Here is a 57,671-nt window from a genome sequence, read left to right as displayed (position 1 = left end):
GCAGCAACCAGAACGCCGATACGGGAACCGTGCAGGTAAGAACCAACCGCTTCACCTTCCAGAATAGCAACGCGACGGATATTGATGTTCTCACCAATTTTCGCTACCAGGCCAGTACGCTGTTCTTCGAACTTCGCTTTCAGTGCATCGATGTCAGCGTTTTTGTCTGCCATAACAGAAGTGATAACTTCTTTACCGAACGCCAGGAAGCCAGAATCTTTAGCAACGAAGTCAGTTTCACAGTTCAGTTCAACGATAGCTGCGAATTTAGCATCAGCCGCAACTTCAACCAGAATAACACCTTCAGCAGCAACACGGCCTGCTTTCTTAGCCGCTTTTGCCTGACCTGATTTACGCATGTTATCGATAGCCAGTTCGATATCACCATTTGCTTCAACCAGTGCTTTTTTACATTCCATCATGCCTGCGCCAGTACGCTCACGCAGTTCTTTTACCAGAGCAGCGGTAATGTCAGCCATTTGTTTTATTCCTCGATGTGTCTCGCGGGAAGATAATATTCCGCGTGGAAAGTTCTATATCAGATAATAGTTCTATACCAGATAGGTAAAGGGGGCCATAACAGGCCCCCTAACCAATATATTTCAATACCTGGTTAATAAGGGCTCAAACAAAATGAGCAGGCCTTATTATTCAGCGTCTACAAGACCTTCTTCAGCCTGAACAGCCAGATCTTGAGAACGACCTTCACGAACAGCGGTAGCTGCCGCAGTCAGGTACAGTTTAACTGCACGGATTGCGTCGTCGTTACCAGGGATGATGAAGTCAACGCCATCTGGATCAGAGTTGGTATCAACGATAGCAAATACAGGGATACCCAGGTTGTTTGCTTCTTTGATAGCAATGTGTTCGTGTTCAGCGTCGATAACAAACAGAGCATCAGGCAGGCCGCCCATGTCTTTGATACCGCCCAGGCTGTTTTCCAGTTTGCCAAGCTCACGAGAACGCATCAGCGCTTCTTTTTTAGTCAGCTTGTCAAAAGTACCGTCCTGAGACTGAATTTCCAGATCTTTCAAACGTTTGATTGACTGACGAACAGTTTTCCAGTTAGTCAGCATACCACCCAACCAACGGTGGTTAACGAAGTATTGGTCACAGCTCAATGCTGATTCTTTTACTGCTTCGCTAGCAGCACGCTTGGTGCCAACAAACAGAATTTTACCTTTACGGGAAGCGATTTTGTTCAGCTCTGCCAAAGCACCGTTGAACATTGGAACAGTTTTTTCCAGGTTGATGATATGAACTTTGTTACGAGCACCAAAGATGAAAGGTTTCATTTTTGGGTTCCAGTAACGAGTCTGGTGACCGAAGTGAACGCCCGCTTGCAGCATATCGCGCATGGAAACAGTTGCCATTTTAGACCTCTATAAAGTTAATTGGGGTTATGCCTCCACAGATCCCATGACACCGACTCCTTGGCTGCGGGCAAGTCATATCAATGAGTTAACCGCATAAGAGCACCCCGGTGTATGTGCCGATCCGTGTGTGTTATTTACACATAATGAGTTTATTTAGTATCCCTGACGAATTGCCTCACATCAGAAACAATTACGCAGAATACCGGCGCGCTTTATACCATAAACCACCACCAGACTCCAATATTTGTTACAGCTATGTTTGTTACAACTACGTTTATTACAGCTACTAATGTGGGTTATATTGGCATCCATTCAGTGGGCTGATACCATTACCGACAACACTTTCCTTAATTAATATCAAGTAGTCGGTGATTTTCCGACTTAAATGGATCCATTTCATGGCTATCTCTATCAAAACAGAAGAAGACATTCAGAAAATGCGGGTTGCCGGACGTCTGGCCGCCGAAGTTCTGGAAATGATTGCGCCTTATGTTAAGGCTGGTGTCACTACAGGTGAACTTGATCGTATCTGCCACAAGCATATTACCGAACAACAACAGGCCATCTCGGCGTGTCTGGGCTACCACGGATTTCCTAAATCCGTATGTATCTCCGTCAATGATGTGGTTTGCCACGGTATTCCAAGCGATGATAAGGTTCTGAAAGAAGGTGATATCGTCAATATTGACGTGACAGTCATCAAAGATGAGTTTCACGGTGATACTTCTAAAATGTTTATTGTCGGCAAGCCAACCATTCAAGGTGAGCGCCTGTGCCGCGTCACTCAAGAAAGCTTGTACCTTGCCCTGAAAATGGTGAAGCCTGGCATCCGTCTGCGTACCATTGGCAAGGCAATTCAGCAGTTTGTCGAAAGTCACGATTACTCTGTTGTCCGCGAATACTGCGGCCACGGTATCGGCAGAGGCTTCCACGAAGAACCTCATGTTCTGCATTATGATGCTGATGATGGCGGTGTGGTATTGCAAAAAGGCATGGCATTCACCATTGAGCCGATGGTCAACGCCGGTGATTTTCGTATCCGCTCCATGAAAGATGGCTGGACAGTGAAAACCAAAGATCGCGGGTGGTCTGCACAGTACGAGCACACGATTGTCGTTACCGATAATGGTTGCGAAATCATGACATTGCGCCAAGAAGAAGAAGCACATATCTCAGCGGTATTAGTGAACGCATAATTACCAGCTAACGCAATTTATTAAATTTAATCAATAAGCTCCCTACTATCTTCAACTCACGGGGAGCTTTTATCTCTGTCAATAATACCCTGTTCATCCTATAGTTTTCTCAGTAATCTGGTCACCATAGTCTGCTTCCTCGCGGGCTTTCTCAAAATAGGTTTCTGCATATGCCGGTTGATATCTCCTTAGCGCAAGCACCCGTTCCGCCCCTTTCTCCTGTGGAATTTTCCCACGATGATCTGCAATTTCCTGCCCTAAAACAGCATATTGATGAATTCCAGCTATGGCTTGAGCACGCATTCAAGGCAGGGATCTCACCGGATGCACTGATTCACACCCGCAGTGACTATATTGATCAACTTCTTAAGCGATTATGGCAGGAACAGGGATTTGATCAGATCGCTTCCTTTTCCCTGATTGCGGTGGGTGGCTATGGTCGCCGCGAATTACATCCTCTCTCTGACATTGACCTATTGATTCTGAGCGAATCGCCATTGACTGAAGCGCAATCAACTCGTCTTGGGCAGTTTATTGCCCTACTTTGGGATATTCACCTTGAAGTCGGCCACAGTGTCAGGACATTCAAAGAATGCCAGCAAAAAGGGCTTTCCGACCCGACTATCGCAACTAACCTCATTGAATCTCGCTTAATTTGTGGGGACTTACCGCTATTTCTACGCTTGCAGAAATATATTTTCAGTGATGATTTCTGGCCATCTGCCCAATTTTTCGCAGCCAAAATTACTGAACAACAAGAACGCCATCAACGCTATCACAGCACCAGTTACAATCTGGAACCCGATATCAAAAGCAGCCCAGGGGGGCTACGCGATATCCACACGTTACTTTGGGTTGCTCATCGCCATTTTGGTGCCACTTCCTTAGATGAAATGGTTAATTTTGGTTTCCTGACTCAGGAAGAACGCAATGAATTGAACGAATGTCAGAATTTTCTCTGGCGTATCCGTTTTGCGCTTCATTTGGTTGTTACCCGTTACGATAACCGATTGCTATTCGAACGTCAGTTTAGTGTTGCCCAACTACTCGGCTACGAAGGAGAAAGAAATCAGCCTGTCGAGCGAATGATGAAAGATTTCTATCGTATGACCCGCCGCGTCAGTGAACTAAATAACATGCTGCTGCAACTGTTTAATGAGGCCATCTTGGCGCTGCAACCCAATGAGAAACCACGAACCCTTAACGCTGAGTTTCAATTGCGGGGAAACCGTATCGATCTCATTGATGAAACGCTGTTTAGCCATGATCCCACTTCAATATTGAGAATGTTTTATCACATGGCTGAACATCGGGAAATTGAAGGGATCTATTCCACGACATTGCGCCAGCTTCGCTATGCGCGGAGAAATCTGACGATTCCGCTGTGTGAACTCCCCGAAGCACGAAAAATTTTCATGGATATTCTGCGCCATCCCCATGCTGTTACTGGGGCGCTACTCCCAATGCACCTGCATAGTGTCTTAGGGGCTTATATGCCATTTTGGAGTCATATTGTTGGTCAGATGCAATTTGACCTTTTTCATGCTTATACCGTTGATGAACACACCATCCGCGTACTGCAAAAACTGGAAAGTTTTGCCGATGAAAACAACCGTGTGATCCATCCCCTGTGTGTTGAAATTTATCCACGTCTGCCGCAACCAGAGTTATTGCGGCTGGCGGCTTTTTTCCATGATATTGCCAAAGGTCGCAATGGCGATCATTCTGAGCTGGGTGCTAAAGATGCCTTCGTTTTCGCACAACAGCATGGCCTGACAAACCACGAAGCTGAATTGGTGGAATGGCTGGTTCGCGACCATCTGCTGATGTCAGTGACTGCACAGCGGCGGGATATTCAAGATCCAGAAATTATCCAACAATTTGCCAGCCAGGTTAAAAATCAAAACCGCCTTAATTACTTAGTCTGCCTGACCGTCGCAGATATTTGTGCTACTAACGCTAAACTGTGGAATAGCTGGAAACAGAGCCTGATACGTGAACTCTATTTCGCTACTGAAACCCAATTGCGCCAAGGTATTCAAAATACCCCTGATTTACGGGAACGTATCCGTAACAATCGCTTGCAAGCATTAGCTCTTCTGCGCCAAGAAAATATCGACGAGCAGCGTTTACACAATATCTGGAGCCGTTGTCATGCCGATTATTTTCTGCGCCATACCCCTGATCAATTAGCGTGGCACGCCAGCCACTTAATCCATCACCCCGCCCAGGAACCCATGGTTTTGATCAGTACCGCATTCTCTCACGGTGGCACAGAAATTTTTATTTGGTGCCAAGATCGCCCTTCGCTTTTTGCCGCCGTTGTGGGGGAATTGGACAAACGTAATTTAAGTGTCCATGATGCCCAAATCTTCACCAATCGCGATGAAATGGCGATGGATACCTTTGTTATTTTAGATCCTAACGGCCATCCGTTGGCATTTGATCGTCACGAACCTACCCGCCGTGCCTTATTGAAAGTCGTGAACGATCCACATCCTAAAGTACTCAAGGCACGCAACCTTCCCGCCAAGCTGCGCCATTTTAATGTCCCAACCAAAGTTAACTTTTTACCGACAAAAAATGCTCGCCGTACTTATATGGAGTTGGTTGCATTGGATCAGCCAGGATTATTGGCACGGGTAGGTAATATTTTTGCCGAATTGGGTGTTTTCTTACATGGAGCCCGTATTACGACCATTGGTGAACGTGTGGAAGACTTTTTTGTATTAGCGGATAAAGATCAAAACGCATTACATAAAAAAATAAAGGATGAATTATCAGAAAGGTTGACAGAAGCCCTCGATACACAGGATAAACTACAACAAGATTCTCTTAACAGAAATTAGGAACCGCATACTTATGCAGCAATTACAAACGACTATCGAAAATGCATTTGAAAACCGCGTTAACATCACCCCAACAACCGTTGATAGTGCAACCCGCGATGCCATTAATCAGGTTATTCAAATGCTGGACAGCGGCAAATTGCGTGTTGCTGAAAAAATCGACGGAGAGTGGGTAACTCATCAATGGCTGAAAAAAGCGGTATTGCTCTCCTTCCGCATTAATGACAACCAAGTGATGGAAGGTGCTGAAAGCCGCTATTTCGACAAAGTTCCGATGAAATTTGCTGACTACGATCAGGTACGTTTTGAAGAAGAAGGATTCCGTGTCGTGCCTCCTGCGGCTGTCCGTCAGGGCGCTTATATCGCCCGTAATACCGTATTGATGCCCTCTTACGTCAACCTTGGTGCTTACGTGGATGAAGGCACAATGGTAGACACTTGGGCAACAGTCGGCTCCTGTGCTCAGATCGGTAAAAATGTTCACTTATCCGGTGGGGTTGGTATTGGCGGTGTCCTGGAACCCTTGCAAGCCAACCCAACCATCATTGAAGACAATTGCTTTATCGGCGCCCGCTCTGAGATTGTAGAAGGCGTTATCGTAGAAGAAGGCTCTGTGATCTCAATGGGTGTTTACATCGGCCAAAGTACCAAGATTTATGATCGCGAAACCGGCGAAATCCATTATGGTCGCGTACCCGCGGGTTCCGTCGTCGTATCCGGTAATCTTCCGTCGCAAGATGGCCGCTATAGCCTGTATTGCGCGGTTATCGTGAAAAAGGTTGATGCTAAGACCCGTGGTAAAGTCGGTCTTAATGAACTGCTAAGAAATATTGATTAAATTTAGAAAATTGGGATAGGGGCTAATCTCACGATTAGCCTCCTCCCACACCACCGTACATACGGGTCCGTATGCGGCGGTTCAGTTATGTTTATTGTCGCCTGCCTTAGATATCCGGTAGGCTCATTTCTCTGAACAACTTATTTGGCAATGCTATACACAGCGCTGGCGATTGACTGACGTGCCATTGCTTGTGACAACTTCCGGCTGTCTGAGCTGCAAGGTCATGACTCACGCCTCTTTCCCTGAGTTAACACGGTAGAAAAGTGATTACTGCTGTAGGATTAGGGGAATGAGTCAAGTACAGGATGAGCATAAATCACTCATCCTGTCTAAAAACGGTTAAGCGTGTTTCACTTCACCAATCGGCAGAACAGTACGGCCATATTGTTCATTCAGAACTTCAGCCATTGCCAGATAGAAAGCACTCACACCACAGATAACGCCTTCAAAACCTGCGAAGGTTAAGATGCTGGCATTACCGGTGATATTGCCAATTGCCAGCAATGCAAACAGCAGCGTCAGGCTGCCAAAGACAAATTGCAGGACACGGTTAGCTTTCAACGTACCAAAGAACATAAACAGCGTGAAAATCCCCCACAAAGCGAGATAAACGCCAAGGAATTCATGACTTGTTGCTTCAGCCAGCCCCATCTTTGGCAGGAACAGCAAAGCGATCAGGCTCAACCAGAACAGGCCATAAGAAGTAAATGCGGTTGCAGCAAATGTATTTCCTTTCTTGTACTCAAAGATGCCAGCCAGTACCTGAGCCAAACCACCGTAAAAAATTCCCATGCTCAAAATTGCTGAAGCTAATGGGAAAAAACCTGCATTATGCAGATTTAACAAAATGGTTGTCATACCAAAACCCATTAAACCCAGTGGGCCTGGATTTGCTAATTGATTAGAATGCATATTTTCCCTAAAAAATATAAGTAAAACAAAATATTAAAAAAGTTATCGTGGCGCTTTCCTGCACAAAGAAATCAGAAAAGGCGGCGGATCATAATGTGATGACATCAGCTACACAATGGCCTGCGAAAAATTTTTTTATTAAATCTCAATTTTTTTTCAACTCTCCCCTTGATGATGAGATGAATGACCCCATCTAAGTCTCAACTACAGTTACTACTGAATATTTCGGCATTAGCTGGAAAACAAAATGAGGAATGTCTGGCAAATTGCGCCATTGAAAAGCAAACATTCGCCCTCATATAGCTAGTAACTTGACCGAATATATGAATTTTTTGTGGAGGCGTTTAGATGGGTAAAATTATTGGTATCGACTTGGGAACTACCAACTCTTGTGTAGCAATTATGGACGGCACAACGACTCGTGTGCTTGAAAACAGCGAAGGTGACCGTACCACACCTTCTATCATCGCATATACTCAGGATGGTGAAACTCTGGTTGGTCAACCAGCTAAACGTCAGGCTGTTACTAACCCGCAAAACACCCTGTTCGCCATTAAGCGCTTGATTGGCCGTCGTTTCCAGGACGAAGAAGTACAGCGTGACGTATCTATCATGCCATACAAAATCATGGGTGCGGATAACGGCGATGCATGGCTGGAAGTGAAAGGCCAAAAAATCGCACCACCTCAGGTTTCTGCTGAAGTTCTGAAAAAAATGAAGAAAACAGCGGAAGACTATCTGGGTGAACCCGTAACCGAAGCGGTGATCACCGTTCCTGCATACTTCAATGATGCACAGCGTCAGGCAACTAAAGATGCTGGTCGTATCGCAGGTCTGGAAGTTAAGCGTATCATCAACGAACCTACTGCGGCTGCACTGGCTTACGGCCTGGACAGAGAAGTAGGCAACCGCACTATCGCGGTTTATGACTTGGGTGGCGGTACTTTCGATATCTCTATCATCGAAATCGATGAAGTTGATGGCGAAAAAACGTATGAAGTTCTGGCAACCAATGGTGATACCCACTTAGGTGGTGAAGACTTCGACAGCCGCATGATCAACTATCTGGTTGACGAGTTTAAGAAAGAACAAGGCATCGATCTGCGTAATGACCCACTGGCAATGCAGCGTCTGAAAGAAGCAGCAGAAAAAGCGAAAATCGAACTTTCTTCTGCACAGCAGACTGATGTCAACCTGCCATACATCACAGCAGATGCAACCGGTCCTAAGCACATGAACGTTAAAGTGACTCGTGCAAAACTGGAATCACTGGTTGAAGACTTGGTTAAACGTTCTATCGAGCCTCTGAAAGTTGCATTGAATGATGCTGGCCTGTCTGTCTCTGACGTTAACGACGTTATTCTGGTTGGTGGTCAGACTCGTATGCCAATGGTGCAGAAAGCCGTTGCAGATTTCTTCGGCAAAGAGCCACGTAAAGACGTGAACCCAGACGAAGCCGTAGCAATGGGTGCAGCGGTTCAGGGCGGTGTACTGGCAGGTGACGTGAAAGACGTTCTGCTGCTGGACGTAACTCCACTGTCTCTGGGTATTGAAACCATGGGCGGCGTGATGACTTCCCTGATTTCTAAGAACACCACTATCCCAACTAAACATAGTCAAGTGTTCTCTACAGCGGAAGACAACCAATCTGCGGTAACAATCCATGTACTACAGGGTGAGCGTAAGCGTGCCAGCGATAACAAATCTCTGGGTCAGTTCAACCTGGATGGTATTCAGCCAGCAATGCGCGGTACTCCGCAGATCGAAGTGACTTTCGATATCGATGCTGACGGTATCCTGCACGTTTCTGCAAAAGACAAAAATTCTGGTCGTGAGCAAAACATCACCATCAAGGCATCTTCTGGTTTGAACGAAGAAGAAATCCAACAGATGGTACGTGACGCAGAAGCAAACGCAGAAGCTGACCGTAAGTTTGAAGAGTTGGTTCAGATCCGTAACCAAGCTGACCAATTGATCCACGGCACGCGTAAGCAAGTTGAAGAAGCGGGTGACAAACTCACTGCGGATGATAAAGCGGCAATCGAGAAAGCAACTTCTGAACTGGAAACTGCGGCGAAAGGCGAAGATAAAGCTGAAATTGAAGCGAAGATCCAAGCTCTGGTTGAAGCATCCAAGAAACTGCTGGAAATTGCACAACAACAAGCCCAGGCGGGTGCTGCCGATGCTGGCGCAAGCAACGCGAAGAAAGACGACGACGTTGTAGACGCTGAATTCGAAGAAGTTAAAGACAAAAAATAATAGCCCTTAGCGGGCAAAGTAACAGGGCGCCTGTTACTTGTTAACTGGCACGGGCGTTGAGGTAACTCCACGCCCGTGCGTGCGTGTTAAGGGTAAACAATACGATGGCAAAAAAAGATTATTACGAAGTTTTGGGAGTTTCCAAAACCGCAGACGAAAAAGAGATCAAAAAAGCCTATAAACGGTTGGCAATGAAATATCATCCAGACCGTAATCAGGGTGATAAAGAATCAGAAAGTAAATTCAAAGAAATTAAAGAAGCGTATGAGATCCTGACAGATTCTCAGAAACGTGCTGCTTATGACCAATATGGTCACGCGGCCTTTGAACAGGGTGGCATGGGCGGTGGTGCAGGTGGTTTCGGTAGCGGAGCTGACTTTAGCGATATCTTTGGTGACGTTTTCGGAGATATTTTCGGTGGTGGCCGTCGTCAGCAGCGTCCTAGCCGTGGCTCAGACCTGCGTTACAGCATGGAATTAACCCTGGAAGAAGCTGTCCGTGGTGTGACCAAAGAGATCCGCATTCCTACACTAGAATCTTGTGATACCTGCCACGGTAGCGGAGCCAAAGCGGGCACCAGCCCAGAAACTTGTCCAACCTGTCATGGGGCAGGTCAGGTACAAATGCGCCAAGGATTCTTCGCCGTTCAACAGGCTTGCCCGCAGTGTCATGGACGCGGAAAAATCATTAAAGAGCCTTGCGGTAAATGTCATGGACATGGTCGGGTTGAAAAATACAAAACGCTGTCCGTTAAAATTCCAGCAGGCGTTGACACCGGCGATCGCATTCGCTTGAGTGGTGAAGGTGAAGCAGGTGAACTGGGTGCACCATCCGGCGATTTATACGTTCAGGTGCAAGTCAAACCTCACCATATCTTCGAGCGTGATGGCAGCAACCTCTATTGTGAAGTTCCGATCAACTTTGCAATTGCGGCATTGGGTGGCGACATTGAAGTCCCAACTCTGGATGGCCGTGTCAGCCTGAAAATCCCAGCGGAAACCCAGACTGGCAAGTTGTTCCGTATGAAAGGTAAAGGTGTGAAATCCGTCCGTGGCGGTGTTCAGGGCGACTTGCTGTGTCGTGTCGTAGTGGAAACACCGGTTAAGCTGAATGAAGAGCAAAAAGAGCTGATGCGCAAATTGGGCGAATCTTTTGGCGGAAAAAGCGGTGAAACCAACAGCCCTCGCTCTAAAAGTTTCCTCGATGGCGTGAAGAAATTTTTTGATGATCTGACTAAGTAATTTAGTAATTTAATGCTTTTGTGAGATCTCGCATAAATCCCGCCTGATTATCTTTCTAATATTGATAATCAGACGGGATTTCTAATCTATTAAATTACCTTCAATTTTAAAGAGAAGTTATCCTAGCTTTGTAGCAATAACCCCAGCCACAATCACAATACAAGCTAATAATCGCATTTTGCTAAACGGTTCCCGCAAGATAACAACTGACAACAACATGGCAAATAACACGCTAGTTTCGCGCAATGCTGCAACCAGTACGATGGAAGCATGACCCATCGCCCAAATTACGATGCCATAACTTAATAACTGCATCAGCCCGCCCAGTATTCCCTGTTTCCAGTGTTGGTGAAGCATCTTTCCGGCAATATTCCAATATCGGAAATACATAATCGCGCCCATTACCCAACCATTAATAGCAAACAGCCATAAGATATAGGTCAAAGCATTACCGCTGGCTCTGGAGCCCGCTCCATCGGATAAAGTATAACCAGCGGTAAATACCGATGTTGTAATTGCTGCAATTAACGTTTTACGATCCAGTTGAAGAGAATTTTTCCCGTGTGGAAAAGCAATTAACATAATCCCCACGATAATAAGCCCCACTCCCAGCATGGCTAAGGGCGGTAACATTTCTTGTAAAATGCCCCAACTCAATAAAGCAGTAATGAGTGGTGCACAACCTCTGGCAATGGGATATACCTGCCCCAAATCTCCCGTAGCATAAGAGCGGCTTAAAAACAGGCAATAAGCCGTATGTAAAATAGCAGAGAAGATTAACCACGGCAGAGAGGATAATGATGGCAATCCAACCCAAAACAGTCCCAATGTGGCGATAATTCCGGCAAAGAAGACAATGATTGAAATGCCCAAGAACCGATCTGTGCTAATTTTAACTAAAGCATTCCAACTGGCATGTAGCAACGCTGCGCCAAGGACAAACAGGAAAAGTAACGTTGTCATGGAGTCTTTTACTCATATCGTTAGTACAAATAATGATTAAAATTTCTTCTGTTATGCAGTGTAATTTATCAAAATGTCGAAAAACATTATTTCATAATGTTACAATTCGAATATGTCGATTGATATCGCATAAATAATCTACTTTTTCCGATATCATGACTGCCATAACATGCATGACCTTGATCAATTTCATAAGTTAATTTATCCATGACTGCAATCATTCGCCAATTCTTGAAATTAGAGGCTGCTGGAGGGATCTTTCTCATTATAGCGGCCATTATTGCGCTGGTTATGGCGAATACGCCATTGCAGGGTATTTATCATCAATTTCTCAACCTTCCTGTTGCAGTGCAATTCGCAGCGCTGGAAATCAACAAGCCATTATTACTCTGGATCAATGATGGATTAATGGCCGTGTTTTTTCTCATTGTCGGGCTGGAAGTGAAACGGGAACTCATGGAAGGCTCACTTGCTGGTCGCGACAAAGCCATTTTCCCAGCCATTGCTGCACTTGGGGGGATGTTGGCTCCGGCATTGATCTATCTGCTGTTTAATGGCAGTGATGAGATCACCCAACAAGGTTGGGCAATTCCCTGCGCAACAGATATCGCTTTTGCACTAGGGATTATGGCGTTGTTGGGGAAACGCGTTCCCACCGCATTAAAAGTATTTTTGCTTGCGCTGGCGATTATTGATGATTTAGGTGTCATCATCATTATCGCTTTGTTCTATACCAAAACAGTATCTTTGGCAGCATTAGGTTTGGCTATAGCCATGATTGGGCTATTGGTCTGGATGAATTGGAAAGGAATAGCTAAAACATCCGCTTATCTGATTGTAGGGACTGTTTTATGGGTGTGTATCTTGAAATCAGGGGTTCATGCCACACTGGCTGGCGTGATTGTTGGATTCTTAATCCCCCTTCGAGATAAAAAAGGTAGCTCACCCTCAGAAGCCCTGGAGCATGAACTGCATTCATGGGTTGCGTATTTCATTCTGCCACTGTTTGCTTTTGCCAATGCAGGTGTTTCACTACAGGGTGTCACATTAGATGGTTTAACCAGTATATTGCCGATAGGCATTGCACTTGGCCTGTTTATTGGTAAGCCATTGGGTATTTTCCTGTTTAGTTGGATTTCGATAAAACTGGGCATCGCCAAATTGCCGGAAAACATTGGCATGAGACAAATCTTCGCTGTTGCCGTACTGTGTGGAATCGGTTTTACCATGTCTATCTTTATCTCAGGTCTGGCCTTTGAAGGTCTCAATGATACCTTCAGTACTTATTCACGCTTGGGTATATTGGTGGGTTCTACCACCGCAGCAGTTGTCGGTTATGGACTGCTAACCATATTGTTACCGAAGAAAAAACGTAGTCAAAAACAGATGAATAGATTAATTTAAGCACAGATATAGAAAGAATTTCCGAGGTAATTCATTCTCTTAATATTCGCGGCAAAACTGTTATAACTGCGATGCTATAACTGAGATACCGCGAATATTTTCATAGTCATAAAAAATAGTGATAGAACAATAGGAAAACGCCATAATCTGGCGACCTGAAATGTATGGTCACGGCTGTTATACAGATACGAGGCAATACACAAGGATAAATATATGCGGGTTTCACATTTAAATTTTAACCACCTCTATTATTTTTGGCACGTTTGCAAGGAAGGCTCTGTTGTAGGAGCGGCAGAAGCGCTATATCTGACACCACAAACCATTACAGGACAGATAAAAGCGTTAGAAGAGCGTCTGGATGGGAAGTTATTCAAACGCCAGGGAAGAGGATTAGTGCCCTCAGAATTAGGGCAATTAATTTTCCGTTATGCGGATAAGATGTTTACACTCAGTCAGGAAATGATGGACATCGTGACTTACAGCCGAGAATCAAATCTGCTGTTTGATGTGGGTGTCGCTGATGCGCTGTCCAAACGTTTAGTGAGTAAGGTGCTGGAAACGACCGTTGTAGAGCACGAAAAGATCCACTTGCGTTGTTTTGAATCGACACATGAAATGCTGCTTGAACAACTTAGCCAGCATAAGCTGGATATGATCCTATCCGATTGCCCAGTAGATTCTTCTCAACAGGAAGGATTGTTTTCAGTGAAATTGGGGGAATGTAATATCAGTTTTTACTGCCGCCAACCGATCCCAGAAAAACCCTTTCCAGCATGTTTGGAAGAGCGCCGTTTATTAATTCCGGGGCGCCGCTCTATGTTAGGCAGAAAGCTCCTGACCTGGATACGCAATAAAAATCTTGAAGTTGAAGTGCTGGGCGAATTTGATGATGCCGCTTTGATGAAAGCATTTGGTTTGTATCACAACGCCATTTTCATTGCGCCTTCTTTCTACGCCAATGATATTTTCGCTGATAGTGATATTGTTGAGATAGGTCGATTGGATACGGTACAGGAAGAATATTACGTCATCTTTGCCGAGCGTATGATTCAGCATCCGGCAGTTCAGCGCGTATGTAACAAAGATTTTTCTGCTTTATTCAGCTCACCACCCAAAAGTCGTCCTGAAAAATTATATTAAAGTTATTGTTTAAAATCAGCATATTAAAACTAGTGAGTTTAAAACAACAGAAACAAAAAACCGGCTTTGAGCCGGTTTTTTTAGCATCATCAAAACGAATGATTACATTGCTTTGATTTGTGCTGCCAGAGCAGATTTATGACGTGCTGCTTTGTTTTTGTGGATCAGACCTTTACAGGCGTGACGATCAACAATTGGTTGCATGTCATTGAATGCTTTCTGTGCAGCTTCTTTATCGCCAGCAGCGATTGCCGCGTATACTTTCTTGATAAAAGTGCGCACCATAGAACGACGGCTCGCATTGTGCTGACGGCGTTTCTCAGACTGTACGGCGCGTTTCTTAGCTGATTTGATATTAGCCAAGGTCCAACTCCCAAATATATTCTATCGAGGACAATTCAAAGGCCGAGGAATATGCCTGTTCAGCCTTCTTTTGTCAATGGATTTGTGCAAATAAGCGTCGTTGTACAGCGACGCTGGTTACGTTGTGATGGGGCGGGATTTTATCAGCTTACTCAGAGGGAATACAGTCTTTCGCAATAAAAAACTGAATGAATCACAGAGAAATGCGATAAATTAAATATTTTTCGGGCATCTAGCCTATTTTTATTGTATGAATCAGGTTATTAATTAAAACCCTTTGTGATCGTGGGTTAACCTTGAGCTTTGTACAAGGTATAATCCGACAATTTCCACGGTATTGAGCCAGCTATGGAGCTAATTCGCGGTATACACAATATCCGGGCACGTCACCATGGTTGCGTGCTGACGATTGGTAATTTTGATGGTGTCCATCGCGGGCATCAAGCTTTATTAAAACACTTGAAGCAAGAAGGGCAGCGTCTCGGATTACCGACGATGGTTATGATTTTCGAACCGCAGCCTCTGGAAGTCTTTGTGGCAGATAAAGCGCCAGCTCGCCTGACCAGGCTGAGAGATAAAATAAAGTATCTAGCTCAAAATGGCGTTGATTATCTGTTATGTGTGAAATTTGACAAACATTTTGCAGCCAACTCACCTGAAGCCTTTGTTTCACAGTTGCTGGTTGAAAAACTGGGTGTTAAGTTTCTGGCAATAGGAGATGATTTCCGTTTTGGCAAAAATCGCCGCGGAGATTTCCACTATTTGCAGCAAGCAGGTAAACAATACCGTTTTGATGTCGCCAGCACAGACAGTTTTTGTGACAGCGGTCTTAGGATCAGCAGCACGGCCATTCGTCAGGCACTGCAAAGTGATGACCTGGCCTTGGCTGAAATATTACTGGGGCATCCTTACAGCATCAGTGGCAGAGTTGTTCACGGTAAGCAATTGGGACGCACCATCGGTTTTCCTACTGCTAACTTACCGTTGAAACGTCTCGTTGCGCCTGTTAAGGGCGTTTATGCCGTTGAAGTCCACGGACTGGGCGATAATCCCCTACCGGGTGTTGCAAACATAGGCAATCGCCCCACGGTTGCAGGCCTTGGCTTACAACTTGAAGTGCATTTGATTGATACCCAAATGGATCTGTATGGGCATCATATTGATGTGGTATTACGTAAAAAATTGCGTAATGAGCAGCGATTTGCTTCGCTTGATGCGCTTAAACAGCAAATCGCAAATGATGTGGTTGCTGCGAGGGACTATCTCTTGCAGCGATCCAAGTCATGTATCTAGCGGAAAATTGGAACTGAGAATCTATAATGAGTGACTATAAAGACACCCTGAACTTACCGGAAACAGGGTTCCCTATGCGCGGGGATTTAGCTAAGCGCGAACCAGATATGTTGAAACGTTGGTACAAAGAGGGTTTGTATCAGGCAATTAGAAAAGCAAAATCTGGCAAGAAAACGTTTATTTTGCATGATGGCCCTCCCTATGCAAACGGCGATATTCATATTGGTCACTCAGTTAATAAAATTCTCAAAGATATTGTCGTTAAGTCCAAGGGGTTATCAGGCTTCGATTCGCCTTATATTCCGGGTTGGGACTGCCACGGCTTGCCTATTGAGCTCAAGGTTGAGCAGATTATCGGCAAGCCAGGGGAAAAATTTTCCGCCGCTGAATTCCGTGCTGAGTGCCGTAAATACGCCATGACTCAGGTTGAAGCACAGAAAGCGGGCTTCAAACGTCTGGGTGTACTGGGCGATTGGGATAAACCTTACCTGACCATGGATTTCAAAACCGAAGCTGACATCATTCGTGCACTAGGCCGTATTATCAAAAATGGGCACTTGCTGAAAGGCGTCAAACCCGTTCACTGGTGTACTGACTGTGGTTCCTCCCTCGCCGAAGCGGAAGTGGAATACTACGATAAAACCTCCCCTTCCATTGATGTGCGCTTCGCGGCCGTTGATGCCGATGCCGTGTATGCCAAATTTGCCGTACAACCGCAAGGGCTACCAGTTTCTTTAATCATCTGGACAACCACCCCGTGGACACTGCCAGCAAACCGTGCAATTGCCTTAGGTGCGGAAATTAGCTACCAGTTAGTTAAAGTCAATGATGAATGCATCATTCTGGCGGCTGATCTTGTCGAAAGCGTTATGCAACGCGCGGGTATCACTGCATGGGAAGTTTTAGGCGATTGCACTGGCACCTCTCTGGAACTGTTGCGCTTCAACCATCCATTCATGGGCTACGATGTTCCTGCCATCCTCGGTGATCACGTAACGCTTGAAGCTGGTACAGGGGCAGTACATACCGCGGGTGGTCACGGCCCAGACGATTACTCTATCAGCTTAAAATATGGCCTTGAAATCGCCAATCCGGTTGGCCCGAATGGCTGCTATCTCTCTGGCACTTATCCATCTCTGGATGGACAATTTGTTTTTAAAGCCAACGACATCATTGTTGAATTACTGAAAGAGAAAAGCACACTACTGAGTCTGGCAAAAATCCAACACAGTTACCCGTGCTGCTGGCGCCACAAGAAACCCATTATCTTCCGTGCAACACCACAATGGTTCATCAGCATGGATAAAAATGGTTTACGTGCACAATCTCTAAAAGAGATCAAAGATGTTCAGTGGATCCCTGGTTGGGGACAAGCACGTATCGAATCAATGGTAGAAAACCGTCCAGACTGGTGTATCTCTCGCCAGCGTACCTGGGGTGTGCCAATGTCACTGTTCATTCATAAAGAGACACAAGAGCCACATCCTCGTACCGTTGAATTGATCGAAGAAGTCGCCAAGCGCGTCGAAGTCGATGGCATTCAGGCATGGTGGGATTTGAACGCAGCAGACCTGTTGGGTGATGAAGCCGCAGATTACACCAAGGCACCAGATACACTGGACGTTTGGTTTGATTCAGGCAGTACCCATTCTTCGGTTGTGGATGCCCGTCCAGAATTCAACGGCAATTCAGCCGATCTGTATCTGGAAGGTTCTGACCAGCACCGTGGCTGGTTCATGTCTTCACTGATGCTGTCTACTGCGATCAAAGGCAAAGCTCCTTACCGCCAGGTTCTGACTCATGGTTTCACCGTTGATGAACAAGGGCGTAAAATGTCCAAATCCATCGGCAATACTGTCAGTCCACAAGATGTGATGAACAAACTGGGCGCAGACATCCTGCGTTTATGGGTGGCAGCCACTGACTATACTGGCGAAATTGCTGTTTCTGACGAGATCTTGAAACGTTCTGCTGATGCTTACCGCCGTATCCGCAACACTGCGCGCTTCCTGCTGGCAAACCTGAATGGTTTCAACCCAGAAGAGCATATGGTAAACGCAGAAGATATGGTTGTTCTGGATCGCTGGGCTGTCGGCCGTGCTCAGGCAGCACAAGCAGATATCCTTAAATACTATGAAGAGTATGACTTCCATTCTGTGGTTCAACGCCTGATGCAATTCTGTTCCGTAGAAATGGGTTCTTTCTATCTGGATATCATCAAAGATCGCCAGTATACCGCGAAAAGTGATGGCCTTGCTCGTCGTAGCTGCCAGACTGCATTGTTCCATATCGCAGAAGCACTGGTTCGCTGGATGATGCCGATTCTGTCGTTTACTGCTGATGAAATTTGGAATGAATTGCCAGGTAAACGTGCTCAATACGTCTTTACCGAAGAGTGGTATGACGGACTGTTTGGTCTGGCAGATGGCGAAGATATGAACGATACTTTCTGGGCTGATCTGCTGGTAGTACGTAGCGAAGTGAACAAAGTGCTGGAACAGGCTCGTAATGATAAACATATCCGCAGTTCACTGGAAGCGGCTGTTACACTCTATGCAGATGAAGCTCTGGCGGAAAAACTCAACAAACTGTCTGACGAACTGCGCTTTGTCCTGCTGACCTCTCAGGTTGACGTTGCTGCTTATGCCGCCGCGGATGAGAATGCGCAACAAAGCGAAATTGCCGGCCTGAAAGTCGCTTTGCGTAAAGCAGACGGAGAAAAATGTCCACGTTGCTGGCACTATGCTAAAAATGTGGGACTGGTGGCGGAACATGCAGAACTTTGCGGCCGCTGTGTGACTAACGTTGCCGGTAACGGTGAAGAGCGTAAATTTGCCTGATGAGTAAACCCATTTGTTCCACCGGACTTCGCTGGCTTTGGCTGGTTGTTGTGGTATTAATCCTGGATTTGGGAAGCAAGCACTTAGTGTTGCAGCATTTCACGCTGTACGAATCCATTCCATTGATACCTTATTTCAATCTGACTTACGCCCAGAATTTAGGGGCAGCCTTTAGTTTTCTGGCCGATAAGGGTGGCTGGCAGCGTTGGTTCTTTGCATTGGTGGCAGTTGCCATCACGGTTATCCTGCTGGTAATGATGTATCGTTCCAATGCCAAGCAAAAACTGAGCAATATTGCCTACGCCTTAGTGATTGGTGGGGCTTTGGGAAATTTGTTCGATAGGCTGGTGCATGGCTTTGTTGTCGATTTCATCGACTTTTATGTCGGGGAATGGCACTGGCCTACCTTTAATATTGCAGATTCTGCAATTTGCATCGGGGCTGCTCTCATTATCATTGAGAGCTTTATCAGCTCTGATGACAAGGACAAGCAAGCAGTTTCGAAAACTTAGTCATTGAAAAAATGATAATAAACCAGCCCCGACTTAGTTAACTGGGGCTGGTAACTTCGTCTATACCCAATAGCGGTATACTTGCAATCATTTTTAAGTAAAAGGCTTGAGCAACATGTCAATGCAGGTGCAAACGCACAGTGCAGTTTTATTACATTTCACATTAAAGCTGGATGATGGCTCTACGGCAGACTCGACTTATAGTCAAGGTAAACCTGCATTATTCTGCCTCGGTGATGGTAGCCTCTCTGCCCCACTGGAAGAGCAGCTTCTTGGGTTGAAAATTGGTGATAAGCATCAATTTACGCTAGCTGGAGAGACTATTTTTGGCAAACACAACCCCGATTTAGTTCAATACTTCACGCCTCGCGATTTTTCCGATGCCGGTGTCCCAGAAGTAGGAACCATCATGTTATTTACAGCCATAAACGGCAGTGAAATGCCGGGGTTTGTCAAAGAAGTAGCTGAAGGTTCCATCACTGTTGATTTTAACCATCCACTGGCTGAACAAAACATCACTTTTGAGATTGAAGTGCTGGAAATTGACCCTCAGTTGGAGGAAACCCATGCAAATATTGCTGGCTAACCCTCGTGGCTTCTGTGCTGGTGTTGATCGTGCCATCAGTATCGTGGAACGCGCACTGGAATTGTACGGTGCCCCCATCTATGTTCGCCATGAAGTGGTACACAACCGTTATGTGGTTGACAACCTTAGGAAGCGTGGTGCCATTTTCATTGAAGACATTTCAGAAGTGCCTGATGGCGCCATTTTAATCTTCTCTGCTCATGGTGTTTCCCAGGCCATTCGGGCAGAAGCCCGCTCCCGTCATTTAACTATGCTGTTTGATGCTACCTGCCCGCTGGTCACCAAAGTTCATATGGAAGTGGCAAGAGCAAGTCGCAAAGGCAAAGAGGCGATTTTAATCGGACATGCCGGTCATCCCGAAGTAGAAGGCACCATGGGGCAATACAATAACCCTAATGGGGGTATGTATCTGGTGGAATCACCGGAAGATGTGTGGAAACTGCAAGTTAAGGATGAAAATAACCTCTGCTTTATGACCCAAACAACACTTTCTGTCGATGACACCTCAGAAGTGATTGATGCGCTTAATGCAAGGTTCCCCAATATTGTCGGTCCACGCAAAGATGATATCTGCTATGCCACCACTAACCGCCAAGAAGCGGTGCGCGATTTGGCATTAGGGGCTGATGTAGTGTTGGTTGTTGGTTCTAAAAACTCATCAAACTCAAATCGTCTGGCGGAACTTGCTCAGCGCGTAGGCAAGCCTGCCTATTTGATTGATTCTGCCGAAGATATCCAGCCAGCGTGGATCACCGGTGTCAACGCAGTGGGGGTGACGGCGGGTGCATCGGCGCCTGATATTTTGGTACAACAGGTGATTGAACGCTTGAAAACTTTCGGTGCAGACACAGTTAACGAACTGCACGGCCGAGAAGAAAATATTGTTTTTGAAGTACCAAAAGAGTTACGGGTTGAAGTGAAAGAGATTAATTGAACCTGAATTCTGGATAAGGAATTGACGAAGTGCCTGTTCCAAGAGCAAAGTTTTGGTGCACACCAGAAACTGCTCTGGGGAGGCACAGGCAATGAACAAATTAGTGGCCCATGTTTTTGGCGATCGCAGCAGAAAAACGTGAGACAAGCTGCTTGCCCTTTTATCCCCCTTTAATATTCGATTTTATTGTACAGATGATTATGGGGTTTATGACCTTCTTCCCGAAGAGGGGCACCTGACGGGAAAGACGTTCACCCAACGCATAGAGAGAACGAATTTAACTCATTAATTAATTTATGGGTTATCTTTTAAAATCATATTATTGAAGAGATTTTTATTCAAATAACCCAAGGGGGATTTTGAGTTTATATATCACTGGATAGCAAAAACTTTACCCTTAACACATGATGCATTTATAATGACCGTTTATCATATGCCATTTATCACTCATGGCGGGTTCTAATATCATTATATCACCTGTTGTTTTTAAGAATCCCATATCAAAATAAGCTTTTTCAGCCCTGGGTAATGCATCAAGTTGTAATTTCCCCTCTTTTCCTAAATCTACCGATTCATTCACAGCATATTCCATTAGTAAGTACCCACAATTTCTAATCAAGTAATCTGTTGCAAAACTAACAACAGTAGGAATGTTATCTTTCGTAGAGAGTTGTAACATCCCTATAGGATTAGAAAAATAGTAAGCAACAAAAAAACTATCCTCGTCACAACGACAATTAATTGCCATCCTTATTAAGGAGAATCTCATTTTTGCATTTTTATATCTATGGAAATTTCTGGTTATTTCTTCTTTTCTTTCTATTTCTTCTTCTGTTAATACTTCTTTATATTGCCCCACAACCCCATGACTTTTTAATATGTTACTTAAGCTAGGAGGCTGAAAATGAAGAGCCTTCCCTACCTCCTTTTTTCTTTTTTCATTTTCCCAATTATCCTTAAAAAAATCATTAGATAACTGTTCTTTATCCATTTTACATAATATTGTATTCACAGCACTGGATGCTTCTTGATAATCTTCCTTCTTGACACGTATAAATCGCCTGAGATCCCTCAGTTCTCTGAGTTCAGCATCAACGGGTCTCATATCCAAAGTGGACTTAGTCCGCCGTAACGGCTCTGGTGAAAAACCATTCTGATTATTAATACTAAAAGATCTTGTTCTATATATCATGGTAACCCCCTATAAATCATAGGATAAATAATGTCTTATAATATCGGATAGTTATCCTCTCTAAATAAATTTTCAACGATAATCAAGATCCTTGTTCATCCAACTCGTAAATGAGCGAGACATCATTGTTAGCCTCCTGTTTTGATGCCGCCGGATCATTGATAACAATTAAATACCTTATAGGCTGAATTGAACAAGGTCAAATTTTCGTTCGATGAGAAAATGAAAAAGAACGTACCTTTATTTTCTTAATGAAAAACATTTTATTCATCCAAAATAAAGATAATCATAATAATCTCAAAATCAAACTATTGTGATAGTTATATTGATTTCTTTAAATTATTAATGGATTGTCTTTATGGGCATAACCTCATATACACTGAAATAAAATACAGCGTACCAGACAATAAAATACGACAATCCACCATCATAAAAAGATAGATAAAAAATAATTATAAGTAATAACCTTTAATCATGAATAAAAATTCAGAAAGAAGATTTTAGAATTACATTGTTTAATGGTCTAATAACAATCTTTATTGTGGCGTAATTTAATAAAGTTATGTGAAATTATACATCACCTTTCAAATCGATATTTAGAGAGAAAATGGATTTGCAATCATCAATAAAATAGATCTATTAATATATTTAAGTGTATATTATTAAACCATCTTGATGTGTTTAAAGTTAATTTTTGCATTGATAACATAATCGATTTTATTACCTGAAAATCAGAGTGAAATTAATTCTATCTGATTTTAGGCAATCCGCTAATTATATGAGGAGACTATATGCGAGCAGCAGGAATTCAGGCTATTGCCGTACATTTGCCTGATGAGGTGCGTACAAATGATTGGTGGTGTGAAGATATACCTCAAGAACAATCAATAACAGCATCAGGGTCGCGTGATGTATCTAAGCGTCGGAAAACTAATCCATATGATGCGGCCATGGAACGTTATCTGGAAGATCCTTTTTTCGGTAGTGTCGAACGCCGAATCGCAGGCACTAACGAAGGAAGTGTGGAACTCGGCGTTAAAGCCGCACATCGTGTACTGGATGCGGCTGGTATTTCTCCGGCAGAGATAGATTGCCTGATTTCCGTGTCAATGTTCCCTGATCGGGTCGGCTCAGGTGATGCAGGGTATCTTGCTCAGTCACTTGGAACTGGCGGTGGCGCTTTCAACGTAGAAGCTACCTGTGGTGGTTCCATGACAGCGTTGTTGACAGCATGTGCCTGGGTGCAGGCTGGGCTAAAAGAACGAATTTTGGTCGTAACAACATCCAGGCTATCGCGGGCGATCGAATCTGACGATGTCACTCTGCGTTTATGTGGAGATGCTTCGGCAGCATTTTTGGTCGGGCCGGTCGAAAACGGTTTTGGCTTACTGGGAGCTGAATCTTTGCACACAGGCAAAACCTGTGGCACCTGGCTGCTTGATGCAGTCGAAGACACATCAGGGATAACATCCGCCAGGCAAAAAATCCGCTTACGCGTAGATCCTTCTATCTCCCACGTATTACGCGCCACGGCTGAAGAGTATCTCGTACAAACAACAGAGGGTGCTCTGGCAAAAGCTGGCCTTGAATTGAAAGATATTGACTTTGTTGTAGTGAACACGCCGACAGCCTGGCACGCAGAGTTTTCCGCCAATGCATTAGGAGTGGAACTTAATCGTGTTGCAGATACTTTCCCACAGGTTGCTAATATCGGGCCGGTGCTGATGCCATTCAATGCTTACACTGCCGCCGTCGCGGGTGACATTAAACCCGGTGATACTGTACTTCTGTACGGGTTTGGTGGTCAGGCGGAAGCGTCAGCAGCCATATTCCGCTGGCCTGACGTTATTCTGGCACCCTAGCCCAAAGATGAACCCGTTATTAACCCACAGTGAACATTCATCATTCATTAACATTACTGACTGACTATTAGAGGAAGTTCTTATGACTAATACCTTGGCTAAAATCCGGAATTTTATTATCGACGATATCCTAAAAGGAAATGACCTTGATATTACTGATGACCTGAATTTAGGGGAATCAGGAATTCTTTCATCCTTGGCAACGATGCGTCTGGTTTCATTTGTTGAAGATGAATTCGATATCGTCGTCGGTGTCAGTGATCCGAGAACACGTTTTACGACTATTCGTGAAATCGCACATTATGTGATTGAAAAAACTGTGGTTGAAAAAAATGTGATTGAGAAATCATCAGAAGCGGGAAAGCAATGATAGCGACAGTATTAAAGGAACAAACTGAATCTTCAATAGATCTGGCAAAATACTTAGATGATTCCGTATTACGATATCCTGAGGCTTGTGCGGTCATTGGCTCTGACGATTCGACGATGAGTTACAAAGAGCTTTCTGATGCTGCGGATAATATTGCGGCTTTTCTTTACCAAAAAGGCGTTGTGATGGGTGATCGTGTGGGCATTTTTATGCGCAAGAAACCACAAACCCTCGCGGCCATTTTTGGTGTACTCCGTTTAGGTGCTGTATACGTACCTACCGATGTAGATAGTTCCGCTTTGCGGGCATTAACTGTATTTGATAATTGTAATGTGCGTTGCATTTTGACTGATCCCGAATCAGCTTCATATCTGATACAAGTTGCCCCTCATTTTAAATCTCACATCATTGTGATACAGGCTCCTGAAGAAGAGATAAGCGAAGCATTACAGGCACTGGATGTTTTATCTACAGAAAACAATGAAGAAGAGCCTAATTATCCACGCGGTAGACCTGATGCAGATCAGCCTGCCTATATACTATACACATCCGGTTCTTCTGGTATCCCGAAAGGCGTAGTAATAAGCCATCGTAACTCGGTTAGCTTCGTTGAATGGGCTTCAGCTTTCTTCAAGGTAACGGCAAAAGATCAAATATCCAGTCACGCCCCATTTCATTTTGACCTATCGATTTTCGACATTTATGTCTCTGTGAAGAACGGCGCTTGCATTCATCTGATTGATACTGATCTTGCTGCAAGCCCACGCCACCTGGCCACATTTATTGCCAGCCGAGAGATTACCATCTGGTATTCTGCTCCTGCAATTTTAGGCATTTTGGCTGAACAGCGCCAAAAAGGTCATATTCCTAACCAGCTACGCCTCGTACTATTTGCAGGAGAGGTTTTCCCGATTACCAAATTACGCAAGTTGGTGCAGTTGTGGCCTGAGGTCGATTACTTCAACTTGTATGGTCCCACAGAAACCAATGTATGTACTGTTTACCAAGTACCTGTTCCCATCCTGGAAAACCGTCTGGAACCATTATCCATTGGCCATCCCTGTACTCATTGTGAAACTATTGTTGTCAATGAACATCTTCAGCCAGTGCCGGAAGGTGAGTCGGGTCAGCTATGTGTTTCAGGAGATTCTGTCTTTGCAGGTTATTGGAACGATCCGGAGAAAACCGCTCAACGTATCTTTTATCTTAACGGCAAAGATTGGTACAACACGGGAGATGTGGTTCGCTCCTCAGCAGAAGGTTACATTTTCATGGGGCGTCTTGATCGTATGATCAAGCGTCATGGTTACCGGATAGAACTGGACGAGATCGAGTCATGTCTGAGAACACATCCTAAACTCTCAGACAGTGCAGTTATCAGTACAGAGATCGACGGAGAAGTAACTATCACTGCTTTTCTGGTGCCTTATGATCTCCAGCTATCATTAGCAGAGCTGAATCAATATTGTCATAAACGCATTGCACGATACATGATCCCAGACCATTTTAGTTACCTACCTGAACTTCCCCGCACCTCTACGGGTAAAACCAACTATCAATTTCTGAAGCAACAATTTCTGGAGCAACAGAGCCATGACAAATCGAATTGATGAACAACAATTATTGCTGCGTGATAAAGCGGAACGTTTTGCTCATGAGCAACTGAAAACAGAGATTGCAGCCTCTGAACGTACCGGGACTTTCTTCCAACAAGGCTGGCAAAAATGCGCAGAATTCGGCTTGCTTAAAATGGCCATACCTGAGGAATATGGGGGTGAAGGGGCATCATTATCTGACCTTCTGTCTATCATGGAAGGTCTGGGATACGGTTGCGAGGATATGGGACTATTATTTTCGCTCAACGCTCACCTGTGGACGGTCACTACGCAACTGGCTATCCACGGCACGCCAGCCCAACGTTCTCGTTTTTTACCTGGACTGTTAGATGGAACGCTAATCGGTGCTAATGGCTCGACAGAAGAAGAAGCGGGTTCGGACGTTTTCTCCATGCGCACGCACGCAGTGAGAGACGGTGATTACTATATTCTTAATGGAGTGAAGACTTATATCACAAATGCGCCTATTGCTAACCTTTATGTTATCTATGCCACAATTGATCCGACGCTTGGTCCTCTTGGTGTAACCGCCTTTCTTGTAGAGTCATCTACACCGGGTCTAGAGGTCAGTCAGCCTCTGGAAAAAATGGGATTACGTACTGCACAGATGGGACGAATTACACTCAAGAATTGCCGTATTCCTGCTAATGCAATATTAGGGCGGGAAGGACGAGGTGTTAAGATCTTTGAAAGTGCCATGGAATACGAGCGTGGATGTATTCTTGCTACTACCTTGGGAGCGATGCGCCGCAGCCTTGAGGCATGCATCAAGCATGCACGTACACGGCGACAGTTTGGTCAGCCCATCGGGAAAAATCAGGCTATATCTCATCGTATCGCAGACATGAAGGTTAATCTGGATGCTGCACGTGAGCTCGTCTATCGAGTGGGACGCTTAAAAGACGCGGGCAAAGATGCCACGATGGAAGCGGCTTGTGCAAAACTATTCGTGTCTGAAACATACACGAAGTTATCAATGGATGCATTACGGATCTACGGAGCAAAAGGCTATCTTGCTGACAGCCATACCGAAAGAGAACTACGCAACTCCATCGCATCAGTCATTTATTCAGGTACGTCGGATATTCAGCGTAATATCATCGCCAATGAGCTCGGCTTATAACTTACATTGAGTAATACTTCACTAACTTGAAAGCACGGGTTTTAGCCATAATAAAACTCAGATATGTAAGAAATAATGCTATATATATCAGTAAAACCGCTCGCGTAAACACGAGCGGTTTTTTTTATAAAGATAACGCAGTGCTTTGTAGAGATAACCACTCACCATGAAAAAAACGTGCCATTATCAGAAGTCGGCTGCACTGGATTGCTGGATGTATAGAGTCGTATACTGATCCCTGATGGATAAAAGGTAAGTGAAATTCAATGAAAATAATACTGTTCCTTCTGTACCCTTCAACAAGGATATGGATAATATTGCATTTCAAATAGGCGCTATTCCTTCTGGCATCTTAATTGAATTATTCGATAGCTCTATTGCGGAAGAAGCCTCAAAATGGTATCCATCAATTTTGGCAGGAAGACTTGTTGTAAAAGGTTTTAAATTATTTAGCAAAAATGATGATCCTTTTTTACACCATGATAAGTTAGTTTATTTTTGGATTTCATCTTATTTAGAATCAAAACCTAAACTGTATTTAATACCATCATTAAATGAAAAAACTCAAAAAAATATTTACAAAGGTATTCCCATTTCTGGAGAAGCGGGTTGCCTTAAATGAGAAAACGTTTTTCCTATTGTTGAAAGCAGTGATAATTTAAAAAATAATGCCAGTTTTATAATGACTGTTATGTAAATTCAAAACTGAAATTCCTTTTTCTTGAAAAGAAATATATAGATATTTTAGAAGAAACTATAAGTTATACTGGATGTGTTATTTTTGAAAGTATTGATATATATCCATGTGGGGGGAACTCACGTCAAAAAAACCAGAAAAAAATAAAAATCCAAAGAAGTCAATTTAAGGATGGTTTGCAACGCAAATAATAAGATCGGATTCTAATTTGTAGAAAAAACAATCATAAAGAAATGCTGATAATTTCGTACATTCAATACGATTTTATTGATAGATTTCGATATCTGTTATGTGTTATTTTTATGCAAAATAAAGCCCCCGCCGCAAGCAGTAATACCGCTCACTTAAGAGAAATGAGAAAGCTGTAGTGGAGTAATAATCTTGGACACCTCACAAGGCGTTGGGGCAGTTTTTGGCGATTCTAGCTGTTATTACCACTATCATTCTGTATCTTGCGAGTATCAGTGAATAGGATGCTTATCACTGATTGTTAAATCAGAATCCAGTGTCGCCATTGGAAATTCAAGTAGTTGTAATAGTTACTATTACATTCGTAATTACCTTCACAACAATAAGTTAACAATTATTATGACATACCGTTTATTATCTAAGGATATTTGGGCATTGGGCTTTATGACCTTTGCCCTATTCGTCGGGGCAGGAAATATCATTTTCTCGCCTATGGTTGACCTGCAAGCGGGTGAACATGTTTGCAGTATTACTGTTGGTTTGTTGCTTACGGCTGTGGGCCTGGGTACATGTGCTGACACTGTATCTATTCGGGGGTTAGCATGAGCCAACAATGGACATCCCGTTTGGGGCACATATTAGCAGCAACCGGATCTGCCGTTGGCATTGGCGCCATCTGGAAATTCTCGTATGTTTCAGCAACAAATGGTGGCGGTGCATTTCTGATTGTATTTTTATTGTTTAGCTTTGTGATTGGGTTAGCGGTTCTGTTAGCTGAAAACATGATGGGAAGCAGTACAGGTGAAGTGGCCGTTAATGCATTTAAAAAATTACTTGGTAAACACTGGGGATGGGTTGGCTTTATCGGTATATTCAGTTCATGGTGTATCTATAGCTTCTACAGTGTTGTCGGTGGTTGGACCATAGGTTACGCGGTGATGGCAAGTACAGGAGAGTTGAATATTACAGACATCTCTCAACTGACCTCTATTTTCACCAATTTCATCAGCAATCCATGGTGGCCGATAATAGCACATCTGGCATTTTCAGGACTAACCTGCTTCGTGGTGTTATCTGGTGTGCAAAAAGGTTTGGAAAAATCAGTTAAGATCATGATGCCAATGTTATTCTTGATCATGATATTGTTAATTATTGTCGGCATCCGTTTGCCAGGTTCATCAGAAGGATTAAAATTATTCTTATATCCAGACTTTAGTAATTTGACCGGAAAAGGTGTTTTAGATGCGCTAGGGTTGGCATTTTTCTCACTGTCTATCGGTTTAGGTATCCACATTACGTACAGTTCCTATTTGCCTAATAATAAAGGTATTGCTAGATCGAGTATCTGGGTTGTTATCCTCTCCTGTTTGGTTTGTGTATTGGCTGGTCTGATGATTTTTCCTGCTTTGGCCGCTGCTGGCTTAAAACCAAATGCGGGGCCCGGATTAACGTTTATGACGATGCCAATTTATTTCGCCAGTTTGCCTGGTGGCTCAATCTTAGCAGTCACTTTCTTTTTATTGTTGTTAATGGCCGCACTGACCTCATCAATTTCATTACTTGAGCACATTGTTGCTTATGTCCAGACGCGTTTTAAATGGTCGCGTCGTAAAGCAAGCTTAATAGTCACCGCATCGATTATGTTAATGGGGATCCCTGTTTCATTATCTTTTGGGCCTCTAAGTCACGTCACATTAGGTGGCAAAACCATCTTCGATATGCTGGACTTTATTACTTCCAATGTCCTAATGCCGATATTCGGGATTATCATTTGCCTCGTATTTGGCTGGTCACGTAAGGTCAATGCACTCATACCAGATAATATGTCATCGCGGAACCGTCTGTGTTTACTGTTTATATGGCGATATGTCGGCCCCTTATGTATCGGTGTGATTTTGATACATGGACTTATTTGATTGTGTTAGGTGTTATCAACTGCATGAAAGCGTCTGAATGGGCGCTTTATTATTGTTTGTGAAATTCTCATCGTTTTTGACTGTCTCACGAATTATGGAGCCAGCATTACTGACTCCACATGTTTTATCAGATAATTATCTTCCACCTATCATCAGAATTGCCATCTAAAACCAACATTCATACTATTGTCCTGATGACTGCTGGAGAGCAATCCACTATAGCCAAGCGTGAATGAGACGTTATTACTTGCACTCATCTCCGCATTCGCTTTTAACACCACGCCATCACGAGAGGCAGGCACGCTGCGAGTCACAAACGTCGTATTGCTGCCACGGAACGATAAACCTGTTGCTCGTTCACGCTCACCGTATTGATGCTGCCAACCTAATTCTCCATTTAGGGTAATCGAAGAACCCCATGAAGCCTGCCAGCTATGATTAGCACGTAATCCCAATGTGGAGAGAGTTGCTTCCGTATGTTGGCTGTTACCATGCAGTGCGGCGGCGGCACCATCCTCGTTAATGCCTTCATTACGGAAATTGACGTAAGCCAAGTTAACGAATGGCTCTAAATTCACAATCTCTGTCGGCAAATGGTAAGCAAGTTCAGCGGATAATTGTGTTGTTCGTCCACTGTACTTGGCATTCTCACTATCACGCTGACTGCCATAGCGGATAAAGCGTTCGGTATCGATACGGTGCCATGTGAAACCGCTATTAGCACGCAAAATAAAGTCACCAAATTGCCGGTCACCATAAAGAGCAAGGTGATAGTTATTACTGTCAGCAGTAGCACTGTTACCACCATCAAGGGAAGTACGGGTGTAACCAGTAGCAATACCAAGACGGCTGTATTCATCAATAAAAGTATCAGCACCAAGGAATAAACCATAGTTGGAAGCCTGATAGCCCGTCGCATTCGCTGTACCAGAAGCGTGGTTCCATGCACCAAGCAGTCGAACCCATGCACCGTTATCATCACCATGAATATCAGGCGAAGATGAACGGCCTTCGGCCTGACTCAAGCGAGAATTCAAGGTATCGCGTAAATAACGGCTGTCATTGACCAACTGAGACGCAATATCAGCGTGGATTTGCCCATCAAGCTGGCGGAATGCAGATCGGGCTTGCTCCGCAGAACGACTGGCTAAAATACTTTCGTAAACCGGATTCCCTATACCAAGGGTATCCGCGACGGCAGCCACTGCACGTTCATTCTGTGTTTTAGCAACATCGACAAAAGCAGTCTCATTACGCCCAATATGGAGAGTGACTTCACTGGGCTGATAAGACAATCCTGCACCAAGAAAGAGATAATTCGGGACGACATCATCAAAGCGGCCATTGATATTCTGCTTCGCACTCAGAATCGTGTATTGCTGACCAGTCAGGCTTTTCACGTCTTCAAAAGAAAGCAAGTTGCCTGTATTCTCAAGGGAAACGGCAACTTTTCCTCCATCAATCTGTGCACTTTTTTCAACCTGAATTTTGTCACTGCGCCCATCAGCAGCGATTTCAACCGCGTAATGAGAACCGGGTTCAAAGATCATTTTTTCGGCAACCTTAAGTGTCCCTATCGCGTTACCTGGTGCTACCGTACCGCCACGCTGCACATTAAGCGCACCCACCGTACCATTTCCACCAAGAATGCCACTTTCCAGTACTGAAACGGTAGAAGAGACACTACCACTCACATTCAGTAATCCCTGTTTGATCAACGTTGGTCCAGAATAGCTATTTTGACCACTGAGAGTCAGCGTACCCCTACCTTGTTTAGTTAACCCACCATGACCACTGATATCATTGCTCCATTGATCCTCAGCACACTGACCAGCATCACAGATGCGCTCAGTCGGTTTACCCTTATCGAGCACAACACCAATCCCCGGAATATCAGCAATAAACTGCCCTTTGCCGTAGGCGACTCCGTCAGGATCTGGAATACGGAATTTTTCAGGAATATCTTCTGCGGTATAGAACATGCCAGGACCATTTATTGCTTTACCGAGGTTGATCAATCCCCAGCCGTAAAGCTCATCAATGCCCTTTTCCCCCATATCAGTAGCCGTAGTACGAAGCACAGAAGCCACTTGATCGCCAGTCATATAGGGGAAACGCTCCATCAATACCGCAATACTACCACCAGCATGTGGTGCAGCCATTGAGGTTCCCCTGTAACTTTCATAGCCAGTTGTAATATCATCTATCCCTGTTCCCTTAATCACTGAGCTATATATCCCGCTACCAGGTGCACTGACGCAAAAACTGGCCGTATAGCCACAGCGGGAGGAAAAATCGCTGATGGAATAAGGCACGCTATTGGTACTATTTGGATCTTTTTGCAAACTAGCGACGGTCAACCAGTTTGGTGCAATTTCTGGCACAAACCAAGCCAAACCCGCGATAGCATCTGGATTACTATAGTTATAACTATTACCCGCAGCAAAAATTGTCACAATGCCGCTACGAGCAGCATCAATTGCGCCCTGATAGGCACCACCAGGTTTTGTCCCCAAAATCGGTTTTATTTCATCAAACTGCTTCTGAGCCTCAGCTAAAGTAAAATGGGCTGCATTCGGATCTTTCCCGCCTCTCTCAAGCTCCCTATCAATACCAATCCCCCAGCTATTGTTAATGATGCGAACGCCGCTGTCTCTCAGTGCATTCCAACCAGCCTGATAAACTCCACCATCATTGCCCAAGATAATGCCATCTTCAGGACCAGGATCACCGTTATCCGCACTGAGTATTTGGGCGTTATAGGCCACACCATGCATTTCTCTGCCATCTCGGTTACCCGCCGCTATACCGGCAACATGGACGCCATGTGTTCCTAACTTCCCGTACCTATCTACGGACGGCGTGCCATCATAAGTAAATGGATCACCTTTCTTCACCGGAATATAGGGATCGGTATACTCACGTATCCCAGAAGTCACTAAGTTAGTGATCTTATTTTTTCCCATAAACTCAGGATGCTTGGCATAAACTACCTGATCGAATATGCCTAATTTGATCCCTTTACCGGTATAGCCTCTGGCATAGGCTTCATCAGCGTGAATTGCACCAAGCCCCCATTGACCCAAAAACTCACTGGAACGCCAACTGGCAGGATCACCTATCCGCCCTTGCTCAACATAATTTTCCGCATAGGCTCCTGCGCTGGCCGCGGCCAAACAGCAAGCTATAGCGTAATAAAGTACTCGTGGTTGGGTTTTGACTGATAAACGTGTGGAAGTCAGAGTGTTCCAAGGTATTCTGTATTTCTTATTCATTTTAGTCTCCATCCATTGTTGATTTGCAAAAATGCCAGCTCTTATGTTTTTTATTGTGTAGGCAGCTTGAAACCATCAAGGTGATAGTTGTCTAAAAAGCAGAGACAGACTAAAAAGGAGCGCTGATTTTTAGATTGTTATCAAAAGAAAGTGGGTTTAATCAAAGCCATCACCTACACTATTTACATCACCAGTTACATCACCGATGTACAGCATAAAATGCCACATTTAACCCCTCTTTATTTTAACAATATTTAACAACCCCGCAACATTCCATGTCATAGTGTTGTGCTGAAAAATTGGAATAGTTCTTTATTTCCGGTAACGATGGTTTCAATTAATGATCACTTTGCTGAGGCTCATGTTTTAAGGTGCTCGTTTCTGGTAATGGTATGCCGTCACGCAGTGTAGAATGACGTAAAGGTTTTACTATTGCTGCAAGCAACAAGCAGGTAAGTGCAGCAAAAGTTCCAAACGAAAAGACAGTTATTACCGGAGATAGCAAACGTCCCATAAAACCTAATCCCAGCGCTCCCAAAGAATCACCAGTAACATCTTGAGCAGTGACAAAACTGTTCACTCGCCCCAATAAATGATCCGGAGTATGACTCTGAACAAGGGTAAATTGCAGTAAGGATGCAAATGCATTCAAATAGCCATAACAAACCAATACAAGTAATGCCAGTACGATGTTTGTGACTACCCCTAACATGGATAGCGTAATAAAGGAGCATAAAGCACATATAATAAGCAGAACGCCAGGTCGGTTACTTCGTCCTATCCAACCGCTGGTAAAGGCTCCGAGCATGGCTCCCAGAGGAACTGCAGAATACATCAACCCCGTAGCTGAAGGCCCTTGATGGTATACTTCTTGAGATAATGCAGGAAACAGAATACGAACGGCTCCGGCGATACTTATCATCATCCCCACCAATATGACACTACCCACAATTTTATGCTGACAAACAAATTTCACTCCGCTTATCAATGCATTGATTGGATGCTCTTGTTTACCTGGCTGAGGCCTCATTTCAGGTAGTCTCATCAGGGGTAACAATGTGGCTAATGTACCGATTGCGGCAACCGCAAAGTTCCATCCTGGCCCACCAGCAACAATAATAATACCGGCCAATGCCGGTGAAATAATGGCACCTATGCGAACAGTAATCATGCTCAAGGCGCCTGCCGCAGCCAGATTTTCCCGTCCGACTAAATTGGGGATGGCTGCCATTAATGCCGTCATACCCAACGCACCAAAAAAACCATCCCAAATAGAAAGAAAATAGAGCATATATAGGGATGGAGAGTCTAAAAATGCGTTAAAGCTCAGTGCGACAAAACCGATACCACAAGTGCCACGGGCAAACAAAATGAGTTTACGTCTATCATAACGATCAGCCAGTATTCCTCCTAAGATTAACCCGATGAACATACCGGCTCCGTCCAGTGCAACCACAATTCCCACCTGTAAGGTAGATCCTGTCAGAAACTGCATTTGGACGGGAACCCCAACCGTCAACATGCCTAATGCAAAGACAGATAACATACGGGCAATAAAGATAGCGCGAAAATGGGCATTATTTTTAAGTAAACTAAAATCCAAAAAAATTGATGAAGTAGCCATAGTGTTCCATACGATGCGTTAAATACGATAAAGTCAATTGCGGTAGCTTAATTACGGCGTCGTTTCAACAAGCCATTCAGCAATGGGCCCCACTGCTCCAACGAATCTGGAGAAAGGATATCTGCATGTTCACAATCTTGCCGATAAACGCTTAAATGGCGGATCCAAGGTGCCCATGTTTTCTCGACATCCAATTCAGGCGGCAACGTCCGTGTAGCCACAAACAACGTCGCTTCACCACCATATTTCTGGTTAACAGCGGATAATAAACTGCGGACAGCATCCCGATAGTTAGCCACAATATCTTCAAACATTGCCTGCTTTTCCTTACGCAGTTGCGGATCATGCTCATCTTCTGTGGCCGCCATAAACTCTGCCTGTTCACGGGCAATTTCCTGTTTGGCTTCTTCTTCGCTTAATCCTCCCCAATCCTGACCTTCTGGAGGATAAGCGTCCAACAATCCCAAGAAAGCCACTTCCTCACCTTCTTGCTGTAAACGGATAGCCATTCCCTGAGCCAACATGCCTCCCAGAGAATAACCCAGTAAGTAATAAGGCCCATGAGGTTGGATATTTCGTAAAGTCGCCAAATGGCGTGTGCACATTGCGTCGAGGCTGCCACAGTCAGCAATGACACCGCGAGGACGAGGAGATTGTAATCCGATAATCGGCCAATTTCCCTCCAGGTAGCGCAACAAACCACTGTATTGCCAGGAAAAACCCGACGCCGGATGCACGCAGAACAGTGCTGGCCCGATCCCTTCCCTCAACGGTAAGACCTCGCCTATTCCGCTGTTTTCGGCTGAGTTTTTCTTCTGCTCATCAACCAATAGCGCACTCAATTTTTCTACACTTCGTGTGACCATAATATGACCGACTGAAACACGAAGATTAAGGCGTCGATGTATTTCGGCTGCCAAACGCATTGCCAGCAACGAATGACCACCCAAAGCAAAGAAATCGTCATCAGCCCAAACCATGTCGCACTCTAAGATCTCCGCGAACAACTTAGCTAGATCACTTGCCAAGCCCGCCTGCGGTAACCTGCCAGTCGTTAATTTCTCTGGCATCGGGAGTGCCTTGCGATTCAATTTTCCATTGGCACTCAGTGGGAATTTTTCCTGTATGACATAGCTGACCGGTAGCATATAAGCAGGCAATCGTTTCATCATCGCGTGTTGCAGTGCTTCAATATCCAATGTCACACCGGATTGCGGGATCACCCAAGCAATGAGCTGACGTGCATCAACATTCTCAATTGTCTGACTTGACTTACCTAACTCACGCGCAGCAACCGCAGCCTGAGCAACCCCAGGTTGTTCCAGTAAAACTTGTTCAATTTCACCCAGCTCAATCCGCTGACCACGTATTTTTAATTGATCGTCACTGCGTCCAAGGTATTCAACCTCACCGTTTTCTGACCAGCATGCAATATCCCCCGTTCGGTACATCCGCTTGCCCGATGCAAACGGATCGGCCACAAAACGGCTGGCGGTCAAATCAGCTCGGTTCAGGTAGTTTGTCGCTAATTGAATACCACTGAGATAAAGATCACCCGCCACGCCAATGGGAACAGGGCGCAACCAAGGATCTAAAATACGCAATTGGGTATTCCATACTGGGCGGCCGATAGGAACACCAGAACTACGGCAATGCTGTAATGCCTCACCAAACGCAGGTTGCCATGTCACATCTACCGCCGCCTCTGTTGGCCCATAAAGATTATGCAAAGGTGCAGTGATCAGTGATTGATAGCGATGCGCCAGTTCACATGACAAGGCTTCCCCACTACAGAAAACCCGTCTCAAACTACGGCAGAAAGGCGCTTCTTGTCCTTGTAACGCTAAGGAATCGATGAATGTTGCCAGCATTGATGGCACAAAATGTAAGGTCGTGACATGGTAATCATCAATAAGTTGTCGAAGGCGTGCGGGATCGCGATGCGCTTCCGGTGGTGCCATCATTAACTGAGCACCAGTCATCAACGGCCAGAAAAATTCCCATACAGAAACATCAAAACTACATGGTGTTTTCTGCAATACCACATCGTCTGTCGTCAATGGGTAAGCATCCTGCATCCACAATAAACGGTTAACAATGGCTTGATGGCTCACCACCACACCTTTTGGTCGTCCTGTAGAGCCTGAGGTATAGAGAATATATGCAGCATGTTCAGGCGTTACATTGGCGGCCGGATGGATAGGCTGTTGTGTTTCATCTGCCAATTTATCCAGTAACAACAAAGAAGCCTGACTGGCAAAACGTGCCTGATACTCACTTTCTGTAATCACTAATCGAGGTTGAGCATCTTCCAACATGATGGCCAAGCGTTCATCTGGATAGCCGGTATCAAGAGGCAACCATGTCGCTCCTGCTTCCAGAATCGCCTGCAACGCCAGACTTAGCCGAACCGAACGTGATAATGCAACCCCAACAATGTCCCCTGCTTGTACACCCGCTTCAATTAGACGATCAACCAATAGCCGAGTTTGCCGGCGCATTTGCTGGTAGGTCAGACGATGATGACAATCCAACAACGCCAAATCGTCCGGCGTTTTGTTTGCCTGCTCAATCACAACCTGATGAAGTGTTTTGGCAGGAATATCATGGTAAGTGTTATTAACTTCCTCAATGAGTGCGGCCTCATTGACTGATTGCAAACTCCATTCCCGCAGAGCAATCTCAGGCCGTTCGATTAATTGTTGGCACAAAAACAGTATGCGTTGTGCCAAATGCTCAGGCTGTTTAACGCTTTCACGGTATTCCATTAATAAACGCAGACGCTTACCCGGCAACACCAATAACGTTAAAGGGTAATGGGTATAACCACGGTTATTGATTCCTTGGCAGAGGATGCCTGCGATATTTTCTTTATTTCTTTTGTCCTGCTCCACATCAGGATAATTTTCAACCACCAACAAAGTATCAAAAAGCGTGCCAGTACCTGCAATTCGCTGAATCTCGCCCAGGCCAATATTGTCATGTTCAATCAATTGGATCTGCTGTGCCTGTAGCTGTTCTAGTTGAGGCAATAGAGGTTGTTCCATATCCAGAATAACGCGAACGGGTAAGGTATTACTAAACAACCCGACATGCTGATCCACCCCGTCAATCTGCCCAAACCGCCCCGATACAGGAGAGCCGAAAACAACATCAGATGAACCACTTTGTATACTCAGTAGCAGCGCCCAAATCCCTTGCATCAGAGTATTGAGCGTTAAACCACGTTGCTGACATAAGTCAGTCAATGCCTGTTCCATCTCTGGTGCGAGTAATATCTCAAGCTCTTTAACCTCGCCAATATCGAGTTGTTCACCAAATAAACATGTTGGTTGAACACCTTTCAATACCTGTTGCCAACATTGACGAGAAGGCTCTGTCTCACGCGCCAATAATTGCTGAACTACGTCTTGATAACGTATTTCAGGTTTATGCCAGGCTTGCTCGCCTTGATTCAACAAGGTCAACAGATCTCGCACCAGAATAGGGGTTGACCAGCCATCAACGATCAGATGATGAGCATTTAGCAATAGCGTATGGCGTAAACTTTCACCGTGACGCACCAGCAATGCATGTAACATCGCTACTGGTTGTTGAAAGAGGTTCCGCGTGAGTTCTGCTTTTTCCAGTTCCCGTAACGCTATCTCTTCCTCTTCCACTGTCAACTCAGGTAGTTGATGGAAATCAAGTGTCCAATAATCTTTGTCATCAGAAATGATGGGGATCAATTGCAATGGAGAGACGTATTGTTCAGTATCAAATTTCGCAGCTATCTGAGGATGATGCCGCACTAAAACTGACAGCGCCCGACGTAGTTTAACAACAGACAATGAGCCGAACAGGGAAAGGCGGGTCAATGAGTTATAGCTGCCCTGCTCGGTGGCTGTCTGTGCATGGAATAATAACCCTTGTTGCAGTGGCAGTAACGGTAATACGGCAGATAGTGAGCCATAACGCTCAGTCAACTGAGTGAGATCGTTCTCCTCGATATCTGATAACCCCGTTTCTGCAACGACTAAAGTTGCCATAGCCCGTAAGGGCTGCTGCCTGGCAAATTGGATTAAGCAATCAGCCGCCCACGCCATACCACGATGTAATTCCGCAATATCTTGATGACTGAAAATACCCTCCACCCATTGCCAATTAATCACCAACTGTGGAGTATTGCCTTGCTCCTCCACAAACAAATTGATTTCTAAGCTGTGGCTTAGGGACATTTCAGGATCTTGATAAACCGCAAAAGCATCCTGGAAGAGATTCTTCGTTCGCCGTGGTGCCCATAAATGATCTGTCTCGACAAAGCGCCCCAGATAATTGAATAAGATCTCTGGTGTTTCTTGCGTTGTCAGTATTTTCCGCCCTGTTTGATCAAGGTAGCGTAGCAAGCCATAACCGACTCCACGATCGGGCACTGCTCGCAAAACGCTTTTCACCGCCCGGACTATTTCAGAAATAGCGATATCAGAAGTCACGATCTCAGCAGGTTGGTGTTCTCCTGTTAGTGGCAAACTTACCACTATTGGGTACTCAGCGGTTAACCAGCCAACCGTGCGCGCTAAATCGCCTGTTTGATCGAATTCAATACGGCCATGAGATTCTAACTGGAAGCGTAACTTGTTGAAGTTAAAATGGCGATAACAAGCCATTGCTAATACCGTTAATAAGATTTCTTCAATATTAGCGTGATATTGCTTTGGCAATAGGCCTAATAACGCGACTGTTTGCTCGCCGCTCAATAATGTTCGCTGCTTGCAGGCGCTTATTTGGCGATCCCGCTGTATATCTAGCGGACGCTGCCCTAAAAGAGGCGTTTCTTCATTTAGCATTCGTTGCCAAAAAGGCAATTCAGCTACACGCTGTGGCAGATTTCGGCGTAGATAATCATTCCAATCGTACAGAGTGTACTCTTCTGCGGGTAAGACGATAGGCTTACCGGCGATCGCGGCTTCTACTCCCTGACGCAACTCATCCAATAATATTCGCCATGAAACGCCATCTGTTGCCAGATGGTGAATAACAAGCACTAATCCTTTAGACACACCTCCATGTTGCAATAAACAAGCATGGAATAACTGACCGCTCGCAGGTTCCAAACGCATAACTGCATCATGGAAAGCTTGCTCGGCACAGGCTTCAATATCTGCGCAATCTTGCCACAGGCTGTAATGAGCGGCTTCGGAAGCCGGAGTAGACTCACCTAAAATCAGGCTATCATCACGAGTAAATGCGCGTAGTACGGGATGCGCTTGTTCTAAGGCAACCAATGCTTGTGACAAGTGTTGTGGCTGTAATTCGGCGGGGATATGTATGAATACACCGTGAACGAAACGGGTATTCATGCCATGAGAATCAGCAAACCAATGTAAAATAGGCAGGCTATCAATCGCCCCTTTCTGAATACGTGTAGGGATAGGCTTAACAATGGCAATAGGCGCCATCTTCAACGCCATGCGTGCAGGTGTACGTTCACTGAAAACATCCCGCGGACGTAACTGCCAGCCAAGGCGACGTAATTGCGTTCCCAGCGCCATCGCAGAAATACTGTCTCCTCCCAACGCAAAAAAGTCATCGTCTGCACTGACTTCTTGCACACCTAACAAGCTGGAGAATGCCCCACAAATAGATTTTTCCTGCTCACTTTCCGCCTTTCTGCCTACTGGTAATTGAAGTTGCTGGGGTTTGGGTAATGAATTACGGTCTATTTTGCCATTGATCGAAATCGGTAAGGTTTCCAATATCATTAAGAGGGAAGGAACCATATAATCAGGCAGTTTCTTTGCCAGTGCAGCCAGCAGCAGAGCCGAGGTATTGGGTAAAGCACGTTGTTGTTCATCCGGTACAGCGCAATACCCCACCAACCGATATGTTGCACCGACAGGTTCAGCAATGACTACCGCAGAACTCACCTCCGGTAAATCAACCAAAGCATTTTCTACTTCACCTAACTCAACACGGAAACCTCGCACTTTAACCTGATGATCCACTCGACCAATAAATTCAAGCAGCCCATCAGGACGCCAACGCATTAGGTCACCACTGCGATACATCACTTCGCCGTGATGGAATGGATTGGCGACAAAGCGGGTTGCAGTCATCCCTGGACGATGCAAATAACCCCGAGCGATACCTGCTCCAGAGAGATACAGTTCTCCCGCTGCACCGATTGGCACGGGTTGTAAATAACGGTCTAAAAGCCAGACATCGGTATTAGCAACTGGACGCCCAATCACGGGCTGATCGGCCATCCGAATACTGCCCCCCAACGTATCAATAGTATATTCGGAAGGGCCATAATAGTTGTGGACATCAATGTGCGACTGCTGCTTAAGTAATTCCCATAACCGTGGCGTAGCCGCTTCACCTCCAATCATAATAAATGCAGGTTGGTGATTACCTTTGTCCAACAATCCACTATCGATAAGTTGGGTCAAGAAAGAAGGCGTAATATCCATGATATCAATCGGCAGCAGATTCATCTGCTGTACCACTCCCCATGCGTCCCGTCGCAGTTCCTCATCAAAAATATAGAGTTCACTGCCTAAGATCATACAAAACAGTGGCTCCCAAGAGGAATCAAAGGAGAAAGACGCAGTATGTCCTGCGCGTGCTCGTCGGCCATGTTGCCGATAAAAACTCTCGATAACAGGTCCAAATAAATACGTTGCATGGGAGGTTAATAAATTCAGCAACCCGCGATGGGTGCTCATTACCCCTTTTGGCTTACCTGTAGATCCTGAGGTGTAGATCATGTAAGCCAAGTGTTCACCACGCAGTTTTTCGCGTCGTTCTTCGTCTGTGACGGGTAATGGGGATAAACGGGAACACTGTGCCGCTATCTGTGGATCATCCAGACAGATGACTTTGACGGTTTCAGGCATTTGTTCCAGTGTACTCAGGTGGGTGATCAGCAAGGCGGGCTGAACATCGTTACACATTAACTGTAAACGTTCCTGCGGATAATCGAGATCAAGAGGGATATAAGCTGCACCGCTGGTTAATACACCCAAAATAGCAATAATTGAATCCACTGAACGAGGAATGCCAATGGCAACCACATCCTCAGCCCCCATTCCCTGTAAGAGCAAGAAACGTGCTAATTGCATCACTTTTACCATCAATTGATGGTAGGTAAGCTGTTCATTGTGACAACGTATAGCAATAGCATCAGGCTGCCGTTCGACCTGTTGCAAAAAGAGATCCAGTACAGAAATATGATCTATAGACGGTTGCGTTCTTGGCCCACATGACCAGTTATCAAGCCGTTGTTGTTCTTGTGGTGGGATCAGTGGAATAAACGCAATAGATTGCTGCGGCTGCATGAGCAATTGATTCAGCAAGTAGCTGATCCGTTCACCGTGCCACTGCAACGTTTGTTCACTATATTTTTTTCGATTCGCGATAAGTGTCAGATGAAGCTGATCATCATAACAACACAATTCAAACTCTAAATCATCCACTGGTCCCATCGCGAGTGTATGCGTTTTGACGGGTTTACCGTCTAATTTCAACGCTTCATTATAGATTTTGTAATTAAATACGGGGCCATAAAGTGCATTGGTGCCACCGGATAATCCCAGATCACAACGCAGTTGTTCGGCTTCATAGCGTTGGTAACGACGAACTTGCTTCATTTCATCCACAAACGTTTTCGCTACTTCTGCCAGGGACATCCTGTCTTGCAGTTTTATTTGCAGTGGCAAGAGATTGACCACGGGTCCCATCGCACAAAGCGCTTGAGATCCCAGGCGCCGCATAAAAGGAAAACCAATCGACAGATGTTTTTCTCCACTCATGCGATAGAAATAGATGCAGAGTGCAGCCATCACAATTTCAGCCGGCTGGAATGGCCGCAGTAAATCATCTTCCTTTAATGAAACAAACTGAGAGAGGGGAAAATGGCAATGATAATGCAGAGGTAATGGATTGTTATTATTTATACTATTTTCAGTAGCAAGCGAAACAGCAACGCCTCGTTCACGGGTATGCTTTTGCCAGAACGCGGCTGACTCTGCTTTTGCAGAGGATTGTTCCCAACTCTGATACTCTTTGACGACTAATTCAAAGGAACAGAAAGGATTTTCAGTTGGCTGGTGACCTGTGCTTAACGCATTATAGATAGCAATAATGCGGCGAGTCAGGGCGTCAAAACTGAAGCCATCCAACATAAGATGGTGAAAACGCAGATACCAGAACCAGCGCTCTGGCTGGGCATCAACCTTCATGATCACTTGTCGATATAAAGGCCGTTCTCCATCGGCGGGTAACTCAGCAGCCAGATCTGTCTGCATTAATTCCTGAGCTCTGCTTTCTCCCTGTCCATGAGAGAAATCAAACCACTCAGGAGCAACTACCTGTTGCGCACCACGGAAAACCGGAATTTGCTGTACTGGCTCTCCTTCTTCATTAATAAAATATCGCGCGTGAATGGTATCGGCCTCGGCCAATCCCTGACGGATAGCGGCATCAAATAAGGCGCGATCCAGTCCACCATTAATTTCAATATAATGGGCAATGGTAAATACATTACGGTGGTTGGCAATTTGGTCAGCTATCCAAATTCCAGGCTGAGCAGCGACTAGTGGCAACGTCAGATCAACTGATTTTATTTCAGAAACTTGTAATACATTAGGCACGTTTGATTTCCTTTCTTATCGATAGGTTAAACCATCAGCATTATCAATTTGATTTATCTGTGGTTCGCGCAAACTAGCCGGACGCATATCCACCCAGTGCTCTTCTATGTATGCGATACAGGCGGCTCGTGAGTTCGGGCCAATAACAAGCTCCCAACCGGTGGGGTGTGCGGCAAAGGCAGGCCAAAGGCTATATTGTTGGTGATTATTTATCAGCACATAAAAAGTGGCTTCGTCATCATCAAAAGGATTCTTTTGTTCCAAATTCATTTTTTAATTCTCATCAATTCTTGGATCTCAATAATCGGTTTGTCATATCATTGCTTAGCCAGTAACCAACTAAGACCATCAATTAACCCACCGCGCCAGCACAACACATCATGCCCACCATTAAACACGCGATAATTCACGTTGTGCCCTGCCCCTTGCAACGCGGCATACATTTGATCATTGACAAAATGGATATCTGCTTCACGGGAACCCGCTTCCTGAAAGATTTTTAATGATGAAGGAATAATTTTTTGCCCAAGTACCTGCTGTGTCAGCCAACCGGTTTTATGTTCAGCAGATGACTGAAACTGCCGAACCATTTTGCTATCAGGCCACCAGAAAGACCCTGATTGTGTGAGAACACAGCCAAAACGTTGTGGCCAATGGAGTGCGGCATACAATGCGGCCAACCCACCGTAACTCTGCCCTGCTATCACTGTTTGTGCAGGATCATCGCTAAAAGCCACATACTGTGCGACAAGCGGTAACAATTCATCCTGAATCGCTTGCCAAAAATCTGGGTTGCAGGGAAGTTCCTGCTCTCGATGCGGCATATCAATAACATCAATCAACAGCCAAACCGCCTCTGGTATCTGCCGTTTTTCAGTCGCTACATCAATCACCGGAAAAATCGGCACTCTCTCCGCCCAAGTCAACCCATCCAACAGGATGATAAGAGGGCGAGGATGCGCCGTTTCTTCCCCCGTGGAGTAAAGCCAAAACCGCCTTTGATTGTTAAGTCGCTCACTATGCCAATGCAAAAACAAAGGTTCCCGTTGATCTGGCTGCGCGCTAATCCTATCAATGAGTGACCATGCAGTCTGCGCAGAAGCATGAGGCATATGAATTGCCGATAAAGGCAAACCAAGCCCATTACGATGACAGCCCTGTAGATTCAAAGGATCTGAAATGGATAATGGAAAGAGTGAGATCCACCATTCACGTTGCTGTTGATTGCGCAGCTTGATTTCATCAGAAAATTCGGGGGGCAAATATGTGTCAGTAGCAGGTATAAATCGATAGCTTCCTCTCCAGTTATCTTCAAGGTTCACTGACCAATACCAGATATCCGTTTCAGGCAATCGTTGCAGGCTCTGTGGTTGCGGGTGGTGATGATCAGTGATGCCATTGATATCAATATAGACTCGGCGAAAAGGTGAATTTTGTTCGTCCCCATGAGGATCTCGCCAAAGGAAGGTTGTTTTAACTTGATGATTATTTGCAGTTTCTATAATGGGAGTTCCCAAAATAGCAATATTTTTCCACCACAATTCACTACCAACATTAGGATCAGATAATAAATTATCTACCGTACCTGATGGCTGAAATACTAACTTCATCCCTTTATCCCCTTCAAAAACATCCGTTCACAAATGACATATCCATTTGATACACCATACCAACAACGAATACGGAAAATAAAAACGATTATCATTTACCAATGATATTGATAATGATTTTTATTTGCAATATCATCCAATTTATTTTATTAATCTTAACCACTGGCTAACAGAATTAATGGAGCATTATCGGGGTAACGAGGCAGGAGGCCTTCACTATTCAGTTTAGCCATAATGGTGTCGACTTAATTATATATTTGATTTTTAATAATTTATTTTAAAAATAGCTATATTGAGAGATAAAATCTATGGTACTGCCTATCAAGAATGAAAGATTGAAAACCGCAAAAAGAACAAATAGAAACTATAACTATAATAAATTATTCTTATCGCTTGCTTCTATCTTACTGTTATCCCCGTATGCCTCAGCCAATAATGGGACTGCCAATAACAGCGAAGATACCTTAATTGTCACAAGCAAGATGAAAGGGGATTCTGAAAAAAATTTTGTAGAATCAGACAGTGCCGCAGGCACCAAAAGCCTTACCCCTCTTATCAAAACTCCCCAGTCAATCAGCGTCATCAATCGCACACAAATGGAAGCACAAGGCGCAATGAGCGTTGCTGACGCCCTGAATTATTCGAGTGGTGTTGTGACGAATTATCGCGGCTCTTCCAACCGCAACGACGAAGTGATTACCCGTGGTTTTCGTTATGCTCCTAAATTCCTTGATGGGTTGAGTTATGGTACGAACAGTTCAGGAGGCACCGTAGGTCAAATTGACCCTTGGCTATTAGAACGCATAGAGTTGGTGCACGGACCAGCATCTGTGCTATACGGTCAGGTCAGCCCTGGGGGCTTGATTAATATGACTAGCAAAAGGCCAACTGACCAGCCTATCCACAAGGTACAGATGAAAGCAGGTAATCAGAGCCTGGGTGAATTAGCCTTTGATTTTGGTGGTGCTCTGGGGGATAACATTCCCGTTCTCTATCGTTTAAATGGTGTACTCAGCACCCAAAAGCAGTTTGTCAAAGACTATAAAAAAGAGCGAATTGCCATTGCTCCAGCTCTGACATGGATACCCAACAATAATACAACGTTTACATTACTGACCAGTTATCAGTACGATCCGAAAGCAGGATTCCGTAACTTCTATCCTAAAATCGGCACTGTAACATCGGTTCCCAATGCAGGTTATATTCCCTACGATATGAATCTCAGTGATCCTTCTTTTAATCAATCCAGACGGGAGCAGGGATCTATCGGCTACATTCTTGAGCATGACTTCAACGATATTTTCTCTTTCCAACAAAATTTGCGTTATTCAACATCGAATGAACGTTCAAAATATTTAGTTTTTGCATCAGACCCTACTCCTCCCACTATTAAACGTTTTCCACAACGCGAACATAATGAGTCTCATGGGGTGAGCATGGATAACCAACTGAAAGCACTTTTCTCAACAGGAAACTTTGAGCATAGCGTCATCAGTGGGATCGATTATAAGTGGGTAAATAACCACAATAAATTCTGGCGTGACTGGGATGAGAAAGGAAAGCACAATTTTGATTGGTCAAACCCAGTTTGGGGTATTCCTGTCGATGAAAAAGAACTGTCCCTCAACCAAGATGGGAAAAAGAAACTCAATCAGTTAGGTGTTTACTTGCAGGATCAACTAAGTTGGGAAAACTGGAATTTAGTCTTGTCAGGGCGTTATGATTGGACTGAAACCAAGCAACAAAACCTGATCAAAAACACCTCAACAACACAAAAAGACCGTGCATTCACAGGACGTGCGGGTTTGTTGTATGCCTTTGATAACGGTATTTCACCCTACATCAGTTACAGCACCTCGTTTGAGCCTAATCTGGATCAAGGTAAATCCGGTACTCCTGCTTTCAAGCCTACAAAAGGTGAACAGACTGAAATCGGTATTAAATTCCAACCAAAAGATAACAATACCCTGTTAACACTTTCTCTGTTCGATATCACGCAGAAAAACGTCACAACCTCCGTACCAGGTGCTGGCTTTAGTGAACAAATTGGCAAAATTGGCTCAAAGGGAGTAGAAGCCGAAATTCATTCTCAGATCACCCCAGAGATCAATCTGATAGCGAGCTATACCTATACAGATACCAAAACCAAAGATGATCTCAGAACTGCACGAGTTGGTAAAAGAGTGCCTTCTATTCCTGAACATGCAGCATCTGCCTGGGGAAGTTATAGCTTCACACAAACGGCGCTGAAAGGATTTACATTAGGCGCCGGCGTACGTTATACCGGTTCCACTTCCGGTAATGATGAAGAAACATTCCATGTCAAGCCCTATACGCTCTATGATTTGATGGCGAAATACGATCTTGGCGAAGCTTCCCCGCAACTAAAAGGTGCCAGTGTACAACTGAATGTGAATAACCTGAGCAATAAACGTTATGTCGCTTCGTGCAAGAATGCTGGAGCCTGCTTCTATGGCAGCGGACGCAGCATCGTTGCCACAGTGGAATATACCTGGTAAGGCAAAACTCATTTACTCAGTGGCATCAGGCAAAAGCTTTTTGCCACTGTGAATCGCTTCTACCAACACATATTAAGACGTATTGGATCACTTTTATGTCTCAAGCGCAACGAACCATAAAACTGAATAATAGATAATTGATTTTTACACCAATCTATTTTTAACCAATTTGTTATCAAATAGTAACAGGGAAATATCGTGCTTACGTTAACGACTGAATATCGCACATCCGAATTACTGGATTTTAGTTGTGATGATTTTGTGTTCCTGTCTTCAAGTAAGAGCCTACATGCACGAGGACGTTTTGCCAAAGTCACTACCCCAGCCAATCATCATGATGATATTGATAATCCATTGAGTGATCATCTCTCTCAATTATTCCTGCAAGCTGAACAAGCCGGAATTAAAAACCCTATTGCAGTCGGGGCAATCCCTTTTGATAAACGCCAACCTTCTGCTCTCTATATACCTTATGAATATCATTGGCTGGAACGGGAAACCGCACGTTTTCCCCCTCGATCCTCTATGCCCCCGTTACAAATAAAGCAGTGGCATTTATGGCCGGAAAAAGAAGAATTTTGTCAGATGGTCTTGCAAGCTGTTGATGCCATACATCATGGCTTGCTTGATAAGGCCGTCCTTTCGCGGCTACTGAATGTTGAATTTGATCGAAAGCCTGATTCTATCCAACTTTTTACACAGCTTAATGCCCAAAACCCTTATAGCTACAACTTTCATATCCCACTAGAAAACAGTACGCTAATGGGTGCTAGTCCAGAACTTCTGCTACGTAAACAGGGCAATACCCTTATTTCTCAACCACTGGCAGGTTCGTCACGCAGAAGTCACAATATCCTGGAAGACAATGCGTTGCGCCAGTCACTGCTACATTCAGCTAAAGATCACCATGAGCATCAATTAGTGATTGATGCAATCCGAACCGCACTCGCTGAACAGTGTACTAAATTGGCGATCCCAGACTCTCCTTCAATATTCAGCACCCCTGTACTTTGGCACCTCGCGACAGAAATACGCGGCGAATTACGCAATAAACACACAAACGCCCTCTCTGTTGCCAGCTTACTTCATCCAACTCCAGCACTTTGTGGGACACCAAGAGAACGAGCCTACGAACTCATCGCTCAGCTCGAACCTTTTGAACGCAACTATTTTGGCGGCATTGTCGGTTGGTGTGACGCCAAGGGCAATGGTGAATGGGTTGTTACTATTCGCTGTGGTGAATTATTCGAAAACCATATTCGACTCTTTGCAGGAGCGGGAATCGTTGCTGATTCACAACCCCCTGCTGAATGGCAAGAAACAGGGGTGAAACTTGGCACCATGCTACAAGCTCTGGGATTATCTGACAGTAAGGAACGTGTGTTATGAGTATTGCGTTTAATCGCTGGCCTGAAACATTATCACAACGCTATCGCCAGCGCGGCTATTGGCTTGACCTTCCCCTTTGCGACATACTCAGGCGTCATACTGACAACGAAAATATCGCTCTCATTTGCTCGCACCAACAATATACTTATCGCCAACTGAATCAACTCGTGGATAACCTGGCCGCTTCCCTCAAGCGCCGTGGGGTTCAGCATGGGCAAACTGCATTGGTGCAATTGGGTAATATTGCAGAATTTTATGTCACCTTTTTTGCCCTGCTGCGTTTAGGAGTGGCTCCCGTCAATGCGCTGTTCAGCCATCAGCGTAGCGAGCTATTAGCCTATGCCGATCAAATAAAACCATCACTATTGATAGCAGACCGTAGCCATTCACTCTTTTCTGACAATGTATTTATCCATGAACTGCATACACATTACGCTTCACTGACACACATATTTCTGCGGGGAGATAACGGCAGCCCGATAGATTTAACAACATTGATTAATGAAAAAGAAAAAGATTTTATCGCAACGCCCACCCCAGCAGATGAAGTGGCTTTTTTCCAACTATCGGGAGGCAGTACGGGTATCCCCAAACTGATCCCCCGAACTCACAATGATTACTACTACAGTATTCGAGCCAGTGTTGATATCTGCCATTTCAATCCTCAAACACGTTATTTATGTGCCCTTCCTGCCGCACATAATTATCCAATGAGTTCACCAGGCGCATTAGGCGTTTTTTATGCTGGTGGTCAGGTGATTATGGCTCATGATCCCAGTCCATCAAGCTGTTTCCCATTGATTGAACAATATCAGATTAACGTTGCTGCTTTAGTTCCCCCTGCGGTAAGCCTGTGGCTGGAAGCGATTGCACTGACAGGGAATAAATCACCACTGGAAAGTCTGGCGTTATTGCAAGTCGGAGGTGCCCGCCTGAGTGAATCGCTGGCACGAAGGATACCTTCAGAATTAGGTTGTCAACTGCAACAGGTATTTGGCATGGCCGAAGGGTTAGTTAACTACACGCGTCTGGATGATGATGAACAAACGATTTTCACGACTCAAGGTCGCCCGATTAGTGATGATGATGAAGTGTGGATCTCCGACAAACTAGGTAATCCGCTACCTTACGGGGTTTCCGGTCTGCTGATGACACGTGGGCCTTATACGTTCCGTGGATACTACCAAAGTCCTCAATATAACAATCAAGTGTTTGATGAAAATGGTTTTTACTGTTCGGGTGATTTAGTCATCCAGACCGAGAAAGGCTATCTAAAAGTTGTGGGTAGAGAAAAAGATCAAATTAACCGTGGTGGTGAAAAAATTGCAGCAGAGGAAATTGAAAATTTACTGTTACGCCATCCACTCGTGATCCATGCAGCCTTGATCGCTATCCCTGATTCAATCATGGGAGAAAAGAGTTGCGCCTATGTCGTTACCCGTGAAGAGGTAAAATCAGCCATATTACGTCGTTTTTTACGCGAGCAAGGTATCGCTGATTACAAACTTCCCGACCGCTTTGAAAACGTTCCATCCCTTCCTATGACACCTGTCGGAAAAATCGATAAACAGAAATTACGTCATATCGCATACAGCACGTTAATCCATGCGGCACCTTAACGTATCACAGAGGGACAAAATGAGTATTCCAACACTGAGTGACTACCTTCTTCCTACTCCTCAAGAATTACCAACCAATAAAGTGAATTGGCCGCTTGATAACAAGCGTGCCGCACTACTCATCCATGATATGCAAAATTATTTCCTCAATTTCTGGCAGACTGACAGTTTGCTGGTGAAGCAGGTTATCAATAATATTTTGCGTTTAAAAACAGTGTGTAAGCAGCAGGGAATACCGGTTTTCTATACCGCCCAACCTAAACATCAAGATGAGGCAGACCGTGGATTGCTGAATGATATGTGGGGTGCGGGGATCAATCTGTATCCTGAACAGCAAAGCATTACTCATGCTCTGACACCTGAAAGCGATGACACGGTATTAATAAAATGGCGTTACAGTGCCTTTCAACGTTCAGATTTGGAACAACAATTGAAAAGCATGGGGCGTGATCAATTAATTATTTGTGGTATCTATGCGCATATTGGTTGCATGATAACGGCTACAGATGCCTTTATGCGTGATATCCAACCTTTTTTTGTCGCTGATGCATTGGCAGATTTCAGCTACGACGAGCACATCATGGCATTACATTATATTGCTGGCCGCTGTGGTCGGGTACTCACGACAGAAACACTACTTAATGAAATATCTCCGCAACCTGCATGGACACGCGAACGTCTCCGCGCCGAAATTTTACCTCTGTTGGATGATGACGCTGGTGATATTGATGATCATGAAAACATGCTGGATTACGGTCTCGATTCGGTAAAAATAATGTCACTGGCAGCACGCTGGCGTTATGAAAACCATGATATTGATTTTATCTCACTCATGAAAACCCCAACATTGGCAGACTGGCTTATTTTGTTGACTGAAAGCGCAGGAGCCAAGCTATGAATATAACTTTCGATTTCAGTAATAAACAGGTTTGGGTGACAGGAGCTGGAAGTGGCATTGGCTATCATATTGCCAGCCGATTTAGCCAGGCCGGAGCAAAAGTCATCGGATTCGATTTGGCATTTCCCGATTCTGATCTTCCTTTTACTGCTTATAAGTTAGATATCAGTGACCATATCGCTGTAAGCCAGCTTTGCCGTGAATTACTCACGGCCGAGCCGCACCTGGATATATTGATCAATAGTGCTGGCATCCTGCGAACAGGGCGAACAGAAAACCTGAGTTGGGAAGATTGGCAGCAATGTTTCAACGTCAATGCGGGGGGTGCTTTTAACCTCTTTCAAGCCGTCATTCCACAGTTTCAACGGCAACGCAGCGGAAACATTGTCTCTATTTGCTCTAACGCGGCTCATGTTCCACGAGTTGAAATGTCAGCTTATGGCGCGTCTAAAGCTGCAATGCGCAGCCTGTGCCAAAGTGTTGGATTGGAATTGGCTCCCTACGGTGTGCGGTGTAATCTGGTTTCTCCTGGTTCAACGGATACGCCTATGCTACGCAATATGTGGCAAAATGATACGTGGCAAAACGCGGCAATCAGGCAAAATATCATCAATGGTTTTCCTGACAAATTTAAGTTAGGTATTCCTTTGAAAAAAATTGCCCTACCGGAAGAAATTGCAGACACCGTTCTTTTTCTTGCTTCAGATCTCGCCAGTCATATTACCTTGCAGGATATTGTTGTGGATGGTGGAGCAACCTTGGGTTGGTAACCCACAACAACAGTCTGCGAATCAGCATAAGCGCTTTTTTACCACCATTAATAAATATATTTTATGTTTATTGAATGTTTTAGTTGTTTAAAGTATAGATGGTTTCAGTAAAGCAAGCGGTAAAATGTAATAAACGTGAGTCATAGTGGATTATTAATACGGATGCCATAATGGTGTTTTATCGCTATACGGTGTTGAAAAAATGAATTTCTTTTTTAAGTTAATATCAAATTGATATCTATTGAGATTTTTTTATGATATTGCTTATTTTATATTGCTATTTTGTAATTTTGATTGTCAGTCTCAAACATTTCAGTATTCCTTCATTTAATTACAGGAAATGACAATGAAATTAGAAACTTTATCCATCCACGCAGGTTATTCACCCGATCCAACAACCAAAGCCGTTGCTGTCCCGATTTATCAGACAACTTCCTACGCTTTTGATGATTCCCAACATGGTGCTGATCTGTTTGATTTAAAAGTGGAAGGTAATATTTACTCCCGCATCATGAACCCCACCAATGATGTATTGGAAAAACGCATCGCCGCTTTGGAAGGTGGTATCGGTGCACTTGCGGTCGCTTCTGGCATGGCGGCTATTACCTACGCCATACAAACTATTGCTATGGTTGGGGATAATATTGTCTCGGTGGCGAAATTATATGGCGGAACGTATAACCTGATGGCACACAGTTTCCCCAATATTGGGATTGAAACCCGTTTTGTTGATCACAACAATCTCGCTGTCATTGACACCCTGATCGATAAAAGAACCAAAGCCGTCTATTGCGAATCCATCACTAACCCAAGCGGGAATATTATTGATATCCAGGCGTTGGCTGATATTGCTCATCGGCACGGTATCCCGCTTATTGTCGATAATACCGTTGCAACGCCTTATTTATGCCGACCATTTGAACATGGCGCCGATATTATTATCCATTCCCTGACCAAATATATTGGCGGACATGGCACTTCGATTGGTGGGGTGATTGTCGATTCAGGCAAATTCCCTTGGACGGCGCATCAGGATCGCTTTGCAATTTTGGGCACGCCTGATCCTTCATATCACGGCATAACTTATACCGAACATTTTGGTGCGGCAGCCTTTATCGCCCGTTGCCGTGTTGGGCCACTGCGTAGCACCGGTGCAGCGTTATCGCCTTTCAATGCCTTCCTGATTTTACAAGGGCTGGAAACACTGGCATTGCGTATGGAACGCCATACAGAAAATGCCCTGAAAGTTGCACACTATCTGGAAAAACATCCGCAGGTATCTTGGGTAAACTATGCGGGGTTGCCTGCACATCCTGAATATAATTTGGCGGTTCGTTATATGGGGAGCAAGCCAGCTTCGATTTTGTCTTTTGGCATTAAAGGCGGAGAAGAAGCCGGTATCCGTTTTATCGATGCCCTGCAATTGATTGTGCGTCTGGTCAATATTGGTGATGCTAAATCTCTGGCTTGTCATCCAGCCTCAACAACCCATCGTCAGCTCAATGATGAAGAAATGGTGAAAGCGGGCGTTTCACGCGATCTGGTTCGCCTGTCCATCGGTATCGAACATAGCGATGATATTATTGCCGACCTTGCGCAAGCACTGGAGACCGCAAAGACGCAATAAAATCGTGGTTAAACGCGGTAAAACCAGAATATTAAAAATGTCTTATCCGGTAATAAAAATAAAAACAGGCTCAATAATTATGAGCCTGTTTTTTTTATTATTTATTCTATTGATTGGTTTTTAACGTGTAATCAGGCAGATGATACTTCCAACATCTTTCATAGGAACCGCTTGACGTTTATTAATATCAAATCCCATAAAAGAGCCAGGATTAAAGCCGTTTAGCTTGATACGTGTGTTATTATATACCAGCACAACGTTACGGTCGCCACTCACGTTTTTATTTATCAAATCCCAATCCATTATATTGTCAAATTCTTCAAGTAGAGTCGTACCATATTTCTCAGTGTAGATAGGGTCGTTATCAATGTCTTCCCCAGATACTGGCCACAAATTCATTATGTTCACTGATGAAAGCCCCCAACGCACGACTTGGTCAACGCCAGAAGGATTACTTGAATATTTTTCACATGAATTATCTTGTACTGTTAGATCAGGTCCAGCTATCATCTTAGAGCTAAAAATGCGCAGAGGTTTTATTGTATAGGTGTAGGAATGTATTTCTCCTGTCTGATTGTTAGTCACCTTTGCCCTTAATTTTATAGGGAGTAGTGGTAGCTTATTAGCATTGTCCTCGTCCTCCCTAAAATGGAAAACTCCCTTATTCCCACCAAAAGCGTCACTATATCTGAAATTCCCTGATTGTCCTGAGTCTATTCCATATAGGCCTGTTTCAATGGCTGGATCAACAAGAGGCTTATTTGGATCAATTCTTAGCTCTCCAAAAACACTCGTGAAGAGATTATGAGGTCCATTTTCATTACTCTTAAAGTAGCGATAGACTGATTGATTGTGCGAATTATAAATATGAAATCCAGCAGGCTGATCGACTGATTTAAAGTTTACAAGCGTGTTAGCAACCGCTTCCGGTTTGCTATTCTTAGTCACAACTTGCAGCTTGGCCTTGATCTTATCCAGACCAATGGAGCTGGTCAGGTTTGCGGTTAAATAGCCCTGCTCATCCGTGGTTAGCTTTTGGTTTCTGAACACCAGCTTACCTTCTTCTAACAGCTTGCTGTGGTCATATTGGCCGTTCTTACCTACACCCCAAATCACCTTATCATGACCTAAGGTCAAATGCGGTATGGGGTTACTGGCAGCATCGGTCACTTTGGCCTTATAGAGATAAGCCTTACGTCCGTCACCCTCAAGATCATCAGTCGGTGTGACTTCAATCCCTTCAATCTCAATGTCATCAATGAAAGCAACTGGGTTCTCCGCGTATGTCGTCGTCTTACCACCATCAATGGAGGCACCAACTTTAATACCTTTCGCAGGATTGGTACTGGTTAAGGTCGCAAACAACCGTCCCTCGGCATCCGTCGTGTCTTGCACTGACGTCCATTTCATGCCATCCGGCAGTTTCTCAGGATACCATATAGTATCCACTTGATAGTTTTGCAGTGGATTACCCGCTTTATCTTTGACAGTAGCCGTAAAGGTATAGCCATTATCCCCAGCAAGAACGGATCCCTTGACCAACGGCTTGACAGATTTAACGCTAAAGTCAGAAAGTAGTCCGCTAAAGCCAATAGTCCCAATATGTTTTTTGGGCATACCCGGCATTTCCAGGAAAACTTTCACATCTTTCAGCGGCTGAGAACTGGTTACTGTTGCCTGCAATTGCCCCTGATCATTGGTTTTGCTCTGTTTATCCCAATGCAGGGTCACATTCTTATCTTGTGGCTCAATAGACCAGATAACATCATTAAACAAAGTATTGCGAATAAGATCGCTATCGTTTGTACCATGCGCGAGCGTTGCCAGTAAATTATACCCCCCCTTATCACTATTGGCCGTAGTGGCTAATTTTTCAGCTTTAAATTGTTTGACCGTAAAGGGCTGCACGGTCACATTCAGAAGCGCTGGCTTGGTGAGCTTGCCGTTATTCTCTTCGGCAATCACATTGATCGTATGGGTATTCTGACCATCAGGAACATATTGAGGCAATACAAGGGCAATAAGATCATTACCGCCACCCACATTAGAAATACTACCGCCATTTTTCTTAAATGCCTCATCCGACTGCCACATTATGCGTTTAACGCGTGATTTTTCGTTAGCTGCCACCTGTATCGGGGTTGGCCATTTTTGCAGGCTATAACCTACGATAACGTTTTCTGGCAGCATCAATTGCAATTCTTGTGACTTCTTCCTGTAATCAAGAACAATATGGTTATTTCTTTCCACTAAGTCATAGCGACTGCCTGCCAGTGTACGCATAGAAGCAACACTCGCCGGCGAGAACTGATCACCAATGGGAATCCCAAACCGATAATTCAGGTTGGCCTGAAACAGGGTTTCACTGTGCCCGCTGCCGCCATATTTGTAATCCACCCCCATTGTTACCAGCGGGATCGGCGTATAATTCAGGCCAACTCTACCCAGACTGGGGTTTTTCTGTTTGCTGTCACGATTGAACAGCACAACGTTATCACCAAAGTATTGTTCAAAGCCTAACTTACCCCCCAGGTTTGGGTAAGCGGGTAAATAGAATTCGCCATGCAGATCAAAACCGTTAGCAGGGCGCTCTTCCCAATCCCGCTCTTTCAATGATTGACGCCAGTTGGTCAGACGCCAGTAGCTATTCGCAGAGAGTTTGACATAATCAGTCCAGGCTTCAGCTCCTACCCCAAGACGTTGGTTTTTACCAGTGACATCATGGTCAAAGAAAGTATTCAACCCATACATCCAACTGGGGGTGAAATAACGTCCGCCCAGACCGACGTTCACGGTATGGCGGCTGTCTTTATGGCGATAACCAAATTGGGAGAAAACCAGCCAATCAGCTTTATTGTCATAGAACGGAAGCAACAAATCCAGAGAACCGTTATCCAATTTGCCTTTTCTATCAAGGGCAAAATTAATTCTGGCTGTACCAAACTGCGATAACCATCGCTGAGTTTCGTTGGATATGGTTCCGTTAATTTTTCCTAACGCATAGGCTTTCGCCTGTTCTGTCAGTTGGGAAGGGGAAGACGACAAGACTTGGCTCACCGTCTGAATATTTTGTGCAATTAAACCGGCGGTTTCATCACCTCTCTCATTTAAGTTATTTGTATTTGCCACTGCTTGTTGTTCAGTGTTTCTTTCACCTATCGCCAATGAGTTCATTGAGATAAATGGCAAAAACAGTGAACCTATATAGAAAAACCACTTAATAGACTTATTTCTATTATAAAAGCCCATATATAATACCTCATGGAATATTTGATGTCCCAACACGCAATAAGAGTAAAAATTTAATCTTTTTGTACACTTAAAATAAGTTAGGATGCTTATTAATAACCTGCTTAATGAAATATTGTTATGAGCCGATAAGAGAAAGTTATCACTTACTGTTTTAATTCATTTTTAATGGATAATAATGACATAAGGCTCGAATCAGAATAAAAAGTTAGGCTGGATATTCAATACAATATGAGCAGGAAAAATTCCCCCATTAAAGCTATGAGGACGGGTGTCGTTGTAATACTCGACCGCACTGTGCGAGCATCTGTCTTCTTTCGGCTCCAACCTGGACCTCCCTTTTTCCATAAATCTTTTCATTCATAAGTATCAGTTTTTCTCGTTGTATCTCTTTGTCAGAAAAGTCTATAGTCCGCACCACTCAAGGTTATTGAGTGACTTACCTACTGCTTAAATCACCAAGATATATTCCAGTCCTTGGCATATATCGTGACCGCCATTCGGCAAAAATTTGATGAGAAGCAGCGCATTTCTGGCTGATTTTTTATGTGGAGACGACAGTAGTGAAACTGCTGCGCAAGAATGACAGTGCATTTGTACCTGTCACCGGATTGACTGTTTTTGCAATTGCTTCTGGTTACCTAATGAGCTTACTTCCGCTGTCAATGGCAAATTTCAGTATTGATACGGCTTATGCCAGTTGGTTAGCCAGTGCTTATTATACCGGTTTATTAATCGGGTCAATAATGATTGAGCCTGTTATCGCCAGGATAGGTCACCGATT

The 57,671-nt window shown here is 44.5% G+C and carries 37 protein-coding genes and 2 pseudogenes (2 of these 39 cut by a window edge); 27 read left to right on the top strand and 12 right to left on the bottom strand.

Annotated features, from left to right (window positions below; translation table 11 throughout):
- Both tsf and rpsB read right to left on the bottom strand, forming a co-directional pair.
- A protein-coding gene (gene tsf / locus Xedl_RS08815) for a translation elongation factor Ts (RefSeq protein WP_074023441.1) crosses the window boundary here: on the bottom strand, window positions 1–479 show its 5' portion. 379 nt of this gene lie to the left of the window's left edge; only the first 479 of its 858 coding nucleotides appear in the window; the start codon lies at window positions 477–479; the stop codon falls past the left edge of the window.
- 168 nt (window positions 480–647) lie between these two features.
- Complete coding sequence (gene rpsB / locus Xedl_RS08810; RefSeq protein ID WP_074023440.1) at window positions 648–1,373, bottom strand: 30S ribosomal protein S2; 726 nt, start codon at window positions 1,371–1,373, stop codon at window positions 648–650.
- A 401-nt stretch (window positions 1,374–1,774) separates the two neighbouring features.
- On the opposite strand from rpsB, the gene map reads away from it, so the two are divergent.
- From map to dapD, 3 genes are all read left to right on the top strand, one after another.
- Window positions 1,775–2,572: a type I methionyl aminopeptidase gene (map, locus tag Xedl_RS08805; protein WP_074023439.1), complete on the top strand. Its 798-nt coding sequence runs from the start codon at window positions 1,775–1,777 to the stop codon at window positions 2,570–2,572.
- 170 nt (window positions 2,573–2,742) lie between these two features.
- A complete protein-coding gene (glnD, locus tag Xedl_RS08800) occupies window positions 2,743–5,421 on the top strand; it encodes a bifunctional uridylyltransferase/uridylyl-removing protein GlnD (RefSeq protein ID WP_074023438.1) in 2,679 nt (892 codons plus the stop codon).
- A gap of 13 nt (window positions 5,422–5,434) precedes the next feature.
- Window positions 5,435–6,259 (top strand): 2,3,4,5-tetrahydropyridine-2,6-dicarboxylate N-succinyltransferase, encoded by an 825-nt coding sequence (dapD, locus tag Xedl_RS08795; RefSeq protein WP_074023437.1) that lies wholly within the window; start codon window positions 5,435–5,437, stop codon window positions 6,257–6,259.
- A 342-nt stretch (window positions 6,260–6,601) separates the two neighbouring features.
- On the opposite strand, the gene satP is transcribed toward dapD, so the two are convergent.
- Entirely contained in the window at window positions 6,602–7,174 is a 573-nt protein-coding gene (gene satP / locus Xedl_RS08785) for an acetate uptake transporter (protein ID WP_074023436.1), read from the bottom strand.
- A 348-nt stretch (window positions 7,175–7,522) separates the two neighbouring features.
- Here satP and dnaK point away from each other — a divergent pair, with 348 nt between their 5' ends.
- A complete protein-coding gene (dnaK, locus tag Xedl_RS08780) occupies window positions 7,523–9,433 on the top strand; it encodes a molecular chaperone DnaK (protein ID WP_074023435.1) in 1,911 nt (636 codons plus the stop codon).
- Between the two features lie 104 nt (window positions 9,434–9,537).
- Window positions 9,538–10,674, top strand: coding sequence for a molecular chaperone DnaJ (gene dnaJ / locus Xedl_RS08775; RefSeq protein WP_074023434.1), 1,137 nt, complete (start codon window positions 9,538–9,540; stop codon window positions 10,672–10,674).
- A gap of 117 nt (window positions 10,675–10,791) precedes the next feature.
- On the opposite strand, the gene Xedl_RS08770 is transcribed toward dnaJ, so the two are convergent.
- Complete coding sequence (locus Xedl_RS08770) at window positions 10,792–11,637, bottom strand: DMT family transporter (protein WP_074023433.1); 846 nt, start codon at window positions 11,635–11,637, stop codon at window positions 10,792–10,794.
- Window positions 11,638–11,844: 207 nt separating this feature from the next.
- On the opposite strand from Xedl_RS08770, the gene nhaA reads away from it, so the two are divergent.
- A complete protein-coding gene (nhaA, locus tag Xedl_RS08765; protein WP_074023432.1) occupies window positions 11,845–13,041 on the top strand; it encodes a Na+/H+ antiporter NhaA in 1,197 nt (398 codons plus the stop codon).
- 213 nt (window positions 13,042–13,254) lie between these two features.
- The gene (gene nhaR / locus Xedl_RS08760; protein WP_074023431.1) at window positions 13,255–14,181 is read left to right on the top strand and encodes a transcriptional activator NhaR; all 927 of its coding nucleotides are present in this window, start codon (window positions 13,255–13,257) and stop codon (window positions 14,179–14,181) included.
- A 102-nt stretch (window positions 14,182–14,283) separates the two neighbouring features.
- Here the strand turns inward: nhaR and rpsT are convergent, their stop codons facing one another.
- Window positions 14,284–14,544: a 30S ribosomal protein S20 gene (rpsT, locus tag Xedl_RS08755; RefSeq protein ID WP_038240544.1), complete on the bottom strand. Its 261-nt coding sequence runs from the start codon at window positions 14,542–14,544 to the stop codon at window positions 14,284–14,286.
- A 348-nt stretch (window positions 14,545–14,892) separates the two neighbouring features.
- Here rpsT and ribF point away from each other — a divergent pair, with 348 nt between their 5' ends.
- The 6 genes and pseudogenes from ribF to Xedl_RS39300 form a co-directional block, all read left to right on the top strand.
- Window positions 14,893–15,837: a bifunctional riboflavin kinase/FAD synthetase gene (gene ribF / locus Xedl_RS08750; protein ID WP_074023430.1), complete on the top strand. Its 945-nt coding sequence runs from the start codon at window positions 14,893–14,895 to the stop codon at window positions 15,835–15,837.
- Window positions 15,838–15,863: 26 nt separating this feature from the next.
- Entirely contained in the window at window positions 15,864–18,677 is a 2,814-nt protein-coding gene (gene ileS / locus Xedl_RS08745; protein WP_074023429.1) for an isoleucine--tRNA ligase, read from the top strand.
- Window positions 18,677–19,189, top strand: coding sequence for a signal peptidase II (gene lspA, locus Xedl_RS08740; protein ID WP_074023428.1), 513 nt, complete (start codon window positions 18,677–18,679; stop codon window positions 19,187–19,189). The genes ileS and lspA overlap by 1 nt, the downstream gene beginning before the upstream one ends.
- Before the next feature lie 115 nt (window positions 19,190–19,304).
- Window positions 19,305–19,775, top strand: coding sequence for an FKBP-type peptidyl-prolyl cis-trans isomerase (fkpB, locus tag Xedl_RS08735; RefSeq protein ID WP_074023427.1), 471 nt, complete (start codon window positions 19,305–19,307; stop codon window positions 19,773–19,775).
- On the top strand, window positions 19,756–20,709 hold the full coding sequence (ispH, locus tag Xedl_RS08730) for a 4-hydroxy-3-methylbut-2-enyl diphosphate reductase (protein ID WP_074023426.1): 954 nt from the start codon (window positions 19,756–19,758) through the stop codon (window positions 20,707–20,709). Before fkpB ends, ispH begins: the two co-directional genes overlap by 20 nt.
- Before the next feature lie 97 nt (window positions 20,710–20,806).
- A pseudogene (locus tag Xedl_RS39300) lies at window positions 20,807–20,992 on the top strand (IS1 family transposase); the annotation flags it as partial.
- Between the two features lie 114 nt (window positions 20,993–21,106).
- On the opposite strand, the gene Xedl_RS08720 reads toward Xedl_RS39300, so the two are convergent.
- The gene (locus Xedl_RS08720; RefSeq protein ID WP_074023425.1) at window positions 21,107–21,901 is read right to left on the bottom strand and encodes a hypothetical protein; all 795 of its coding nucleotides are present in this window, start codon (window positions 21,899–21,901) and stop codon (window positions 21,107–21,109) included.
- Between the two features lie 791 nt (window positions 21,902–22,692).
- On the opposite strand from Xedl_RS08720, the gene Xedl_RS08715 reads away from it, so the two are divergent.
- From Xedl_RS08715 to Xedl_RS08685, 7 genes and pseudogenes are all read left to right on the top strand, one after another.
- Window positions 22,693–23,763 (top strand): 3-oxoacyl-ACP synthase III family protein, encoded by a 1,071-nt coding sequence (locus Xedl_RS08715; protein WP_074023424.1) that lies wholly within the window; start codon window positions 22,693–22,695, stop codon window positions 23,761–23,763.
- An 82-nt stretch (window positions 23,764–23,845) separates the two neighbouring features.
- Window positions 23,846–24,133, top strand: coding sequence for an acyl carrier protein (locus Xedl_RS08710; protein ID WP_074023423.1), 288 nt, complete (start codon window positions 23,846–23,848; stop codon window positions 24,131–24,133).
- The gene (locus Xedl_RS08705) at window positions 24,130–25,743 is read left to right on the top strand and encodes an amino acid adenylation domain-containing protein (RefSeq protein WP_074023422.1); all 1,614 of its coding nucleotides are present in this window, start codon (window positions 24,130–24,132) and stop codon (window positions 25,741–25,743) included. Before Xedl_RS08710 ends, Xedl_RS08705 begins: the two co-directional genes overlap by 4 nt.
- Entirely contained in the window at window positions 25,727–26,872 is a 1,146-nt protein-coding gene (locus Xedl_RS08700; protein ID WP_074023421.1) for an acyl-CoA dehydrogenase family protein, read from the top strand. Before Xedl_RS08705 ends, Xedl_RS08700 begins: the two co-directional genes overlap by 17 nt.
- Window positions 26,873–27,128: 256 nt before the next feature.
- Window positions 27,129–27,494: a hypothetical protein gene (locus Xedl_RS08695; protein WP_074023420.1), complete on the top strand. Its 366-nt coding sequence runs from the start codon at window positions 27,129–27,131 to the stop codon at window positions 27,492–27,494.
- A 663-nt stretch (window positions 27,495–28,157) separates the two neighbouring features.
- Window positions 28,158–28,322: pseudogene (locus tag Xedl_RS08690) on the top strand (branched-chain amino acid transport system II carrier protein); the annotation flags it as partial.
- Window positions 28,323–28,360: 38 nt separating this feature from the next.
- Entirely contained in the window at window positions 28,361–29,674 is a 1,314-nt protein-coding gene (locus Xedl_RS08685) for a sodium-dependent transporter (protein ID WP_074023419.1), read from the top strand.
- A 152-nt stretch (window positions 29,675–29,826) separates the two neighbouring features.
- On the opposite strand, the gene Xedl_RS08680 is transcribed toward Xedl_RS08685, so the two are convergent.
- The 5 genes from Xedl_RS08680 to fes form a co-directional block, all read right to left on the bottom strand.
- A complete protein-coding gene (locus Xedl_RS08680; RefSeq protein ID WP_083600299.1) occupies window positions 29,827–32,949 on the bottom strand; it encodes an autotransporter outer membrane beta-barrel domain-containing protein in 3,123 nt (1,040 codons plus the stop codon).
- A 337-nt stretch (window positions 32,950–33,286) separates the two neighbouring features.
- A complete protein-coding gene (entS, locus tag Xedl_RS08675) occupies window positions 33,287–34,573 on the bottom strand; it encodes an enterobactin transporter EntS (protein WP_074023418.1) in 1,287 nt (428 codons plus the stop codon).
- A gap of 47 nt (window positions 34,574–34,620) precedes the next feature.
- Window positions 34,621–43,206, bottom strand: coding sequence for an amino acid adenylation domain-containing protein (locus tag Xedl_RS08670; protein WP_074023417.1), 8,586 nt, complete (start codon window positions 43,204–43,206; stop codon window positions 34,621–34,623).
- Between the two features lie 15 nt (window positions 43,207–43,221).
- Complete coding sequence (locus tag Xedl_RS08665) at window positions 43,222–43,476, bottom strand: MbtH family protein (RefSeq protein ID WP_074023416.1); 255 nt, start codon at window positions 43,474–43,476, stop codon at window positions 43,222–43,224.
- A 47-nt stretch (window positions 43,477–43,523) separates the two neighbouring features.
- Window positions 43,524–44,816, bottom strand: a complete 1,293-nt coding sequence (gene fes / locus Xedl_RS08660; RefSeq protein ID WP_074023415.1) for an enterochelin esterase — start codon at window positions 44,814–44,816, stop codon at window positions 43,524–43,526.
- A gap of 308 nt (window positions 44,817–45,124) precedes the next feature.
- On the opposite strand from fes, the gene Xedl_RS08655 reads away from it, so the two are divergent.
- From Xedl_RS08655 to Xedl_RS08630, 6 genes are all read left to right on the top strand, one after another.
- Entirely contained in the window at window positions 45,125–47,335 is a 2,211-nt protein-coding gene (locus Xedl_RS08655; RefSeq protein WP_083600298.1) for a TonB-dependent siderophore receptor, read from the top strand.
- A 198-nt stretch (window positions 47,336–47,533) separates the two neighbouring features.
- Entirely contained in the window at window positions 47,534–48,724 is a 1,191-nt protein-coding gene (locus Xedl_RS08650; protein ID WP_074023414.1) for an isochorismate synthase, read from the top strand.
- On the top strand, window positions 48,721–50,343 hold the full coding sequence (locus Xedl_RS08645) for a (2,3-dihydroxybenzoyl)adenylate synthase (RefSeq protein WP_074023413.1): 1,623 nt from the start codon (window positions 48,721–48,723) through the stop codon (window positions 50,341–50,343). Before Xedl_RS08650 ends, Xedl_RS08645 begins: the two co-directional genes overlap by 4 nt.
- A 19-nt stretch (window positions 50,344–50,362) precedes the next feature.
- Window positions 50,363–51,241 carry an isochorismatase family protein gene (locus Xedl_RS08640; protein WP_074023412.1) on the top strand — a complete coding sequence of 293 codons (879 nt, stop codon included), beginning with the start codon at window positions 50,363–50,365 and terminating at the stop codon, window positions 51,239–51,241.
- Window positions 51,238–52,011, top strand: coding sequence for a 2,3-dihydro-2,3-dihydroxybenzoate dehydrogenase (gene dhbA, locus Xedl_RS08635; protein ID WP_074023411.1), 774 nt, complete (start codon window positions 51,238–51,240; stop codon window positions 52,009–52,011). Before Xedl_RS08640 ends, dhbA begins: the two co-directional genes overlap by 4 nt.
- 346 nt (window positions 52,012–52,357) lie before the next feature.
- Window positions 52,358–53,638 carry a bifunctional O-acetylhomoserine aminocarboxypropyltransferase/cysteine synthase gene (locus Xedl_RS08630; protein WP_074023410.1) on the top strand — a complete coding sequence of 427 codons (1,281 nt, stop codon included), beginning with the start codon at window positions 52,358–52,360 and terminating at the stop codon, window positions 53,636–53,638.
- A 120-nt stretch (window positions 53,639–53,758) separates the two neighbouring features.
- Here the strand turns inward: Xedl_RS08630 and Xedl_RS08625 are convergent, their stop codons facing one another.
- On the bottom strand, window positions 53,759–56,887 hold the full coding sequence (locus Xedl_RS08625; RefSeq protein WP_074023409.1) for an inverse autotransporter beta domain-containing protein: 3,129 nt from the start codon (window positions 56,885–56,887) through the stop codon (window positions 53,759–53,761).
- 563 nt (window positions 56,888–57,450) lie between these two features.
- Between Xedl_RS08625 and Xedl_RS08620 the strand changes: the two genes are divergently transcribed.
- On the top strand, window positions 57,451–57,671 hold the 5' end (the start) of the coding sequence (locus Xedl_RS08620; protein ID WP_074023408.1) for an MFS transporter. Its footprint extends 949 nt past the window's final position; only the first 221 of its 1,170 coding nucleotides appear in the window; it begins with the start codon at window positions 57,451–57,453; its stop codon lies off the right edge, out of view.

Source organism: Xenorhabdus eapokensis (assembly GCF_001908105.1).
Note: the sequence above shows the minus strand (reverse complement) of the source record. Positions and strands in the feature narration are given on the sequence as shown.

What these genes read in the sequence shown, in the direction of transcription:
- map (WP_074023439.1), top strand. Translation starts at nt 1,775, where the DNA reads ATGGCTATCTCTATCAAAACAGAAGAAGACATTCAGAAAATGCGGGTT.
- Xedl_RS08630 (WP_074023410.1), top strand. Translation starts at nt 52,358, where the DNA reads ATGAAATTAGAAACTTTATCCATCCACGCAGGTTATTCACCCGATCCA.
- ribF (WP_074023430.1), top strand. Translation starts at nt 14,893, where the DNA reads ATGGAGCTAATTCGCGGTATACACAATATCCGGGCACGTCACCATGGT.
- dhbA (WP_074023411.1), top strand. Translation starts at nt 51,238, where the DNA reads ATGAATATAACTTTCGATTTCAGTAATAAACAGGTTTGGGTGACAGGA.
- lspA (WP_074023428.1), top strand. Translation starts at nt 18,677, where the DNA reads ATGAGTAAACCCATTTGTTCCACCGGACTTCGCTGGCTTTGGCTGGTT.
- Xedl_RS08770 (WP_074023433.1), bottom strand. Translation starts at nt 11,637, where the DNA reads ATGACAACGTTACTTTTCCTGTTTGTCCTTGGCGCAGCGTTGCTACAT.
- glnD (WP_074023438.1), top strand. Translation starts at nt 2,743, where the DNA reads ATGCCGGTTGATATCTCCTTAGCGCAAGCACCCGTTCCGCCCCTTTCT.
- Xedl_RS08625 (WP_074023409.1), bottom strand. Translation starts at nt 56,887, where the DNA reads ATGGGCTTTTATAATAGAAATAAGTCTATTAAGTGGTTTTTCTATATA.
- Xedl_RS08640 (WP_074023412.1), top strand. Translation starts at nt 50,363, where the DNA reads ATGAGTATTCCAACACTGAGTGACTACCTTCTTCCTACTCCTCAAGAA.
- fes (WP_074023415.1), bottom strand. Translation starts at nt 44,816, where the DNA reads ATGAAGTTAGTATTTCAGCCATCAGGTACGGTAGATAATTTATTATCT.
- Xedl_RS08655 (WP_083600298.1), top strand. Translation starts at nt 45,125, where the DNA reads ATGGTACTGCCTATCAAGAATGAAAGATTGAAAACCGCAAAAAGAACA.
- Xedl_RS08720 (WP_074023425.1), bottom strand. Translation starts at nt 21,901, where the DNA reads ATGATATATAGAACAAGATCTTTTAGTATTAATAATCAGAATGGTTTT.
- ispH (WP_074023426.1), top strand. Translation starts at nt 19,756, where the DNA reads ATGCAAATATTGCTGGCTAACCCTCGTGGCTTCTGTGCTGGTGTTGAT.
- Xedl_RS08645 (WP_074023413.1), top strand. Translation starts at nt 48,721, where the DNA reads ATGAGTATTGCGTTTAATCGCTGGCCTGAAACATTATCACAACGCTAT.
- satP (WP_074023436.1), bottom strand. Translation starts at nt 7,174, where the DNA reads ATGCATTCTAATCAATTAGCAAATCCAGGCCCACTGGGTTTAATGGGT.
- rpsB (WP_074023440.1), bottom strand. Translation starts at nt 1,373, where the DNA reads ATGGCAACTGTTTCCATGCGCGATATGCTGCAAGCGGGCGTTCACTTC.
- nhaA (WP_074023432.1), top strand. Translation starts at nt 11,845, where the DNA reads ATGACTGCAATCATTCGCCAATTCTTGAAATTAGAGGCTGCTGGAGGG.
- Xedl_RS08685 (WP_074023419.1), top strand. Translation starts at nt 28,361, where the DNA reads ATGAGCCAACAATGGACATCCCGTTTGGGGCACATATTAGCAGCAACC.
- Xedl_RS08705 (WP_074023422.1), top strand. Translation starts at nt 24,130, where the DNA reads ATGATAGCGACAGTATTAAAGGAACAAACTGAATCTTCAATAGATCTG.
- Xedl_RS08715 (WP_074023424.1), top strand. Translation starts at nt 22,693, where the DNA reads ATGCGAGCAGCAGGAATTCAGGCTATTGCCGTACATTTGCCTGATGAG.
- Xedl_RS08665 (WP_074023416.1), bottom strand. Translation starts at nt 43,476, where the DNA reads ATGAATTTGGAACAAAAGAATCCTTTTGATGATGACGAAGCCACTTTT.
- ileS (WP_074023429.1), top strand. Translation starts at nt 15,864, where the DNA reads ATGAGTGACTATAAAGACACCCTGAACTTACCGGAAACAGGGTTCCCT.
- dnaJ (WP_074023434.1), top strand. Translation starts at nt 9,538, where the DNA reads ATGGCAAAAAAAGATTATTACGAAGTTTTGGGAGTTTCCAAAACCGCA.
- Xedl_RS08710 (WP_074023423.1), top strand. Translation starts at nt 23,846, where the DNA reads ATGACTAATACCTTGGCTAAAATCCGGAATTTTATTATCGACGATATC.
- Xedl_RS08700 (WP_074023421.1), top strand. Translation starts at nt 25,727, where the DNA reads ATGACAAATCGAATTGATGAACAACAATTATTGCTGCGTGATAAAGCG.
- entS (WP_074023418.1), bottom strand. Translation starts at nt 34,573, where the DNA reads ATGGCTACTTCATCAATTTTTTTGGATTTTAGTTTACTTAAAAATAAT.
- nhaR (WP_074023431.1), top strand. Translation starts at nt 13,255, where the DNA reads ATGCGGGTTTCACATTTAAATTTTAACCACCTCTATTATTTTTGGCAC.
- dapD (WP_074023437.1), top strand. Translation starts at nt 5,435, where the DNA reads ATGCAGCAATTACAAACGACTATCGAAAATGCATTTGAAAACCGCGTT.
- Xedl_RS08680 (WP_083600299.1), bottom strand. Translation starts at nt 32,949, where the DNA reads ATGAATAAGAAATACAGAATACCTTGGAACACTCTGACTTCCACACGT.
- fkpB (WP_074023427.1), top strand. Translation starts at nt 19,305, where the DNA reads ATGTCAATGCAGGTGCAAACGCACAGTGCAGTTTTATTACATTTCACA.
- dnaK (WP_074023435.1), top strand. Translation starts at nt 7,523, where the DNA reads ATGGGTAAAATTATTGGTATCGACTTGGGAACTACCAACTCTTGTGTA.